The organism is Streptomyces sp. NPDC001222 (assembly GCF_042896945.1).
In the GTDB taxonomy this organism is placed as follows: Bacteria; Actinomycetota; Actinomycetes; order Streptomycetales; family Streptomycetaceae; genus Streptomyces; species Streptomyces gibsoniae.
On the sequence record NZ_JBIAXT010000009.1, the window covers coordinates 1 to 44785 of the forward strand.

34 protein-coding genes and 1 pseudogene are annotated in these 44785 nt (G+C 68.9%); 28 read left to right on the forward strand and 7 right to left on the reverse strand.

The genetic code is table 11. The features are described from left to right. Nucleotides 1–656 precede the first annotated feature (656 nt). The 3 genes from ACFY2Z_RS14730 to ACFY2Z_RS14740 all read left to right on the forward strand — a co-directional run bounded on the left by ACFY2Z_RS14730 (nucleotide 657) and on the right by ACFY2Z_RS14740 (nucleotide 6675). Entirely contained in the window at nucleotides 657–1025 is a 369-nt protein-coding gene (locus ACFY2Z_RS14730; protein WP_390744554.1) for a hypothetical protein, read from the forward strand. A 13-nt stretch (nucleotides 1026–1038) separates the two neighbouring features. Next, nucleotides 1039–5772 (forward strand): caspase family protein, encoded by a 4734-nt coding sequence (locus ACFY2Z_RS14735; protein ID WP_390744555.1) that lies wholly within the window; start codon nucleotides 1039–1041, stop codon nucleotides 5770–5772. 693 nt (nucleotides 5773–6465) lie between these two features. Next, complete coding sequence (locus ACFY2Z_RS14740; RefSeq protein WP_390744556.1) at nucleotides 6466–6675, forward strand: hypothetical protein; 210 nt, start codon at nucleotides 6466–6468, stop codon at nucleotides 6673–6675. A 250-nt stretch (nucleotides 6676–6925) separates the two neighbouring features. Here the strand turns inward: ACFY2Z_RS14740 and ACFY2Z_RS14745 are convergent. Next, a protein-coding gene (locus ACFY2Z_RS14745) for an IS5 family transposase (protein WP_390744741.1) occupies nucleotides 6926–7725 on the reverse strand; the annotation gives its coding sequence in 2 pieces (ribosomal slippage) (nucleotides 6926–7387 and nucleotides 7390–7725; 798 coding nt in all). Between the two features lie 323 nt (nucleotides 7726–8048). Further along, a complete protein-coding gene (locus tag ACFY2Z_RS14750) occupies nucleotides 8049–8234 on the reverse strand; it encodes a hypothetical protein (protein ID WP_390744557.1) in 186 nt (61 codons plus the stop codon). A 439-nt stretch (nucleotides 8235–8673) separates the two neighbouring features. Between ACFY2Z_RS14750 and ACFY2Z_RS14755 the strand changes: the two genes are divergently transcribed. The 3 genes from ACFY2Z_RS14755 to ACFY2Z_RS14765 are packed head-to-tail and all read left to right on the forward strand — an operon-like array spanning nucleotide 8674 to nucleotide 12461. Beyond that, nucleotides 8674–9243, forward strand: a complete 570-nt coding sequence (locus tag ACFY2Z_RS14755; RefSeq protein ID WP_390744558.1) for a 2Fe-2S iron-sulfur cluster-binding protein — start codon at nucleotides 8674–8676, stop codon at nucleotides 9241–9243. Continuing rightward, nucleotides 9240–10223: an FAD binding domain-containing protein gene (locus ACFY2Z_RS14760; RefSeq protein ID WP_390744559.1), complete on the forward strand. Its 984-nt coding sequence runs from the start codon at nucleotides 9240–9242 to the stop codon at nucleotides 10221–10223. The genes ACFY2Z_RS14755 and ACFY2Z_RS14760 overlap by 4 nt, the downstream gene beginning before the upstream one ends. A 9-nt stretch (nucleotides 10224–10232) precedes the next feature. Then, nucleotides 10233–12461, forward strand: a complete 2229-nt coding sequence (locus ACFY2Z_RS14765) for a molybdopterin cofactor-binding domain-containing protein (RefSeq protein WP_390744560.1) — start codon at nucleotides 10233–10235, stop codon at nucleotides 12459–12461. A 446-nt stretch (nucleotides 12462–12907) separates the two neighbouring features. On the opposite strand, the gene ACFY2Z_RS14770 is transcribed toward ACFY2Z_RS14765, so the two are convergent. Then, nucleotides 12908–13402: a hypothetical protein gene (locus tag ACFY2Z_RS14770; protein ID WP_390744561.1), complete on the reverse strand. Its 495-nt coding sequence runs from the start codon at nucleotides 13400–13402 to the stop codon at nucleotides 12908–12910. 1005 nt (nucleotides 13403–14407) lie between these two features. On the opposite strand from ACFY2Z_RS14770, the gene ACFY2Z_RS14775 reads away from it, so the two are divergent. The 3 genes from ACFY2Z_RS14775 (at nucleotide 14408) to ACFY2Z_RS14785 (ending at nucleotide 16784) form a co-directional block, all read left to right on the forward strand. Beyond that, a complete protein-coding gene (locus ACFY2Z_RS14775; RefSeq protein ID WP_311700470.1) occupies nucleotides 14408–14659 on the forward strand; it encodes a hypothetical protein in 252 nt (83 codons plus the stop codon). Between the two features lie 10 nt (nucleotides 14660–14669). Further along, nucleotides 14670–15848: a flotillin family protein gene (locus tag ACFY2Z_RS14780; RefSeq protein ID WP_390744562.1), complete on the forward strand. Its 1179-nt coding sequence runs from the start codon at nucleotides 14670–14672 to the stop codon at nucleotides 15846–15848. 450 nt (nucleotides 15849–16298) lie between these two features. Next, the gene (locus tag ACFY2Z_RS14785; protein ID WP_390744563.1) at nucleotides 16299–16784 is read left to right on the forward strand and encodes a lamin tail domain-containing protein; all 486 of its coding nucleotides are present in this window, start codon (nucleotides 16299–16301) and stop codon (nucleotides 16782–16784) included. 150 nt (nucleotides 16785–16934) lie between these two features. Here the strand turns inward: ACFY2Z_RS14785 and ACFY2Z_RS14790 are convergent, their stop codons facing one another. Continuing rightward, complete coding sequence (locus tag ACFY2Z_RS14790) at nucleotides 16935–19199, reverse strand: N-acetylmuramoyl-L-alanine amidase (protein WP_390744742.1); 2265 nt, start codon at nucleotides 19197–19199, stop codon at nucleotides 16935–16937. Between the two features lie 409 nt (nucleotides 19200–19608). On the opposite strand from ACFY2Z_RS14790, the gene ACFY2Z_RS14795 reads away from it, so the two are divergent. The 6 genes from ACFY2Z_RS14795 (at nucleotide 19609) to ACFY2Z_RS14820 (ending at nucleotide 25679) form a co-directional block, all read left to right on the forward strand. Continuing rightward, on the forward strand, nucleotides 19609–20226 hold the full coding sequence (locus ACFY2Z_RS14795; protein ID WP_390744564.1) for an RNA polymerase sigma factor: 618 nt from the start codon (nucleotides 19609–19611) through the stop codon (nucleotides 20224–20226). A gap of 125 nt (nucleotides 20227–20351) precedes the next feature. Then, a complete protein-coding gene (locus ACFY2Z_RS14800; protein ID WP_390744565.1) occupies nucleotides 20352–21044 on the forward strand; it encodes a hypothetical protein in 693 nt (230 codons plus the stop codon). Nucleotides 21045–21285: 241 nt separating this feature from the next. Next, nucleotides 21286–21843: a histidine phosphatase family protein gene (locus ACFY2Z_RS14805; RefSeq protein WP_390744743.1), complete on the forward strand. Its 558-nt coding sequence runs from the start codon at nucleotides 21286–21288 to the stop codon at nucleotides 21841–21843. Nucleotides 21844–22358: 515 nt separating this feature from the next. Continuing rightward, complete coding sequence (locus ACFY2Z_RS14810; RefSeq protein WP_390744566.1) at nucleotides 22359–23705, forward strand: DUF11 domain-containing protein; 1347 nt, start codon at nucleotides 22359–22361, stop codon at nucleotides 23703–23705. Nucleotides 23706–23937: 232 nt separating this feature from the next. Then, nucleotides 23938–24669, forward strand: a complete 732-nt coding sequence (locus ACFY2Z_RS14815; protein WP_390744567.1) for a L,D-transpeptidase — start codon at nucleotides 23938–23940, stop codon at nucleotides 24667–24669. 50 nt (nucleotides 24670–24719) lie between these two features. Next, entirely contained in the window at nucleotides 24720–25679 is a 960-nt protein-coding gene (locus ACFY2Z_RS14820) for a D-2-hydroxyacid dehydrogenase family protein (protein ID WP_390744568.1), read from the forward strand. A gap of 120 nt (nucleotides 25680–25799) precedes the next feature. Here the strand turns inward: ACFY2Z_RS14820 and ACFY2Z_RS14825 are convergent, their stop codons facing one another. Further along, nucleotides 25800–26411, reverse strand: coding sequence for a hypothetical protein (locus ACFY2Z_RS14825; protein WP_390744569.1), 612 nt, complete (start codon nucleotides 26409–26411; stop codon nucleotides 25800–25802). A gap of 249 nt (nucleotides 26412–26660) precedes the next feature. Further along, entirely contained in the window at nucleotides 26661–26900 is a 240-nt protein-coding gene (locus ACFY2Z_RS14830) for a chaplin (protein ID WP_390744570.1), read from the reverse strand. 295 nt (nucleotides 26901–27195) lie between these two features. On the opposite strand from ACFY2Z_RS14830, the gene iolC reads away from it, so the two are divergent. The 6 genes from iolC to ACFY2Z_RS14860 all read left to right on the forward strand — a co-directional run bounded on the left by iolC (nucleotide 27196) and on the right by ACFY2Z_RS14860 (nucleotide 35168). After that, entirely contained in the window at nucleotides 27196–28185 is a 990-nt protein-coding gene (gene iolC / locus ACFY2Z_RS14835; protein ID WP_390744571.1) for a 5-dehydro-2-deoxygluconokinase, read from the forward strand. After that, complete coding sequence (locus ACFY2Z_RS14840) at nucleotides 28182–29174, forward strand: deoxyribose-phosphate aldolase (protein ID WP_390744572.1); 993 nt, start codon at nucleotides 28182–28184, stop codon at nucleotides 29172–29174. Before iolC ends, ACFY2Z_RS14840 begins: the two co-directional genes overlap by 4 nt. 8 nt (nucleotides 29175–29182) lie before the next feature. Beyond that, nucleotides 29183–29995, forward strand: coding sequence for a 5-deoxy-glucuronate isomerase (gene iolB, locus ACFY2Z_RS14845; protein ID WP_390744573.1), 813 nt, complete (start codon nucleotides 29183–29185; stop codon nucleotides 29993–29995). Then, entirely contained in the window at nucleotides 29992–31875 is a 1884-nt protein-coding gene (gene iolD / locus ACFY2Z_RS14850; protein WP_390744574.1) for a 3D-(3,5/4)-trihydroxycyclohexane-1,2-dione acylhydrolase (decyclizing), read from the forward strand. Before iolB ends, iolD begins: the two co-directional genes overlap by 4 nt. 14 nt (nucleotides 31876–31889) lie before the next feature. Beyond that, nucleotides 31890–33392 carry a CoA-acylating methylmalonate-semialdehyde dehydrogenase gene (mmsA, locus tag ACFY2Z_RS14855; RefSeq protein WP_390744575.1) on the forward strand — a complete coding sequence of 501 codons (1503 nt, stop codon included), beginning with the start codon at nucleotides 31890–31892 and terminating at the stop codon, nucleotides 33390–33392. Between the two features lie 375 nt (nucleotides 33393–33767). Beyond that, on the forward strand, nucleotides 33768–35168 hold the full coding sequence (locus ACFY2Z_RS14860; protein ID WP_390744576.1) for an APC family permease: 1401 nt from the start codon (nucleotides 33768–33770) through the stop codon (nucleotides 35166–35168). Nucleotides 35169–35181: 13 nt separating this feature from the next. On the opposite strand, the pseudogene ACFY2Z_RS14865 reads toward ACFY2Z_RS14860, so the two are convergent. Continuing rightward, nucleotides 35182–35993 (reverse strand): annotated as a pseudogene (locus ACFY2Z_RS14865) (aminoglycoside N(3)-acetyltransferase). 87 nt (nucleotides 35994–36080) lie between these two features. On the opposite strand from ACFY2Z_RS14865, the gene ACFY2Z_RS14870 reads away from it, so the two are divergent. The 7 genes from ACFY2Z_RS14870 to ACFY2Z_RS14900 all read left to right on the forward strand — a co-directional run. After that, nucleotides 36081–38870, forward strand: coding sequence for an alpha/beta fold hydrolase (locus tag ACFY2Z_RS14870; protein ID WP_390744577.1), 2790 nt, complete (start codon nucleotides 36081–36083; stop codon nucleotides 38868–38870). Beyond that, nucleotides 38867–39730 (forward strand): ABC transporter permease, encoded by an 864-nt coding sequence (locus ACFY2Z_RS14875; RefSeq protein ID WP_390744578.1) that lies wholly within the window; start codon nucleotides 38867–38869, stop codon nucleotides 39728–39730. The genes ACFY2Z_RS14870 and ACFY2Z_RS14875 overlap by 4 nt, the downstream gene beginning before the upstream one ends. Before the next feature lie 158 nt (nucleotides 39731–39888). Continuing rightward, nucleotides 39889–41400: a von Willebrand factor type A domain-containing protein gene (locus tag ACFY2Z_RS14880; RefSeq protein ID WP_390744579.1), complete on the forward strand. Its 1512-nt coding sequence runs from the start codon at nucleotides 39889–39891 to the stop codon at nucleotides 41398–41400. 134 nt (nucleotides 41401–41534) lie between these two features. Beyond that, nucleotides 41535–43454 carry an AMP-dependent synthetase/ligase gene (locus tag ACFY2Z_RS14885; protein WP_390744744.1) on the forward strand — a complete coding sequence of 640 codons (1920 nt, stop codon included), beginning with the start codon at nucleotides 41535–41537 and terminating at the stop codon, nucleotides 43452–43454. A gap of 156 nt (nucleotides 43455–43610) precedes the next feature. Continuing rightward, nucleotides 43611–43928: a rodlin gene (locus ACFY2Z_RS14890; protein ID WP_390744580.1), complete on the forward strand. Its 318-nt coding sequence runs from the start codon at nucleotides 43611–43613 to the stop codon at nucleotides 43926–43928. 247 nt (nucleotides 43929–44175) lie between these two features. After that, entirely contained in the window at nucleotides 44176–44367 is a 192-nt protein-coding gene (locus ACFY2Z_RS14895; RefSeq protein ID WP_390744745.1) for a chaplin, read from the forward strand. A 136-nt stretch (nucleotides 44368–44503) separates the two neighbouring features. Next, a partial coding sequence (locus tag ACFY2Z_RS14900; RefSeq protein ID WP_390744581.1) for a chaplin occupies nucleotides 44504–44785 on the forward strand: 282 nt, incomplete at its 3' end.

Below are 44785 nucleotides of genomic sequence, written 5' to 3' on the forward strand. Positions count from 1 at the left end.
ACTCCCGTACCAGTGAAGTCAGGATGATTAAGAGATCACGCAGTGGCCCGCTTTTGATCCGCCGTCCGTGGCCCTCATTTCACCCGTCGACGACACCGCTCATCTTCAATGGGAGCAGGAGGCAGACTGAGGCTCACCCTCACCTCGTGACAGTCGTGCACCGTCACCTGACCGGGAACCCTCACCACCGTGGCCGCATGGACACCGGAGCAGCGTGAGGCATATGCCCGGCCCGCCTGGACCGTTCTGGCATCACTGATTCCCTCGGAAGGACTGCTCTGCAAGCCGACTAGGCATGACGGGCGCACCGTCCTACTCGATCCTTGCGAGCCAGTCGGTACTGTGCCGACCAGACTGGCCAGCATTCGGGCGTCTAGCCACGGCGCGCTGTCTCCTGCTCGTAGGGGCAGACTCCGGTACCGATCTGGCTGTCTCAGAGGCAGCCAGTGTTACCCCGTGGCCCAAGCACGCAAGGGGTAATAGGCGCACACCCGGACAAAATGTCCGAACATCACGCATTACAGGTCAGGTCCACAATCTGCCCGAATCGTCGGAAGCTCGCGGGCTGCGGCCCGGGCGAATGTCGGATTCCGCCACCAGCCAGGCAACCAGCTTCTACAATATGGCAGCCGCTAACAGGACAACGAGGGGGATGCATGTTCGAAACAACCAAGGCTGCCACCACCAGCGCCAGCGAAGCCGTAGAGGTACTCAACATCGTGGTGTCTTCCGACGACCCCACAGTTGTTGCGAGCACTGCAGGAGAGAAAGGGATCTTCGGGCGCATGGATGGCGGTAACACCGTCCGCCAGATTCCCGTAGCCGTCCTTCGGGAGAATTTGCAGCGGACCATTGACGGCCTTCAGGAAGTCCTTGGAGAGATCCGAGTGCCCGACGATGGCATGTCACTGCAGCAGGCGCAGGTGACGTTTGAGGTTACGGCAAGTGGGGGAATCAATTTGATTGGCACTTCAGCCCAAGTGGGGACCAAAGGGGCGATAACGCTGACTTTCGGCGTGCGGTAGGTCAATCGACGCCATGACTAAATCATCTCGCGCCCTACTGATCGGGGTGCCGAATTATCGCGACGACGCAATTGACGACTTGCCATTCATTGTGGACGATATGGCTGAATTGCGGGACGCGCTTTCATCGGTCGGGTACGACGTAGAGGTACATGACGTCGAAGAAACTGATCGTGACACCATCGATTCGGTGATTGAGCTGTTTTTTCAGGATGCCGCCCAGGGTGAGACCCTATTCCTCTATCTGAGCGGCCATGGCATCCATCATGACGGTACGGATTATCTTGTCCCCAAAGGCGCTCTGGTCAGATCGCACGACTTCCGACGGCGATGCCTGTCCCTTGACTTCAGCGGCTACGTCGAGCGCAGTCGTGCTGGCGACGTTGCCGTATTCGTAGATGCCTGTCGCGAAGGTATCAAGATAAAAGAGATGGGCGCAGTAAATGCCGCCAGCTGGTCTCAAATGCAGGTCGCGCGAGCGGGAGCACGACACTACTCTCATGTCTATGCCTGCTCACCTGGAGAGCGTGCACGCTACACAACGACGGGCAACGGTACGTTCAGTATCTTTTCTCGGGCACTCAGCACTGTAGTAGCGGACGAGACTGGCCCAAGTACGCTGATCGAACTAAAGGAGCAATTGCAAGTCGCAACAGATGCGCTGACTGCTGAGCATAACTGCCCCAGACAGCAGATCAGGGTGCGGACCGAGACGGAGATCGACGACTTCGTCATCATCGAAAGACCAGATCGCGTAACGCGCAGTACGATGGAAGGGCACAACTGGATAACAGCGGCCGGGAACCATCCCGCTTGGAAGCAAATCGGTGATGGTGTAGGCGCCGAGGCCATGAAACAGGCTGCCGTAGCCCTCGTCACCCGTCTTGCCTCGTACGCAAATGACGACGAGGCACTCCTAAGCCGCGACCCCTGGCGTCCAATAAACTTCGCGGAACGTATGACCGGTCGTGTGGGCTGGCTACTCTCTAAAGTTCTCAACCCTGAAAAACTGGCACTTTCGCCTGCCGAGGCGGCACTGCTGGTTGTAATACCTTTTCTCTACGTATCGATCGAGAACCGTTCCGCAGCCGAAGCATTGGGCGCCGAGCCAGAGAATTTGTCCCGAGTGGCATGCCCGACGGACGAGCGTGCGAGCTACGAGCAGCACTTCAATAGCTATTCACGGCTTATACGTCGAGCAGCATCACATGCGGCTCAAACAGGTACAGATGATCAGGCAGCTGCCATTGCCTGGTGGCTCTTCCGCCGTTGGCTGATCAGGAAGCCCAGCGCGTTCCACGAGCAGTTGTTCGCCACCCTGGTCGGCCCGATAGATCGCCTACTTGAAAATGTTCAGGGCAGCACCGATCGTCAATTGGTCACCGAGCTCTTCGAGCAAGACACCATATCCACACTGCTACGTTCGTTGCGGGCATCATTCGACAGGACCACCATTCGGCAAGAGCGCCAGTTGGCCGGCTCCACGGAGGCGGAGCAATACATACGGCTACAATTGCTCGTAGTTCTACTGACCGTTGCCCATCACTTGGCGATCAATCCGGCCATGCTGCCGGACGTCATTGCGGAGCATCTCGGTATCAGTTACTCCGTTGACATGACGGAACTACACAAAACTATTGAGATGGCACGCTGGGACCCTCGTGGCAGAACACGAGTTCTCAACGCTGCATGCCAACACCCGGCTGTCGGTCTAGCGCTGCAACAACAGGCATCGTCGCTAGATACTCTGCTAGGTGCGGTTGACGTTCAGGCGGGGACCGAACCCCAGTTGGCACCTCTACAGGACCTACCAGTGCATGCCACAGCTGATCAGGTGCATGCTGCAACTGACTCGCATGGTAGGCCTGTATACGAGTCCACAGACCTGCGCTTCCGTCTCGCCGATGAACGCATCCAAGAGCTCCTGATGGGCGAACAGCTATATGGCGACCCGGCACTGGCAATTAGGGAGCTCTACCAAAATGCTCTAGACGCTTGCCGGTACCGCGGGGCCCGTATGGATTATCTTCGACACCAACATCCTCTGTTGGCCAAGTGGTCGGGACATATTGCGTTCACTCAGGGAGTGGATGAGCACGGTCGGGCATTTATTGAATGCCGCGACAACGGGATTGGTATGGGGGAGCGCGAACTCCGCGAAGTCTTCTCTCATGCCGGCATGCGTTTCGCCGACCTCCCCGAATACCTTGAGGAGCAGGCAGCTTGGGAAAAGGAAGGAATTAAACTCTACCCAAATAGCCGCTTCGGGATCGGTGTGCTGAGTTACTTCATGATCGCAGATGACGTCTCGGTAGTGACCTGCCGCCTGGATCGCGAGGGGCATCCAGGACGTCGTCTGCAGGTTGACATAGCCGGGCCTGGCTCACTTTTTTACATTCGTGACCTAGGTCGTGGCCATGATGCTGGTACTACTGTGCGCCTTTACCTCCGTACACCCGACAAGGCACCGTCCTGTGTCGATCTACTACGCCGACTATTGTGGATATCCGAATACTCCGTTACCGCTGAGGACGCAACAACACGGCTCGCGTGGGAACCGCATGTGCTCTCTCCTGTTGCGCCGCTTGGAGCCAGAGATCCCCACCTAAAAAGCGCTCGTCGTGATAGCGATATCGCTGTCGACGCCACATCGCGTCCGGAAGTCTGGTGGACTGATACAACCGGCGGCGTGCTGGCTGACGGCGTGTGGGTCGGGGTACCGCTGTTTGGAGCCGTCGTCAATCTCAGCGGACAGTACAGCCCTCAGTTGACGGTCGACCGGAGACGCGTGATCAGCTACGACGCGGCTTACGTTAGTTCGCTGCTGCAGCAGGGGATCGGCTCGCTGCTACAGAAGGGGGCCAAGGTATATGACCACGCGTGGCTCTCGGAACTGACCCGCGATCAACCAACGCTGGCAGACGCGGTGGCAGCGGCAGCGGTGGCGTGTGGTTACACCCCATGGATGGTGAACGGGAACGAGTTGGATATCACCGCCGCAGGCTGCTTTCCGGCAGACGCAGACTTGATAAATGAAGAGGGCCTAGCTAGCCGTTCCGGCAACCCCGCCGCTCCAAGATTCGTTGCCGACTGGCGAGTTCTAGCGTGGGCAGCAGCCGGTATGTTCCCCGGAGTGACAGTCACCGACCCCGGCGCTATGCCACTGGCTCAGCCCACGGATGACCACCTGCTCTGTCCGGAAAACCGCCGACATCCGACAGACCATGCGGTAATGCGATCGAATCGGCGGCGGAATGGTTGGCTCCGTCCTAATCAGGTCGTGGCGTTGGGCCATGTCCTTTGGTTTGCCGAGCTTACAGGGCGCCGTCCTCAGGACGTAGCGGCCAGACTGACGGAGTTCGGGCTGCAAATCCCAGAAGACGTAATCCTGCCCGAAACGATCGAGCCCGACGACCTCCTTATCATGAGCCAGAATCATGATAAGGAGGGTCCGTGGCTGAGTGCGGAAGAGCCAGTGCCATTGGCGCACATACTCGCCGCTGCCGACCGGACAGGGCGCCGTCCCCGAGATATAGCGGCCAGACTGACGGAGTTCGGGCTGCAAATCCCAGAAGACGTAATCCTGCCCGAAACAGTCGAGCCTGACGACCGGACTATCCTCGAATGGAATCTCGCCGGTTGGGCGGACGCTTCGGAACCGGTGCCAATGGCATATGTATTGGCGGCTGCCGCCAACGCTGGGCGTACCCCCGAGGAGGTGGCCGCCCGGTTGACGGAGTTCGGACTGAAAGTTCCCGAAGATGTACCCCTGCCCGAAACAGTCAAGCCTGACGATCTGCTCATTCTCAGTAGAGATTTCGACGGAATGGGGCCTTGGCTGCATATTTCGAAGCCTGTATCACTGGTACACGTACTCACAGCTGCCGGAATGACGGGCCGCGGGCCCCGTGCAGTGGCAGCCAGACTCGAAGAACTCGGGTTGGTGACGCCGGAAGGTGTAATATTTCCCCAAACAGTTGAGCCCGACGACCTAGGCCTCATCACTGTGGACTCCGCGACAGAGTGGTTGGATATCACGGAACCGGTGCCCATGGGACACCTACTTGCGGTTGCCGACGAGACGGGACGCAGCCCGTACGAGGTGGCAGCTAGGCTAGAAGAACTCGGGTATAGGATGCCTGAAGGCGTTATTCTGCCCGCGATAGTTGAGCGCGATGATCTGCTCATCCTAAGTGAGAGCCTCTCCCGGGAGGTGCCGTGGCTAGTGCCCACTCAGCCAGTGCCGATGGGACACATACTCGCGGCCGCTACCCTGACAGGAAGACTCCCCGAAGAGGTGGCAGCCAGACTGGCGGAGCTCGGGCATAAGATGGCCGAAGGTGCGGCTCTACCTGCAAAAGTTGAGCGTGATGACCTACTCATCCTCAGCAGGGACAAAGATCGGGCGGCACCGTGGCTTAATCCTGATGAGCCAGTGCCATTGGCGCACGTGCTTGCGGCCGCCGAAGAGACGGGCCGCCACCCCGAAGACGTAGCAGCTAGGCTCGCAGCACTCGGGTTGAGGCTTCTCGAAAACATAGCTCTTCCCGAAACAGTTGATCCAGAGACTCTCCTGCTATTTCGCCACCTTCCTCCCCGGGAATGCAAGTGGATGGACCAAGAAACGCCGGTTAAACTGTGGGACGTCTTGCAGGCTGCTTCCCTCAGTAGGCGTCCACTAATCGAAGTCGCGCAAACCCTCATGAAGCTCGGATATCCTTTCGATGCTACTGTCACCTACGGCTAAGAGGCCACATTTTTCCGTTCCGCGCTTGCCAGCTCAAATTGAGTGCACACCATAAGTACCGGTCGGCGGAGATTTCCGGAGTATGGACTGGCCGTCAAGTCAGTCCATACTCCCTGCGGGAACGGCCGACCTTCAGGGCAGGTTAAAAAGTGGAAGGTTACATGTAGCTCCACAACCTTGCGGAGAGTGACGGGGTAAAGGTTGGTGTGCGTATCCTGCACGGAGAGGCCCTTCAGGAAATGATCGAGCGAGCCCAGCCCCAGATCACGCATTGGCCCACGTTCAGGGCAGCCGACTACGTCGACCTGCCTCTGTACCTCGATCAGAACCGGCACAACCCCGTTCCACAGCCGCCTCAAGGAACTGAGATTCCAAGCTTGCCAGCGAGCAAGGGAGTTGGCTCGTCAGCGCATAGTCCGTCGGGCTGACATCACCAGCTGACATCAACGGTGGCGACCGATGGTGCACCGAAGACCACAGCCGGACCGGCGAGCGACCAGCGGGCCCCGCTCCGGCACGCGGCACCGCGCTGTGATCGAACTTGTAAAGCGAATGTCGCGGGCGTGGTACAGACCAGACTGCCGTGCTGGGGCCAACCAAGTGCGGCAGATCACGGCTCGCCGGCGCCTCCGTGGTCCTTCAACGTCGCACAACCGTGCGGACCTGCCGAGAATCAACCAGTAACCTCAACTCATGGCCGACACCACACCGCACCGGCGTCGACTCGCGACCACCGTGCTCATCGTCTGGCCGACCCTGTCACTTGCAGGATGGGGTCTGGCCCGCGTCCTCGGAGGCCCGGAGGACCTCGCCGACTCCGCCGTGAGGGTGGGCACGCTCATCGTCGCCGTGGCGGTGGTTGAGAGGGCGCGCCAGTGGCGGAAACGCCACCGATCCAAGTAAGCGCTCTGTACAGCAGCAACGACAGCGACCCGCACCAGGTCCCTGACATCCAAGCCTGACATCAACCGGGAAGGTTCCGGGGCTGTCCGGCTGTCACCGGGTTTTCGCGGGTGGCCATGTCGCATACGTGTCGAAGTTCTCGGCCGGAGATCAGCCGGCGCCCGGCCCCTCCGGGAGGTCGCCCGCGGCTTCGAGCCGCCGTTTCAGGTCAGGCAGCTGCCCGTCGACGCAGCGGGCATAAGACGTCATCTCATTTGGTGAGTCGGCGGTAGCAGATGAGGGTGCAAGCGATGCTGGTGAAAGCCAGGAAGTGCTCCGCTTTGCGCTCGTAGCGGCGGTGCAGTCGGCGGCATCCGGCGAGCCACGACATCGTGCGCTCTATGGTCCAGCGGTGACGGCCCAGGCGGGTCGAGGACTCGACACCCTTACGTGCGATGCGGTGCCTGATACCGCGCCCGCGTAACCATCGCCGCAGGTGGTCGTAGTCGTATCCCTTGTCGGCGTGGAGCTTTCCTGGTCTACGTCGTCGCGGTCCGCGCCGGGAGCGGATCGGCGGTATCCCCTTCACCAGCGGGATCAGCGCCTGGCTGTCGTGCAGGTTCGCTCCCGAAATTCCGGCGGACAGGGGCAGACCTGTCCGTTCGGTGATCAGGTGGATCTTCGAGCCGTACTTGCCCCGGTCGACAGGATTCGGACCCGTCAGATCCCCCTTTTCAGGGCTCGCATGTTCACCGAGTCGATCGCGCAACGAGACCAGTCCAGCTCGCCGCGGGCGCCGAGCTCGTCGAGGATCAGGCGATGCAGCTTCGCCCACACTCTGGCCTTCGACCACTCGGCGAAGCGCCGGTGCGCGGTCGCTCCCGACGGCCCGAACGACGCGAAGGGCAGCTGCTGCCACGTGCAGCCCGACGTCGCCACGAACACGATCGCTGCCAGCACCTCCCGATCACCGTGCCGGCGTCGGCCGCCGCCCTGAGGCCGCGACGGAGCCTCTGGTACCACTCGCTGGAACAGCTCCCACAACTCATCCGGCACCAGCCGCTCAACGATCGAAACCACGACCGACAGCCTACCGATCCAAATGAGATGGCGTCTAAGTGGCCAAGAGCACGGCGACGGTGTCCCGGCCCACTCCGCCACCTGGGCGGGCGGGACACCGTCGTTGAGCCACTTCGTCAGGCGCGTGTTCCGGTTGTCGTACACGCGCCGCCCGGTGGCCGACTCGAAGACGTGCGGAGGCAGCACGGCCTTGCTCGCACCGCGCCACGCCCGACGGATGACGGAACCGGCGAGGATGCCGCCGGACTCGCCCTGGAAGAGCGGATCACCCGGCTGGAGCTGTTCGTCCGCGATGTGCTGCCGCAGGATGCGTGTCAGGGGGGATACCCCGGCACAGTGCGTGTTTCATCCTCCGCACGGCCTTTCAGGTCGCGGTGCTCGTGGATCTCCCCCGTGTCGGTCCACTGCTTTCCGACCTCCGGGGCCGTCGTGTGGATCAGCAGCTCGCACCACTGGTCGTCAGCGTCGGGCTCGGGCAGGGTCAGGTCCGCGACGCGCATGGCCACGGCTTCCTCGGGTCGTGGGCCGCAGTAGCAGAGCGTGGCGAAAAAGGCGTGGAGCCGCTTTCCGCCACGCGGCCGGCGCCGCATCCGGTCGAGGATCGCCGCCGCCTGCCTTGGGATTCAGCAAGGACCGCTTGTCCACGGCGTTCGTGGTCTTCGTGACGGCCGTCGACTCCTTGCCCTTGGGAAGGGGCTGACCCGCAGGATGCGCCGCCGGAGCGTGCTTCATGGCGACGTTGAGGATCCGGCGGTTGCGCTTCCGGGACCAGGCCGCGGCAAGTTTGCCGTCGAGGCGGGTGTCGATGGCGCGCAGGACCGGCGTCCGCCTTCCGACGCGCGGGGCGACGGGTTTCGCGAGACGCTGGGGAGGTGCGCGCCCGAAAGCGGCGACGCATTTCCAGCGAGAACGCGCACCTAGCCATGAAGGCGGGCCGTGATGAGCGATTCGGATACGGGCGCCATGGGGCGAAGCCAGGGCGAGACGGCCGGACTCTCGAGGATCAGGCTGAGTGTCAACGATCAGGTGCGGCAGCTCGAGGTGGATCCGCGGACCTCACTGCTCGACGCGCTGCGCGAACATCTGCGCCTGAGCGGCACCAAGAAAGGGTGTGACCATGGGCAGTGCGGCGCCTGCACCGTGCTGATCAACGGCTGGCGCGTCAACTCCTGCCTGACGCTCGCCGTCATGCACGAGGGCGACGAGATCGTGACGATCGAGGGCCTGGGCGATCCCGATGACCTGCACCCCATGCAACGCGCCTTCGTCGAGAACGACGGCTTCCAGTGCGGCTACTGCACCCCAGGCCAGATCTGTTCGGCCGTCGGCATGCTCGCCGAGGTGGAGGCGGGCTGGCCCAGCCACGCCACGGCTGACGTGTCCGCGCCGCAGGTCGCGTTGACCGACGAGGAGATCCGCGAGCGGATGAGCGGCAACATCTGCCGGTGCGCCGCCTATCCGAACATCGTCGCGGCCATCCGCGGCACCGCGGAAGGGGGCCGGGAATGAGACCGTTCACCTACGAGCGAGCGACGGACGCGCAAGCCGCCCTTGTCGCGGTGTCCAGAGACGGCGCGAAGTTCATCAGCGGCGGCACCAATCTGCTCGACCTGATGAAGCTCGACATCGAGAAGCCCAGCCATCTGGTGGACATCAGTCGGCTTCCGCTGCGGGACATCGAGGAACTCCCGGACGGCGGTCTCCGTATCGGCGCCCAGGCGGCGAACTCCGAGGTGGCCGCCGACGCCCGCGTACGCACCCGCTATCCGGTGCTGTCGGAGGCGCTGGTGTCCGGCGCGTCGGGCCAGCTGCGCAACAAGGCGTCCACCGGCGGAAACCTGATGCAGCGCACTCGCTGCCCGTACTTCTACGACACCGCCGCGGGCTGCAACAAGCGTGATCCCGGGTCCGGATGCTCGGCGATCGGCGGGTTCAACCGGATACACGCGATCCTCGGCGCCAGCGACTCCTGCATCGCCACCCACCCCTCGGACATGGCCGTCGCGATGACCGCGCTGGGAGCGGAGATCGAGCTGCTCGACGCCGATCAGGCGGTACGCCGCGTCGCCATCACGGACTTCTACCGGCTGCCGGGCGACACCCCGCACATCGAGACCGTGCTGCGGACCGGCGAGATGATCACGAGTGTCGTCCTGCCCCCGCCTCCGCCGGGCCGGCAGAAGTACCGCAAGGTGCGCGACCGAGCGTCGTACGAGTTCGCGCTGGTCTCCGTGGCGGCTGTCGTCTCGACCGATCAGGGAACGATCAGTGAGGCGCGGGTGGCGTTCGGCGGTGTCGCGCACAAGCCGTGGCGTTCCGTCGAGGCGGAGGCCGCGCTGATCGGCCGTCCGGCCACGATGGGCACCTATCGCGCCGCCGCCGAGGCGGCGATGCGCGACGCGGTCGGGCAGGGGCACAACGACTTCAAGATCGAGCTGGCCGAGCGCACGCTGTGCCGCACGCTGGCGCAAGTCGCCGGGGCGAGCTGAGGAGGCGGCATGATCGGGCAAGCCCTGAACCGCGTCGACGGCCCCTCGAAGGTCACCGGCCGGGCCACCTACGCCTACGAGCAATGGGAGGCCGGCCGGCCGCTCTACGGTTTCATCCTCGGCGCGACGATCGGCAAGGGCCGTATCACCCGGATCGACACGGAGAGCGCCGAACGCGCGCCCGGCGTGCACATGGTGATGACCTATCTCAACGCCCCGGCGCAGGGCACTCGCGACGAATCCATTCCGTTCGAGTACTGGCGCGCACAGCCGGTGCTGACCGGCCCCGACATCCACTATTACGGCGAACCGGTGGCACTCGTCGTCGCCACGTCCCTCGAGCAGGCCCGTGCGGCGGCCGATCTCGTCGAAGTCGAATACATCACCGGGCGGGGACGTTTCAACTTCGCCGAGCAGGAAGACGAGGTGTACATCCCGAAGGTGGTCAACGCCGGTCTCCCCACCGACACCGCGGTGGGCGACTTCGATGCCGGGTTCGACAGCGCGGACGTCAGGATCGACCAGTACTACACGACGCCGTACGAGTTCTCGATGCCGATGGAACCGCACGCCTGTCTGGTGGAACCGCGTGACGAGGACCTGGTCGTCTACGTCAGCTGCCAGATCGTCGACGCGGCGCAGGCTTCGGTCGCCAGCACACTGGGGATCGACCCGGCACGGGTTCACATCGTCACCCCCTTCGTCGGCGGGGGATTCGGGTCCAAGCTGGGCATCCATTCCGAGACCATCCTGGCAGCGCTCGCGGCTCGCGCGTTGCGCCGACCGGTGAAGATCGCGATGACCCGGCAGCAGATCTTCCAGCTCGTCGGCATGCGCCCCACCTCCAGCCAGCGGGTCCGGCTGGGCGCGGGGCGGGACGGGCGGCTGGCCGCGATCGCCCATGACGTCACCATGCACACCAACCCCGACGTGGAGTACGCCGAGCAGACCGCCGCCACGACCCGCAGCCTCTACGCGGCGCCCCACCGGCTGACCAGCCACCGGCTGGCGCCGCTCGACCTGCCGCGCGGGACGGACGTCCGCGCACCGGGCGAGGCGCCGGGCATGCTCGCGGTCGAGTCGGCGATGGACGAGCTGGCCCATGCGCTCGACCTGGACCCGGTCGAGCTGCGGATCCGCAACGAGCCCACCGTCGATCCCGAGCGGGACGTGCCGTACAGCGACCGGCACCTGGTCGACTGTCTGCGCGAAGGTGCGCGCCGGTTCGGCTGGGAGCACCGCTCCGGCGCCCCGGCGAGCGTGCGCGACGGGCGATGGCTGGTCGGCTACGGCATGTCGGCCGCCATCCGCGGGCACTTCCAAGGGCCGACCGCCGTGCGCGTGCGGTGGGAGGCGGACGGCACCGCCGTCGTCCAGACGGACATGACCGACCTCGGCACCGGTACCTACACCGTCCTGACCCAGGTCGCGGCCGACGGCCTCGGGCTCTCGCCCGATCGGGTGCGGATCGAGCTCGGGCGGTCCGATTTTCCCTCGAGCTGGGGGTCCGGGGGCTCGTGGGGCGCCACCAATTCGTGCACCGCGGTGCATCGGGCGTGCCTGGCCCTGCGTGAGAAGGTGCTGGTCGCGGCGGGCGGCGACACGCGCTCTCCGCTGCACGGACTCGACCCGGCGGACGCCGTGTTCTCCGATGGCAATGTGCGTATCGGCGGCGCGTCCGAGGCAGTGAGCGAGATCGTCGCCCGCAACCATCCCGAAGGTGTGGAAGCGGAGGGCGTGACCCGCTTCATGGGTGATGATCCGAACTACACGGCCTACTCGATCAACACCTACGGGGCCCATTTCGCCGAGGTGGGGGTCGACGCGGACACCGCCGAGATCCGGCTGAGGCGGATGCTCGGCGTGTTCTCGGTGGGCCGTGTGTTCAACCCGAAGACGGCCCGCTCGCAGCTGATCGGCGGCATGATCTGGGGACTCGGCGCGGCCCTCGAGGAGGAGGCCGTCGTCGACCCGCGATCCGGCGCCTTCGTCAACCACGATTTCGCGCAGTACCTGGTGCCGGTCCACGCCGACATCCCCGACATCGACGCCGTCGTCCTTGACGGGTTCGACGACAAGGCCAACGCCCTTGGTGCGAAGGGCGTCGGTGAGCTGGGAATCTGCGGCGCCGGCGCGGCGGTCGCGAACGCGGTGTTCAACGCCACCGGCGTGCGCGTGCGCGACTTCCCCATCACCATCGAGAAGGTGCTGCCCGGTCTACCACTGCTGGAGGCCTGAGTCCGTGACGAGTCAGTGACGGCGATGCCGGTTTCGCCGGGCCGCCGGGGCCAAGGCGGAGGGTTGACGACATCCACTCGCGGTGGGGTGCCACTTTCTGGTTGAGCTGATCCGTGATCCCCTGCCGGAGGCCGCCGGCCGGCACCGGGACGGTGGGGGCACGGTCGCCGACCGCGCGTCCGTCGTGGTGGATGCCGGGGAGGGTGGTGGGTTGAGGTCTGGTTGCGGCTGAGAGCGCAGGGAAGGGGCAGAGCCGCATGGACGCAACAGTGTCCACGCGGCTCTGCCCCTTCCATCACTGTTCTGTTGTGCCGAGCCGCCGAACGGATTCCCCGAACCACGGGTCCGCGAGGGAATACTGCCGGCAGGGCGCGGGGGCCGACCTCCGCGTCCGAGCCCCTCAGTGCGCCGGCACCCGATCGCGGCTGCCGGCGGTCAATCGCTGATCAGGGGTTGTGCGCCATGGTCATCGGGAACTGCATGAGCTGCGCGACGACCCGCTTCGGGTCGCCGACCGGGGCAAAGTCCACCGGCTCCGTCAGCTGGTAGACGCTCCCCTGCGGAGGGAAGACAGTGAGGCTCTCGTTCAGGGTGGTCATTGTCTTGGTGTTGGACAGGACCCACGGCGCACCGCCGCCCGGGGGCCTCTCGACGGTAAGGGTGAAGTCGTGGAACAGCGTGTTCTTGAACTTCGGCGGCATGTTGCTGACGACTTCGAGCAGGCTGAGCGGGGTGGTGTCGACGTCGGCCTGAGAGAGGGTGAGCTTGCCCAGTTCCGGGTGGTCAGCGCTGTACTCCTCCCCGATGATCTTCAGCTTCACTCCGCCGAGTCCGCTGGCGAGATTGGCCTCGACCCGGACCCTGATGCCGCCCTTGAAGTCCAGTTGGACCAGTCCGATCGCGTCGAATTTCATCGGCACGTTGACCGCATAGCCGGACATAGGGATTTCCAGGCCGATCGGGGGGATGAGCCCCCCAATAGAAACCATCGAAGCGCCTCCGCATTATGCGGGCAGCCCGTGCGAGTCGACACGGGCATGCCATTTCAGACATGACGCACGGCAGGCTACTGATCAAAGGTGTACCGAACCGTGCTGTCCGGCCGCACAGACTCGAAATGATGAACCGGCTTTGATCCCGACGGGCCAGTTGCCGCGGGTGGAGAGCCCGCAACCTCAGCGACCGCCGCGTCTGCGGTTCGCATCGAAGGGGCTGCGGGTACACGTGCCCCCTGCGTGCCCGATCAGGCGGTGCTGAGGGGGGAACCGCGGGGAGTGACGGCGACCGCCGCCGAAAGTCGCACGTCAGCGTCCCGGCTGGACAGTCCGCATCCGGTTACGTGATCTGCCAAACTGCTGCTCCGGGCGCCGACTTGATCGGTCATTGAAACTCCAGCCCAAAGCCGCTCCGCCGACCTCACGGGTCGTAGCGCCGACTTTCTTCGCGAAATCTCCGGGCGAGTTCGTCCCCCGCCAGACCCCGGTCCCTACTTTCGTGAATCACGTGAGGTGTATTCTGCAAATCAACACCCCATCGCTCTTACGCCACCTCGACAGTGCTCACCAAGCGGTCAGTAACCATTTCGGGCACCTCAGTCAGGGCCGGCCGCCAGATGAAGACCATCTCTAGCGAATTGCAACGCAGACGGCGCATAACGCATATCCGGCAGCCGCATCAAGTGGAGCAATTCGGCCGACACGCTCCCGGAGCCGATTTCTCGGCAAAGCACACCACAGAAATACAAAAAACTCGCCCGCAGGTCACGGCCGCCGTTGATCAGTTGTGGCTGTTCTGGGGAAGAGGGCGCCCCGGGGCGACACAGCCAGGTGGCCGGCCGGGACGGGCGCACTGTGCGGAGGTGCAGGGCGCGACCGCAGTGTAGGCGCCTGTCACGGGTGGGTCTAAGGTCGAAATATCAGGGCCAGAACGATGGGAGGCAGTCGGCAATGGCGCAGGACGAGGCCGTGATCGGCTGCACGGGGGAACTGCTCATCGGCACGCGTGGATCCGCCGGTCCCGGCGAGATCCTGGTGCGGGTCAGAGGCGGCTCCGAAACCTTCCTCGCCTGGTCGCAGGAGCCCCTGCCGATCGGGACGACGGTGCTTGTGGTCGAGTCCCGAGGGTGTCGTGAGGTCGACGTCATCGAGTGGGGCGATCCATTGGACACGTTGCGCGGCGATGCCGCCGACGTCGGTTAAGGAGAAGAGGATGTTCGGTTACCGCGTTCCCGCCCCCGACGAGGCGATGCTGATCTCGGGAGGACGGCGGGGACTGGGGGGCGCGCCGTTCAGGGTGGTGACGGGACACGGCAAGTTCGTGCTCCCCGTCGTCCGCAAGGTCCGCTTTCTTACGCTGTCGATGTGCGAGGCCGAGGTCACCGAGACCTGCGTGACCAGGCAGGGCATCGCGCTGAACGTCCGTGCCGTGATCGCGTTCAAGGTCGGCAACGACAACGAGAGCATCATCAATGCCGGACAGCGGTTCCTCTCCGACCAGGACCAGATGTCGGTCCTGACCGGCCGGATCTTCGCCGGCCATCTGCGCGCCATCATCGGCTCGATGACGGTCGAGGAGATCGTCACGGAGCGGCAGAAGCTCGCAGCCGAGGTGCTGGACACCTCCAAGACCGAGATGGCGAAGATCGGCCTCATCGTGGACTCCCTGCAGATCCAGTCGATCGACGACGGCGACACCGGCTACATCGACGCGATGTCCGCGCCACACAAGGCGGCCATCCAGCGGCAGGCCCAGATAGCCCAGGCCCAGGCCAACCAGGCCGCGGCCGAGGCGGAGCAGGACGCGGCGCGCAAGCAGGCCGAGTACGCCCGGCAGACGGCGGTGGTGAAGGCCGAGTACTCGGCCGAGGTGGACCGCGCCCAGGCGCACTCCTCCCAGGCCGGACCGCTCGCCCAGGCGCACGCCCAGCAGGAGGTGCTCGCCGCCCAGACCGAGCTGGCGCAGCGCCAGGCCAAGCTGCGGCAGCAGCAGTTGGTGGCCGAGGTGGTGAAGCCCGCGGAGGCCGAGGCGGAGCGGGTCAGGATCCTCGCCATCGCCGAGGCGGAGCGCATGAAGATCCAGGCGGAGGCCGCGGCCTCGCACGACCGGGTAGCCCTCGACCGAATGCTGATCGACCAGCTCCCGCAGATCGTGAAGGAGGCCGCGGGCGGCCTCTCCGGTGCCAATGTCAACGTCCTGAACGGCGCGGACGGTCTCGGCGAGATCGCGGCCGGTCTGGTCGCCCAGGGCCTGACGATCCTGGACTCGGTCCGGCAGAACCTCAACGGCCAGAGCGGCCAGAACGGCGGCGGCCGCCCCGAGGAGGGCAACGGTCGGCTCGAACTGCGGGGCCCGCGTACGTCGGGGCAGGACACCGGCGAGGAGAGGTAGTCGGCTTCACGTGACCTGAGTTTCGGGCTGTCGGTCGGTCACACCGTCGCTCGCGCCGCGCCGCTCACGCCTGGTCGCTTGTCATGCCCGCCCATGTCTGCCCATGTCCACGCGCGTAAGCAGGATATCCGGTCGTTACTCACTTTCGGGTGACGGCCGCGACGGCGCCGGGGTGGCGCACAGTGGCGCATTGCCGCGGCGGCTCAACTCCCGCAAGGGAGCCGGCGCCGCCGGTCGTCAACATGGTGCACCTCTCGCGTATATGGACATAGCAGGCGAGAGTCACGGAATTATGGCCAACACGTAACACGGTGCACGTCTCGCCCACATCGCGTCCGCCTTGGGGACATGGTGTGGATGCGCGGCCGACCGGTCGCCACCAGCACACCGCACACCTGCGGGTACGGCTGACTCCGTATGCCAGGTGTGCCCGCACATACAGGGGGACCTGTGTCCGCTTCCGCCAACGTGATCGCTCGCCGTCTGACCGCTGCCGCTCTCACGGCCGGTGCCGTGGTCGGGGCACTGACGGTGCCGGCGTCCGCAGCCGACCACCGTGCGCCCCGGCCGGACGTCGAGATCAGCCGCGTCCAGTACGACTCCCCGGGCCCCGAAGACCGCTCCAACCGTTCCCTGAACGCGGAGTGGGTGGAGATCACCAACACCACCCGCCGCGAAGTCGACCTCGACCACTGGACGCTGTCGAACAAGGCCGGCCAGACCTACACCTTCCACCACTACCGCCTGGCGGGTCGCGCCACCGTCCGGATCCACACGGGTATCGGCCTGAACAGGGGCACCGACCTGTTCCAGGACCGCCGGAACTATGTGTGGGACAACTACTCCGACACCGCGACCCTGCGCAACGACCACAGCCGTCTCGTCGACGTCGTCTCCTGGGGTGGCCCGCACCGCCGTCACGGCGGCCGTCACTGACCGGCCGTCGGCATCAGGTGATGCCTGAGTAGCAGAGCAGCCGCACACGCCGGCCTTCGCGACCTGGGGGATCGTGAAGGCCGGCGTCGTTTTGCGGGTGCGCGCCGGGCGATGCGAGATGCGATGAGTGGTGCGCGGCGCACACCGGTGTCACTTGATGTAGACGAGCCCGTCGGTGGTGACGGTGGGACGGCCGCTGGTGCCCACCACGACGACCTTGACGGTGTGCTTGGCGCTGCCGGACCAGGTCTTGGTCCATACCGCCTGCCGGTACTGGGTGGTGGCGGACTTCAGGTCGACCGTGGCGGCCTTGGTGCCGTCGACGTAGACGTAGGCCTGGCCGGAGGTGGTGGCGCGGGAGACCACCCAAACGGCGGAGCGGCCGGTGAAGGTCCAGGTGAGGGCCGCGCCCTTGGAGCCGCTCGAGTAGGACTTTCCGCCGAGGTAGCTGGTGGAGGAACGGGTGCTCCAGCTGCCGGACTTGGTGGCGGCGCTCTCCTGCAGTATCAGCGGGGTGTACGCCGGGGAGTACGTGCGGTAGTTGCCGGCGTAGTCGTAGGCACGCATCGACCAGGTGGTGGCGGTGCCGGACTTGGCGGTGCTGTTGAAGGCGGTGACGGTCGGGCCGAAGGTGCCGGTGGTCGGGGCCAGCAGCTTCACATAGCGCAGGGCCTTGTCGTCCGTGGCCTTCCAGCCGAGCGTGACCGGGACCGAGCTCGTGCTGACGGTGCCGGTGCGCAGGGAGAGCTTCGGAGTCGTGGGGAAGGTCGGTGCGGTCGTCTCCGCCACGACGCTCACCGAGGCGCTGGTCGCGGTCCTGCCGGACTGGTGTACGGCCCGTACGGCGACGGTGTGGCTGCCCAGCGGCAGCGTGGCAGCGGCGGAGGTGGCGGTGCCCGCAGTGGTGGCTACGGTCTTGCCGTCGACCAGCACTTGGAAGCTCTTGATGAGCGAGGACGGCGTGGTGGCCGTCCAGTTCACGGTGACGGCGCCCTTGGTGTAGTACGTGGAGCCCGAGAGGGTCGCGCCGCCGAGCGTGGTGACCTTGAGGTTCTGCACCGGACCGGCCGCCCAGGCCCGGATGGTGGGCAACTGGTCGTACAGGGAGCCGCCGGGGCACTCGGTGTTGTAGCCGTCACGGTGGCTGGAGATCCGCTGGAAGGTGTACGTGCTGCCCGCGGTGAAGCTGGTGCCGAAGTAGCTCTTCTGGGTGGCACCCGCGGTGAGCTGGGTGGTGCCGGCGGGGTCGGCGCCGTACTGGCCGAGCTTCCAGGCCGCCAGTCGGGCGATGGAGGCCAGTGCGGCGTTGGTGGCACTGGTGGTGGTGTAGTCACCGAGCACCGCCACGGCCGTCGACTCCCGGTTCCAGCCGTAGGTGTGGGCACCGAACACCGGCAGGTCGACCCCGCCCTTGCGGCCCTCGAAGAGGGTGCCGCACTTGTCGACGAGGAAGTTGTAGCCGATGTCCTTCCAGCCGCTGACCTGCACGTGGTACGCGTAGATACTCCGCACGACCGACGCTGAGTCGGCGCAGGAGTAGTCGTTGGCCCCGTCGGTGTGGTGGACGAACACGGCCTTCACGTCCGCGTTGTACTCCGGCGCCTCGGGGCTGATGGACTCGTCCGCACCCCAGCCGGCGCGCGAGACGATCGGCGGTTCGGGCACGGTGGACGGCGGCGCGGTCGGCACGGTGGCCGAGGCACTGGCGGACGGGCTCGTCGAGGGGGAGACGGAGCCCGAGTCGGTGGGGGTGACCGTGGGGATGGTGTCGGTCGGTGCCGGGGACGTGGTGGTCTGGCCGTCCGTCGGCTGGGTGGTGGTGCCGTCGCCGGGTGCGGCGGAGTCGGTGGGCGTGTCGCTCGGGGCGTCGGGACTTCCGTCGGCGACGAACGCGGCCGGCTCGCTCCTGGTACCGGACTGCCTGGTCTCGGCGGCGGTCACCACACCCGGGTCGACCAGATTGACCTCAAGTCCCCTGGGCAGTGCGGCGGTGGTGCCGTTCTTCCGGACGACCTGTGCCTGGACGCCGTCGGAAGGGCCGACCCACAGCGGCTCGGACGCGCCGCGCACCCCGGACCCGGGCTTCTCCGGCGGGTCCACGTCCAGTTCGAGGTTCTGCCAGGCACTCCACTCACCGGTCTCCAGGCTGCGGGTGCGCACCTGCGCCGTGCCGCCGAGCCGCTTGGCGGCGCCGGTCCAGGAGACGCCGAGCATCGAGAACTGCCCGGTGTCCGTGCGCGGCAGTTCCCGCTTCCCGCCCGTGGTGCCTTTCAGCGCGAGGTCGTAGACCTTGACCGGCCGCTTGGCCCGGCCGATCGCCCCCGGGTCGTGGGAGGGGCTGGCAACCGCATAGGTCACCAGGCCTCCGCCTCCCAGCACCACGGCACCGAGCGTCAGCCAGGCTCGTCGCTTCAGGCTCAGCGGTCTGTACGCATGCGACGTACGACGACTCACGACGAAATCCACCCCTCTGAAGGCCCTCAAGGCCTTGGAAGAAAGTCATCTGAGGCACACCCGTCACGGGGGTGACTCGCCCTCCCAGCGCAATCCGGCCCCCGAACGTCACAGGGGAAACCGGGGGCGGTGACGTAGATCACAGCGATTGCGGGTACGTCGGCTCGGGGCAGCCTCACGCGTCGGGCCGTGGCGGGTCGCACGAGCACGGCCACGAGCTACGGGCCCGGCTGAGGCACGCCCACGACCGGCATCGCTGTGACACATCTGTGTGACCTGCCGCTGAAGATCAAGGAAGAGTAAAGCGCGGTCGACGGCGAGGCGGGACCACCGCACCGCGCTCAGCGGCCGCCGGCGGCGAGGACAGGTCTTGGGCCAGGGAGAACGACCCGATCGCGCGGAGAGGCGCGACGCGGAGTTGGGCGCCGCCGTCGCCCGGGCCCAGGAAGGCGACGAAGCGGCCTTCGCACTCGTGTACAGGATCGTGCAGCCCGGGCTCCTCGGCTATCTGCGCGGGCTGGTCGGCCAGGACGCCGAGGACGTGGCGTCGGAGGCCTGGCTGGAGATCACGCGGGACCTGGGCCGGTTCCAGGGAGACGGGGCGGGCTTCCGCGGCTGGAGTGCGACCATCGCCCGCCACCGGGCCCTCGATCTGCTGCGCCGACGACGCACCCGGCCGGCGGCAGCCGCCTTCGAACTCGATCTCACGGAGATACCGGCCCCGCACAACACCCACGACCAGGCCTTGGAGACCCTCTCGACCGAATACGCCCTCCATCTGGTGCACAGCCTGCCGCGTGACCAGGCCGAGGCGGTGCTGCTGCGCGTCGTGGTCGGCCTCGACAGCCCCGCCGCCGCGCGGGTCCTCGGCAAGCGCCCGGGCGCGGTGCGTACGGCCGCCCACCGGGGGCTGAAGGGGCTGGCGCGCCGGCTCGGCGTGACGGGTGTGACGGGAGAGCGGTCTCGCACGCTGAGGCAGTCGAAATGAGAAACGACGGCGTCACGTCCGTTAAGGCTATGAGTAACAGACGCACAGAGACGGACACGGGTATGGGCGACCGACATAGTGAGGGCGGAGGCGCGGCACGCCGAGGCGTCGGCACGGACGGCCGCTTGCCCGGTGCCGACGGTCCGGCCGACACCACCGTGCTGGAGCTGGCGCTCGGTCGCGCGTTGCGCGCCAACGCCCTGGACGCCTCGGCCGAGCAGCAGGCGGTGGCCGCCTACCGCGCGGCTCGCGAGGCAGGCACACAGGAACAGGCACGGAGGCGGAGGCGGGACGACTGGCAGCCGCGGCGCACAGCGGCCCGGCGCTCGGTGAAGGCCGCCATCGGCGTGTTCGTGGGCAGCCTCGCTCTGGGCGGTGTGGCGATCGCGGCGATCGGCACGCCCGGATCCGGCGGCAGCACACGGGGCGGCGACCCCGGGCGACGGCAACCCTCGCCCACCGCCCCGGAGAGCGCGACGCGGGCGCCGAAGGGCACCGCCCCCTCCCGGCCCACCGGCGCCGTCTCCCCGAGCCGCCCGCCGACGGCCAAGGACATCCAGGCCCACTGCCGCGCGTACCCGTCGGCGAAGGGCCGCGGCAACGCCCTGCACTCCGCGGCCTGGCAGCGCTTCCTCGCCGCCGCCGGAGGCGAGGACCATGTGGCGGCCTTCTGTGCCGTCCAGCTGTCGCCGGCCAAGACGAGCGACACAGACAGCGCAGACAACGCGGGCAAGGAGACCGGGAAGCCGCACACCGGGCCCGCCGACAAGGATTCCGGGCACGGAAAGGCCAAGGGAGAGCGGACGCCGTCCAAGTGACCCGTCGCGCCGGGAGGAGGCTCCCACCGGCGGTGCCCGTCGGGCTTACGGTGGCGCGACCGCGCCGGATGCCCGCCCGCGGCAGGGGAGTTGAGTGCAGGAGTGAGCCGATGACGAGCCGTGTGACGTTGATCTCGCCCGCCATGAACGCGGCGCGCGCCCGGTCCGCGGCGGGTTCGCTTCCTGTGGCCGGGTGCTGGTCTCCCCCACCGTGCGCTGCCGGACGTTGATCTCGCCCGCCATGAACGCGGCGCTGCGCCAGGCCCGCTTCGACGACGGGTGCTCGCTCGACGCGGCCGGCACGGCGCGCGCCCGGACCGCGGCGGGTTCGCTTCCTGCGGCCGGCCGGGTGCTGGTCTCCCCCCCCGTGTGCTGCCGGGAGACGGCGTCGGCGCTCGGCCTCGACCCGGCCGCCGGGCCCGCACCGGCCGGGCCGGACGTGGGCCGATGGCGCGGCCGGACGCTGGACGAGGTCAGCGTCGACGAGCCGGACGCCGTGGCGCCGCGGCTCGCTGATCCGTCGTCCGCTCCGCACGGCGGCGAGTCGGTGCACGCGTGGTGCGCGCGGGTCGGCGGATGGCTGGAGGAGACCGCGCAGGTCTCGGGACGCACGGTCGCCGTCGTGGAGCCGGAGATCGTACGGGCCGTCGTGGTGCGGGTGCTCGCGGCACCGAACTCGGCCTTCTGGCGGATCGACGTCCCTCCGTTGACCGGCTCCGAGTTCACCGGCCGTGCCGGACGGTGGAACATGGCTCTGGGGACGGTACTCGGCCGCCCCACGGAAGTCGGCGCTCCCTGAAAACGCCCGCCAGGTTCACCCCCGGGTCACCCCTTCGGCGCCCTTCAGGATGCCGGTCCGCTTGCGAGTGCGGAGTCTTTCCCGTAATGCGTTTTCCGGTGACGTGAACCCGAGGAGGGCAAAAAGGACTCGATGGGCCGATTTCCTCGCCTCGATCCCTTTTTGCGAAATTGCACGCTCCGGAATCACCACCCCGCCTGAACAGGCACAACGACCCGCGACCACCCGTCCGAGCCATAGGGCGTGCGCAGGTATTCCCCCTTCAGGGCGCATTTAACCGTCGGCAAATCATCACCCATCTCGCACGGTGTCACACATCCGCACGCCGTGCCACGGAATGCTCCATTGGGACTAAAAAATTCTGAAATACCGCGCCAGAACAGCCTGATAAATCTCCCATGTGCTCTTCTTCAACTGAAATCTTCCGACAGGCCGCTTTCGGCAGCGGACGCATGGGCTCCGGCTGCACCGGCCTCCTGCATGAAGGGTCAATCCTCGTGAGTCAAGGTAACGGCATGCGCGCCGGCGCAGTATCGGCGCTCACCGTCGTGGGCATCATGACGGCGCTGACTGCGGGCATGGCTTCCTCCACCGCGGTCGCCGCCCCCAGCCACTCCGCCAGCAAGGTGAACAAGGTGCATTCCCCGGCACAGACGCGGCAGATCGGCATCGACCTCGGGGTGACGAAAACGGGCCCGGCCTCCGCGAACGAGGGCGACTCTGTCACCTACGTCATCACGGTGACGAACCACAGCTCCAGTCCCTCCAGCGGCTACACCGTCACCGACTACCTACCGACGGGTATCCGCGGCGTCGTGCCTCCGGCCGGTTGCACCATCTCCGTCCCGGGTCGGCTGACCTGCACCCACGGTCCGCTGGCGGGCAACGCCAGCGACACGATCACCGTGAACGGCACGGCCGGCCAGGGCTACACCAACCTCCACAACATCGTCACCGTGGAGGGCGTCGACGCGGACCCGGACTACAGCAACAACGCCGACGCCGTGCGCACCGGAATCGCGCAGCGGCGTGTGGACCTCGCGCTGTCCAAGTCCGGCCCGACGTCGGCACCCAACAACGGCCAGGTGACCTACACCCTCAAGGTGACGAACAACGGCCCGGACACCTCGAGCGGCTGGCTCATCACCGACCAGCTTCCGTCGGCTCTGCACGGCCCGTTCACCGCGTCGGCGGGCTGCACCGTCAGCGGCTCCAACCTGCTGACCTGCACCGGAGGCCCGCTGGCTCCGGGCGCCTCCGCCACGGTCACGGTGACCGGCTTCGCCGGCCCGAACTTCAACGGCATCCGGAACACGGCGACGGTCAAGGGCAACGACTTCGACCCCGTCCTGAGCAACAACACGGACACCAACCGGGGCGGCCGAGCCGGCCTCAGGATCACCAAGAGCATGGAGGCACCCAGGACGATCAGGCAGGGTGACACCGTCCGGTACACCGTCAGGGTCCGCAACACCGGGGACATGGACCTCGTGGGCGCCAACCAGGCGCACTTCACGGACGACCTGTCCGGTGTGCTGGACGACGCCCGGTACAACGACGACGGGACCGCCAGCGTCGGCGTGATCAGCTTCTCCCAGCCGCGCGTCGCCTGGACGGGCCCGCTCCACCCCGGTGACACCGCGGTCATCCGCTACTCGATCACCGTCAACCGCCGGGACTTCGGTGATCTGCGCCTGGAGAACGGAGTGGTCGACACCGACCCGGGCAGCAACTGCCCGACGGCCGACGCCGCCAGGGAATGCCGGACGCTCGGACTCGTCCACGTCCGGGACAAGGACACCCACCGAGCCACGGTGCACCACACCGTCGCGGCGGACAGGCCGCGCGCCGCTCGGCGGTGACGAACGGACGACACCTGCCCCGGGCCGTGTACCAGGCCCGGGGCAGCGTCATGTTCGGAGGCCGCGTGCACCTCCCGCGATTGTGACGTTTCGTCACATATGGTCGTCAGGACCCGCATTGGGGTGAGAGGCCCGGCGACTTCGTTTTATATGAAGAAGGAACGTCAACGGTTCCGTGGGACACATCGGAGGGCCTGGCACGAGAGCAGGCCACGGGCACCAGGAGGAACCGATGACACACACGTCATGCGTCCGCGGCGGACACTCTCGCCTCGTCGCCCTGGCCGTCATGGTGGGATCCCTGGTGGTGGCCGGCGTGCCGGGGGCATCGGCCACAGAAGCACGGGGGGCGCGTCCCCGGGGAGACGGCGACACCCCGGCGTGCCGCCTCATCGCCGGGCCCTATCAGCGCCAGGTGGAGAAGGACCTGGGTCTGCCTCAGGACGGAAAGCAGTCGGAGCAGGACTGCGCGGCGATCCGCAAGCTCCAGAACGCGTACGACATCAGCCCGGCGGACGGCTATGCCGGCCTCGTGAGCCGTCGGGCGGCGGCCGTGGACTGGGCCGCCCGGCACAAGGCGTCGCTCACCGGTTGTTCCGGGCGGTCGAAGCGCCTGGTCTGTGTGGACCAGACACACCAGTTGCTGTGGGTGCAGCAGAACAAGAAGATCGTCTTCGGCCCCGTCCCCGCGCGCACCGGGATGGCCGGCCACCGCACCCGCAACGGGTCGCACAAGATCTACCGGCGGGTGGAGAAGTTCTGGTCCGGTCTGTACGACGCCGCCATGCCGTTCAGTCAGTTCTTCGACCGCGGCCAGGCCCTGCACGCCAGCTACCGCCCGATCTTCGAGGACCCTGGCTCCCACGGCTGTGTGAACCTCCGCTACGAGGACGCCAAGGCCCTGTGGTCCCTGCTGCGCACCGGCGACGGCGTCAGCGTCTGGGGCACCCGGGGCAACAACTGACCCCCGCATGCCGGTTCGATAGGGTCCCCCTGTTGATCAAGGGGGTTGATATGCGGCTTCGGTGTGCCGTGCTCGACGACTTCCAGCGGATCGCGACCTCCGTCGCGGACTGGTCGCCCGTGGCGGACCGGGTGGAGGTGGTGTCCTTCACCGAGCATTTCGCGGACGAGGACGCCCTGGCCGAGGCGCTCGCCGGGTTCGACATCGTCGTCACCCTGCGCGAACGCGTGCCCTTCCCCGGCTCCCTGCTGGCCCGGCTGCCCCGGCTGAAGCTCCTCATCGCCTCCGGGATGCGGAACTCCGTCATCGACTACGCGGCCGCCGAGGCGCACGGCGTGACCGTCTGCGGCACCGCCAGCTCCTCCACCCCGCCCGTCGAGCTGACCTGGGCGCTGCTGCTCGGGCTCGCGCGCGGGATCGTGGCCGAGAGCAACGCCCTGCGGGACGGCGGTCCCTGGCAGAGCACGGTGGGCGCCGATCTGCACGGGCGCCGGCTCGGGCTGCTCGGGCTCGGGAAGATCGGCGGCCGGGTGGCCCAGGTGGGGCTCGCCTTCGGCATGGAGGTCACCGCCTGGAGCCGGAACCTCACCCAGGAGCGCGCGGACGAGGTGGGCGTCGAACGCGCCGCCTCCATGGAGGAGTTGCTCACCAGCAGCGACTTCGTCTCGGTCCACCTCGCGCTCGGCGACCGTACTCGCGGACTGGTCGGCGCCCGTGAACTCGCGCTGCTGAAGCGGACCGCCTGTCTGGTCAACACCTCGCGCGCCGCCATCGTGGACCAGGACGCCCTGCTCGCCGCCCTGCACGAGGGCCGTATCGCGGGCGCGGGCGTCGATGTGTTCGACGTGGAGCCGCTCCCGGCCGGCCATCCGATGCGCACCGCACCGCGGCTGCTCGCCACACCGCACCTCGGGTACGTCTCCCGCGCCAACTACGCGACGTACTACGGCGAGGCCGTCGAGGACATCCAGGCGTACCTGGCCGGGGAGCCGGTGCGCCGCCTCGGCTGACCACGGCCGGCCGCCCGGAGCGCCCGGGCACACCGACAGCCGTCGGCGGGCTGTCGGCCGGCCGACGGCTGTGCGGAGTGTGCGTCGCGGCGGCTCGGGCCAGCGCGGACCGCGGAGCGTTCAGCGCGTCGAGTGCGACGGCATGGGCGCCACCATGGTCGACTGCGACGGCATGGGCGTCAGCATGGACGACGTGGACGGCTTCGGCGAGGGCGCAGCCGGAAGGCTGGGCGGAGCCGACAGGTCGGAGGGGTTGGGGAGAGGCAGCAGCTCGCCGCTGACAAAGCCCGCGCCGAGGACCTTGACGAGGTCGTTCAGCACCTTCGCGGCCGTCGGCGCGACCTGGCTCGTGTCGTCGGAGGTGGCGGCAGCGAGCAGCTTGTCGGTCGACTGCCGCAGATCGGCGACAGCGACGTCCTCGCCGGCGTCCGGAGCGTTGACGGACGGCGAGGCCATGCTCACCTTGGCGATGGCGTCGTCCACCGCCTTGCCGAGCCGGACCGCCTGGTCGGCCGGGATCCGGCCGTGGTCCGCCTTGAGCACGGCGTTCAGCAGATCCGTGACCGGGCGCACCAGGACGTCGGCGCTCGGCGGGAGAGGTGCCGTCTCCGCGGGGACGCGGCCACGCGCCGATGCGTGGTCGGCCGCCAGAGCGGTCGGTCCGGTGATTCCGATGAGCAGCATGGCGCAGAGAGCTGAGGAGGCAAAGCGCCGCGCGGGCAGAACACGCATGATGTTCCCTTCGTCGTGAGGCTTGGTGCCTGAGATTCACCGTGAAAGGGGACATAGCGGAATGCAACCGTTCGGCCGCGTGACGTAGCTGGACAGGGTGAGTCTTCACCCACGTCGTGCCTGGTGGGACGGCCTGTGGAGAGATCGAAACGCACACCACCCGATCGGCGGAACGGCGGGGCGCCCCGGGCATACGCCGACCGGCCGCTTCCCGAGGGAGAACGGCCGGCCAGAGGGTCCTCTCGGACGTCAGTTGGTGGCGCAGGTGTTCGTCGCCGTCGGGTTCAGCAGGCCGATGACGGTGGCCGTGACGCCGCAGACGTTGGCCGGGACGTGGACCGGGGCCTGCACGGCGTTGCCCGAGACGATGCCCGGGGAAGAGTCGGCGGCGCCACTGGCACCACTGTCGGCGGCGGCGATACCGGCGGCGCCCGCCACAGCCGCAGCGGCAACGGTGGTGAGGGCCAGGCCCTTCGCGATACGCGACATGGAGAGATGCTCCTTGGAAGTCGTCACAACAACCGGGCGGAATGCCCGATGTTGAGTCAACTACGCGGCCCCCGTCCTGGTTGCGCCCCCGATGGGGTGATCTCCCAGATTGCCGGAGTTCACGACTTCGCCACACCTGACGGCCCGTCAGTCCCGTCGGTCCCGGCTCCGGCGGTCCACCTGCTTCGAGGCCGCCACCGAGCATGTCAAGCTGTCGTCCGAATGTCTGGACAAAGTATTGACAGCGCTCCCCCGCGCGGCTAGACCTGGGGTCAGCCGAGGTGAAGGGATCTCGATGGAGGAGTCCGAGGAGTGGGGCCCGCACGGCGCCGGTGCCCCGTACGACCTGATCACCATGGGCCGGATCGGCGTGGATCTCTATCCGCTGCAGACGGGCGTGCCCCTCCCCCAGGTGACGGCCTTCGGGAAGTTCCTGGGCGGGTCGGCGACGAACGTCGCGGTCGCCGCTGCCCGCCTCGGACGCCGTACGGCGGTGATCACGCGCACGGGCGACGACCCCTTCGGCACCTATCTCCACGAGGCGCTGCGCGGCTTCGGCGTGGACGACCGCTGGGTGACCCCCGTCGCCGGGCTGCCCACCCCGGTCACGTTCTGCGAGGTCTTCCCGCCGGACGACTTCCCCCTGTACTTCTACCGGCTGCCCAAGGCGCCGGACCTGGAGATCGACGCACACCAGCTGGACCTGGACGCGATCCGCGCCGCCCGCGTCTTCTGGATGACCGGCACGGGCCTGAGCGAGGAGCCGAGCCGCACCGCGACACTCGCTGCCCTCGCTCATCGCGCCACCTCCGGTACGACGGTTTTCGACCTCGACTGGCGCCCCATGTTCTGGCGCGACGCCGGCTCCGCGCGACCCTTCTACGCCGAGGCCCTGCGGCACGCCACGGTCGCCGTCGGCAACATCGACGAGGTGGAGATCGCCACCGGGGAGCGCGACCCGCATGCGGCCGCCCGTGCCCTGCTCGACGCCGGTGTCGCCCTCGCGGTGGTCAAGCAGGGGCCCAAGGGCGTGCTCGCGGTCAGCGCCACGGGCGAGTCGGCGGAGGTGCCCCCGCTCCCGGTCACGGTCCTCAACGGCCTCGGCGCGGGCGACGCGTTCGGCGGCTCGCTCTGCCACGGGCTGCTCGCGGGCTGGGAGCTGGAGCGGATCATGCGGTACGCGAACGCCGCGGGCGCGATCGTGGCCTCCCGGCTGGAGTGCTCGTCCGCGATGCCCACGCCCGCCGAGGTCGAGGACGCGCTCGCGGCGGGAGCGGTGCGATGAGGGCGGGACACGTCGGGGGCGCGCGGCACGAGGGCGGGGCCGATGTCGCCCCATGGAACGACACTGGCACCCCGCACACGCGCGTGCCCGACGAAAAGAGCACCACCGCGCCCGTCGACGTCTCCGAGCTCGTCCGCATCCGCACCCGCCACCCCGAGGCCGTCGCCGAGGCAGCCGCCCGGCGGACCCGGCGGCCGCTCCTCGGGGACACCGGCCGACTGATGGTCGTCGCCGCCGACCACCCCGCCCGCGGCGCCCTCGGCGTCGGCGACCGCGCGATGGCCATGGCGAGCCGCGCCGACCTGCTGGAGCGGCTGTGTCTCGCGCTGTCGCGGCCGGGTGTCGACGGGGTGCTCGCCACCGCCGACATCCTCGACGACCTGCTGCTGCTCGGCGTCCTCGAACACAAGGTCGTCATGGGCTCGATGAACCGCGGCGGCCTCCAGGGGGCGTCCTTCGAGTTGGACGACCGGTTCACCGGTCACCGGCCGCAGGACATCGAGCGGTTCGGCTTCGACGCGGGCAAGCTGCTGCTGCGGATCGACTACGACGACCCGGGATCGCTCAACACCCTGGAGTCCACCGCCCGGGTGATCGACGAGATGGCCGAGCGCCGGCTCCCGGTGTTCGTCGAGCCGTTCATCAGCCGCCGCACCCCCGAGGGCCGGCTCCGCAACGACCTCGGCGCCGAGGCAGTGACCAGGTCCATCGCCATAGCCAGTGGGCTGGGCGGCAGTTCGGCGTACACCTGGCTCAAGGTCCCCGTCACCGAGAACCCGGACGACATGGCCCGGGTCATGGAGACCTCCACCCTGCCGGCCGTCCTGCTCGGCGGCGACGTCGGCGGGGACCAGGAGGGCGCGTACGAGAAGTGGCGCGGAGCGCTCCAACTGCCCACCGTCAAGGGCCTGGTGGTCGGCCGTTCGCTGCTGTACCCCGCGGACGGCGACGTCGCCACGGCCGTGGACACCGCCGTAGGACTTCTGTGAGGGCCGCAATGAGCAAAGAGCTGTACGTTCCCAGGGGCGCGACCGCGAACGCGCAGTACTCCCTCGACATCGACCCCGAACGGGCCGGCTGGAGTCACAGCAGTCTGCGGATCGTGGAGCTGCGGCCGGGTGACACGCACCTGTTCACCACCGGTGACAGCGAATGGATCGTACTTCCCCTCCAGGGCAGCTGTACCGTGCACATTGAGGGCGAGACATTTCAACTCCTGGGCAGGGACGACGTCTTCGCGGGGGTATCGGACTTCGCGTACGCGCCCCGGGACGCCCAGGTACAGATCGCCTCCGGCGCGGGAGGCCGCTTCGCCCTGGCAGGAGCGAAGTGCGAGCGCCGACTCCCCGCCCGCTACGGCCCCGCGCCGGAGGTACCCGTCGAAGACCGCGGCAGCGGCGGCTGCGCACGCCAGGTGCGCAACTTCGCCTCGGCCGACGCCTTCGCGTGCGACAAGCTCATCGCCGTCGAGGTGATCACGCCCGGCGGCAACTGGTCCTCGTACCCGCCGCACAAGCACGACGAGACGCGGCCGGGCGAGGAGACCGAGCTGGAGGAGATCTACTACTTCGAGATCGAGGGACCGAACGGATTCGGGTACCAGCGTGTAGTCCCCTCCCGTGAGGGCGGGTCGGACGTCCTCGCCGAGGTCCGCACCGGGGACGCCGTCCTCGTCCCCGACGGCTGGCACGGCCCCTCGATCGCCCAGCCCGGGCACACCATGTACTACCTGAACGTCATGGCCGGACCGGGTGAGGAGCGCCGGTGGCGGATCTGCTTCCACCCGGACCATACGGAGGGATACCGATGACCTCGACGACGAGGCTCACGGTCGCTCAGGCGCTCGTACGCTTCCTGGCCGCCCAGTACACCGAGCGCGACGGGGTGCGCCGTCGGCTCATCGGCGCGACCTGGGGCATCTTCGGCCATGGCAACGTCGCGGGCCTCGGGCAGGCGCTGGTCGAGTACCGCGATGCGATGCCCTTCCACCAGGGCCGCAACGAGCAGTCGATGGTGCACGCGGCGGTCGGCTACGCGCGGCAGTCGAACCGGCTGTCCACGCACGCGGTGACGACGTCCATCGGTCCCGGAGCCACCAACCTGGTCACGGGCGCCGCCCTCGCCACGGTCAACCACCTCCCGGTCCTGCTGCTGCCCGGCGACGTCTTCGCCACCCGTCCGGCGGACCCCGTGCTCCAGCAGCTCGAGGCCCCCCATGCCGGTGATGTGTCCGTCAACGACTGTCTGCGGCCGGTGTCGAGGTACTTCGACCGGATCACCCGCCCGCAGGCACTGATCCCGGCCGTCCTCCAGGCGATGCGGGTGCTCACCGACCCGGCCGACACGGGCGCGGTCACGCTCGCGCTGCCGCAGGACGTACAGGCGGAGGCCTTCGACTGGCCGCCGGACCTCTTCGCCGAGCGGACCTGGACTGTGCGCCGCCCGGGCGCCGACCCGGCCGAGCTCGCCCAGGCCGTCCATGCGGTCCGGGCGGCCCGGCGCCCGCTCGTGGTGGCCGGCGGCGGGGTCCACCACAGCCGGGCCGAGGCGGCGCTCGCGGAGTTCGCCGAGGCCACCGGCATCCCGGTCGCCGCCACCCAGGCCGGCAAGGGCTCGCTGCGCTGGGACCACCCGCAGGACGTGGGCGGCATCGGCCACACCGGCACGGCGACCGCCGACGAGCTGGCCCGCACCGCCGACCTGGTGATCGGGGTCGGCACCCGCTACACCGACTTCACCACGGCCTCCGGCACCCTCTTCGCCGGGCAGGACGTGCGCTTCCTCAATCTCAACATCTCCCCGTTCGACGGCCACAAGCTCTCCGGGCTGCCGCTGGTCGCCGACGCGCGCAGCGGACTGGAGGAACTGACCGAGGCCCTGCAACTGCACGGATACCACGTCGATCCCCGGTACGTCACCGAGTACGCGGAGGACAAGCAGCGCTGGGAACACCGGGTGGACGCCTGCTTCGAGACCGGCGAGCCGGCTGTACGGCCGACGCAGCCGCAGGTCATCGGCGCGCTGGACGCCGTGGTGGACGAGTCCGACATCATCGTCAACGCGGCCGGCTCGCTCCCCGGTGATCTGCACAAGCTGTGGCGCACCCGTTCGCCGGACCAGTACCACCTGGAGTACGGCTACTCCTGCATGGGCTACGAGATCCCGGCCGCGATCGGCGTGAAGATGGCGGCACCCGGCCGGCCGGTGTGGGCGCTGGTCGGCGACGGCACCTATCTGATGATGCCGACGGAGATCGTCACGGCCGTGCAGGAGGGGATCGCGATCAAGGTCCTGCTCGTGCAGAACCACGGCTACGCGTCCATCGGCGGTCTGTCGGAGTCCGTGGGCGGGGAGCGGTTCGCCACCGCCTACCGCTTCCGGGCGGCCGACGGCACCTACACGGGCGCGCCGCTGCCCGTGGATCTGGCAGCCAACGCGGCCAGCCTGGGTATGCGGGTACTGCGGGCGAGGACCGTGAGCGACCTGCGCGCCGCGCTCGCCGAGGCACGCGCGGCGGACACTCCCACATGTGTCTACGTGGAGACCGAAACCGCAGACACTGTGTCGGGCGCACCTCCGGCGCAGGCCTGGTGGGATGTACCTGTGGCCGAGACCGCGACACGACCGTCGGCGGTCAAGGCGCGCGAGGAGTACGACCGGCACGTCTCGACCCGACGCCGCCATCTGTGAAGGAGTTCTTGGGCATGACGAAGATCGTCAACCACTGGATCGGCGGGAAGACCGTCGAAGGCGCGTCGGGCACGTACGGGCCCGTGACGGACCCGGCCACCGGCGCGGTCACCACCCAGGTCGCCTTCGCGACCGTGGACGAGGTGGACGCGGCCGTGGCCGCGGCCAGGGAGGCGTTCGTGACGTGGGGGCAGTCCTCCCTCGCGCAGCGCACGACCATCCTCTTCAGGTTCCGGGCGCTGCTGGACGCGCACCGCGACGAGATCGCCGAGCTGATCACCGCCGAGCACGGCAAGGTGCACAGCGACGCGCTCGGCGAGGTGGCGCGCGGCCTGGAGATCGTCGACCTGGCCTGCGGCATCAACGTACAGCTGAAGGGCGAGCTCTCCACGCAGGTGGCCAGCCGGGTGGATGTGGCCGCGATCCGGCAGCCGCTGGGCGTCGTCGCGGGCATCACGCCGTTCAACTTCCCTGCGATGGTCCCGATGTGGATGTTCCCGATCGCGATCGCGTGCGGCAACACCTTCGTGCTGAAGCCGTCCGAGAAGGACCCGTCGGCGTCCGTCCGCCTCGCCGAGCTGCTGGCGGAAGCGGGCCTGCCGGACGGTGTCTTCAACGTCGTCCACGGCGACAAGGTGGCCGTGGACCGGCTCCTGGAGCACCCGGACGTCAAGGCGGTGTCCTTCGTCGGCTCGACCCCGATCGCCCGCTACATCCACACCACCGCCTCCGCGAACGGCAAGCGGGTGCAGGCCCTGGGCGGCGCCAAGAACCACATGCTGGTGCTGCCGGACGCCGACCTGGACGCGGCGGCGGACGCGGCCGTCTCCGCGGCGTACGGCTCGGCGGGCGAGCGCTGCATGGCGATCTCCGCCGTGGTGGCGGTCGGCGCCATCGGCGACGAGCTGGTGGAGAAGATCCGCGAGCGCGCCGAGAAGATCAAGATCGGTCCGGGCGACGACCCGGCCTCCGAGATGGGCCCGCTGATCACCAAGGCGCACCGCGACAAGGTGGCGTCCTATGTGGCGGGCGCGGCGGCAGAGGGCTCCGAGGTCGTCCTGGACGGCACCGGTCACACCGTCGACGGGTACGAGGACGGCCACTGGATCGGCATCTCGCTGCTGGACAAGGTGCCGACCACGGCCAAGGCGTACCAGGACGAGATCTTCGGCCCGGTGCTGTGTGTGCTGCGGGCCGAGACGTACGAGGAGGGTGTCGCCCTCATCAACGCCTCGCCGTTCGGCAACGGCACCGCGATCTTCACCCGGGACGGTGGCGCGGCCCGCCGCTTCCAGCTGGAGATCGAGGCGGGCATGGTCGGCGTGAACGTGCCGATCCCGGTGCCGGTGGGCTACCACTCCTTCGGCGGCTGGAAGGACTCGCTCTTCGGCGACCACCACATCTACGGCAACGACGGCACGCACTTCTACACCCGCGGCAAGGTCGTCACCACCCGCTGGCCCGACCCGTCCGAGGCCCCGGCGGGCGTCGACCTCGGGTTCCCGCGCAACCACTGAGCGTCACCGCAAACCCCCGTCAGGTCGTCCGGATTCCGGACGGCCTGACATTTTTTTAACGAGTTCGCTGCGGTTCCCGTGCGGGCGTCATCAAACGGGTGACGCAGGCTCAACCCGCCTTTCACCTTGGAAAGCAAGGTCGAAACACGCAAGATCTTGACTAATGAGCCAGAGCGGCGTCACGCCCTGGGAAAGCAGGGCAACCCGGCTCGCTTTACAAGTGCGGAATCCGAAGGTTAACGGCCATTGACGTGCTGATTTTCGTCGGGGTCCAATGCAGCGCACCGGGAGACGACAAGCAAGGACGACCCAGCCTCCGGAGGCGATAGCGCTCCCGCCCGAACCACTGCCGCACGAGTCGATCGGAACCGCCGCATGACCGACACGCTCCGCCCTGTCGAGAACTCCGTCGCCCAGGCACCCGAGAGCAGTCCCCAGACACTCAAGCGTTCCATCGGCGTCGTCGGCGGCACCCTGCTCACGCTCTCGTGCGTGACGCCCGCCTCCACGCTCTTCGTGGTCGTCCCCGACCTGTTCGGCTCGCTCGGCACCGCCACCGCCCTCACGATCGCCATCGGCTCCCTCCTCTGTATCGCGGTGGCGTTCTGCTACTCGGAGCTGGGCACCCTGATCCCCAGCGCCGGCGGCGAGTACGCCATGGTGTCGACGCTCGCCGGACGGCTCGCGGGCTGGCTGGTCTTCGTACTGTCCCTGCTGGTCGTCATGATCGTCCCGCCGGTGATCGCCATGGGCACCGCGGACTACCTCGCACCGGTCGTCCACCTCGACCCGGCGATGACGGGCGCGAGTGTCATGCTGCTCGCCACCCTCGCCGGACTGCTGGACCTGCGCGCCAACGCCTGGATCACCGGCATCTTCCTGGTCCTGGAAGTGGTGGCCGCGGGCGTCGTCGCGGTCCTGGGCTTCACCCACAGCCAGCGGGGCCTCGGCAGCCTGGTCTCGATGCAGGTGGCCGGTTCCGGCGGGCACACGGACACCGTGACGGCCATGCTGGTGGTCTCCGGGCTCGCCATCGCCCTCTTCGTCACCCAGGGCTTCTCGACCGCCGTCTACCTCTCCGAGGAGCTGGAGAACCCGCGCCGCAACGTCGCCCGCACGGTCCTCGCCACCCTCGCCATCTCCACCGTCGTCATCCTGGTGCCGGTCGTGGCCATCACCATGGGCGCCTCCGACCTGAAGGCCCTGACGAGCGGCGACCTCAGCAGCATGGTGACCGCCTGGTCCAACTCGGCCGTCGGCACCTTCGTGAGCCTGTGCGTGGCGCTCGCCATCATCAACGCGGGCATCGTCATGGTCATCCAGAACTCCCGCGTGCTGTTCGCCTCCGCCCGCGACAAGGCGTGGCCCGAGCCGGTCAACAACGGCCTCGCCAAGCTGGGCCGGTTCGGCTCCCCCTGGGTCGCCACCCTCGTCGTCGGTGTCCCGGGCGCGCTGCTCTGCTTCGTCAACCTCGACACCCTCTACGGTGTCACGGGCGTCTCGGTGACCGGCATGTACCTGCTGGTGGCGGTCGCCGCCCTGCTCGCCCGGCGCGGCGGGCACCGGCACACGCCCGCCTGGCGGATGCCGCTGTGGCCCGCGATGCCCGTCCTGCTGATCGTGGTCCTCGCGTACATCCTCAGCCAGCAGGAGGTCCGCTATCTGCTGTGGACGGGCGGCATCACCGCGGTGGCCACCCTGTACTGGGCGCTCTACCTCCGCCCCCGCCGCGAGACCCGCTGGCTGGTGTCGGTCCCCGAGGACGCACAGGCCTGAGCCGGGAAGCGGGCTACCTCTGCCGGCGCCCCCGGCGGCGATGGGACGCCATCCACGCCACCGCGTGATCCACCGCGTCCCTGACACCGAAGACCCGGGCGTCGGCGCTTCCGGCCCGGCCCGTCGCCACAGGTGCCTCGCTCTGCTCGAACGACGCGCCCAGCATCGCGAAGTCGCTGTCGTCGAGAGCCACGTCCGTGTAGCTCCACCAGGTCCGCTCCCCCCGACCCGGATGACGCAGTGGTACTCCTGCATCGGCTGCTCCGGCGTACGGTATTCGGCCAGGTGGAACGCGGTGCAGGAGGCGAACCCCACACCGAGCAGCAGCACCTGGGCCCCTTCCTCGTACAGCCGGGCCAGCGGGGAGCACTCCCCGAGATGGCAGCCGCGCGAATGGCCGGAGACGATCCGGTGCGACAGGGGGCCGACGGCCGCGAAGGACGTCTGCGGGTGATCGCTGCGCAGCGCCTCGGGACGGGTCCGCACCTCCCCCGCCAGCCGCCCCGTCGACACGGCCGGGGTGCGCCGGCGGTCGTACGGGGGCATCGTGCTGCGCAGTTCCGCCACCTGCCGCTCGGTCATGCCCTGGATGCGCCTGCGGTAGACGAGGGACGTGTCGGAGTTCTCCGGGGTGAAGGTGGGCACCACCAGGGTGCCCTGCGGGCCGAGGGCGGCACGCAGGGCCCGTACCACCGCGCGGCTCCTGCCGTGCACCGGGCCGACGCTGCGCAGCGACGCGTGGGCCAGCAGCACCCCGCCGGGGCGGATGCCGAGCGCGCGCAATCCTCGGTCAGGACCTGCCGCCGTACGACGGCTGCGGTACACGGCGTCGGCTCCGTACGCCTGTGGGAGGGGCCGGAGTTCCGTCCGGCGGCTGCAGCGGTTGTCGGTGGCGGCCCTTACCGTTGACGCATGGATCTTCGACTGCCCGCGGTCCGGGGGCTGCGCCGAGGGGCCGTGGCCGCAGTCGCCGCGGTCGTCCTCGTGCTGGCCGGCGTCGGCACATGGTCGGCCGTCGCCTCGGACGACGCGCCCGCGGTGCACCGCTCCGACCGGATCATGGACATGGGCGGTGGCGTGCGGATCGACACCTCTTACTTCACCGCGGGGTCCGCCGGCCGCCGCCCGGCCGTCCTGCTCGCCCACGGTTTCGGCGGCAGCAAGGACGACGTCAGAAGCCAGGCGGAGGAGCTCGCCCGGGACGGGTATGCCGTACTGACCTGGTCGGCGCGCGGCTTCGGCAGGTCCACGGGAAGAATCGGGCTGAACGACCCGCGAGGCGAGGTCGCCGACGTCTCGAAGCTGATCGACTGGCTGGCGAAGCGGCCCGAGGTCGAGCTGGACAAGCCCGGCGACCCCCGCGTGGGTATGGCGGGCGCGTCGTACGGCGGGGCGATCTCGCTGCTGGCGGCCGGTCATGACCGCCGGGTGGACGCGATCGCGCCGGCGATCACGTACTGGAACCTGGCGGACGCCCTGTTCCCGAACGACGTGTTCAAGAAGCTGTGGGCGGGCGTCTTCCTGAACTCGGGCGGCGGTTGCGCCAAGTTCACCGTCGAGCTGTGCCGGATGTACGACCGGGTGGCGGAGTCCGGCACGCCCGACGCACAGGCGCGCGCCCTGCTCCAGGAGCGCTCCCCGTCCGCCGTCGGCGAGGACATCAAGGTGCCCACGCTGCTCGTGCAGGGCCAGACCGACTCGCTGTTCCCGCTCGGCCAGGCGGACGCGGCGGCCCGAGCCGTCCAGGCGAACGGCGCGCCCGTGGACGTCGACTGGATCGCGGGCGGGCACGACGGCGGCGACCTGGAGACGAACCGGGTGCAGGCGCGCGTGACGGCGTGGTTCGACCGGTATCTGAAGGACGAGCGCAACGTCGACACCGGCCCCGCGTTCCGGATCACCCGGACCGGAGGCGTGGATTCCACGGACGGCGCGGTCCTGTTGCGCGGCGCGAGCGCGGCCGCCTACCCCGGTCTGGAGAGCGGACGGCGGACGGTCCCGCTGATTGGTCGCGAGCAGAGCTTCGCGAACCCGGCCGGCGCGAGCCCGCCCGCGGTCTCCGCGCTCCCCGGCCTCGGCGGCTCCGGCGGCCTGTCCCAGCTGTCGTCGCTGGGCCTCGGGGTGTCGCTCGACTTCCCCGGTCAGTACGCGCACTTCGAGTCGGCCCCGGTCCGCGACGACCTGTGGATCACCGGGTCGCCGACGGTGACCGTCCATGTGACGTCGACGAGCGACGACGCCGTGCTCTTCGGAAAGGTGTACGACGTCGGACCCGGCGAGAGCCGACCGGTGCTGCCCTCGCAACTGGTCGCTCCCGTCCGGGTGACCGGCGCCAGGAACGGCAAGGACGTCACATTCACCCTGCCCGCCATCGACCACGAGGTGCAGAAGGGCCACCGGCTGCGGCTGGTGCTCGCCTCCACGGACCTCGGCTACGCGTCCCCGGCCGCGCCGGCCACCTACCGGATCTCCCTGAAGAGCGCCCTCACGGTGCCGACGGCGCCGGGCGTGACGTCCGCGGCGGCCCCGCTGCCCTCCTGGGTGTGGTGGCTGCCGCTCGCCGGGGCAGCGGCCGCGGCGGCCCTGCTCCTGACGGGCCGTCGCCGTACGACGGTACCGGCCCCCGACCCCGTGCTCGCCGATGTCCCGCTGCAGATCACGGGGCTGAGCAAGCGCTACGCGAGGTCCGCCGACCGGTACGCGGTGCGGGACGTGTCCTTCCGGGTGGAGAAGGGCCAGGTGCTGGGACTGCTCGGGCCGAACGGCGCGGGCAAGACGACGACGCTGCGCATGCTGATGGGTCTCATCAAGCCGGACGGCGGCGAGATCCGGGTCTTCGGCCATGCGATCCGCCCGGGCGCACCGGTGCTGTCGCGGGTCGGCGCCTTCGTGGAGGGCGCGGGCTTCCTGCCGCACCTGTCGGGCCGGGAGAACCTGGAGCTGTACTGGCAGGCGACCGGCCGCCCGCCCGAGGACGCGCACCTGGACGAGGCACTGGAGATCGCGGCGCTCGGCGACGCGCTGTCCCGCGCGGTCCGCACCTACTCCCAGGGCATGCGCCAGCGGCTCGCCCTCGCGCAGGCGATGCTCGGGCTGCCGGATCTGCTGATCCTCGACGAACCGACCAACGGTCTGGACCCGCCGCAGATCCGCGAGATGCGCGAGGTCATGATCCGGTACGCGGCGGGGGGCCGCACGGTCATCGTCTCCAGCCATCTGCTCGCGGAGGTCGAACAGTCCTGCACCCACCTGGTCGTCATGGACCGTGGCCGGCTGGTGCAGGCGGGGCCGGTGAGCGAGATCGTGGGCTCCGGGGACACCCTGCTCGTGGGGCTGGCGGCGGAGATCGCCGACCCGCTGGTGGAGAAGGTGGCCGCGCTGCCCGGCGTCTCGTCTGCGACACGGACGGAGGGCGGACTGCTGGTGCGCCTCGCCCCGGCCACGGAACCGGACGGCTCCCCGGTGGACTCGCCGGAGCCGGTCGCCTCCGCGGTGGCGGCCGTGGGTCCCGGTGAGCCGGACGTCTCCGCGGCCTCCCCCGGCGTGCTGCCCGGCGGGTCCGCCGAGCCGGTCGTCTCCGGTTCCACGGCCGCGGCCCGACTGCTCGTCGAACTCGTCCGGCTCGATGTGCCCGTGTCCTCGCTGGGGCCCCATCGCCGGCTCGAGGACGCCTTCCTCACCCTGATCGGAGGTTCCGCATGAGTGCGCTCGCCGAGCGGGCCGAGACGGCCGACGGGTACCGGGCGCGGCGGACGCTCCCGCTCCGCGTCGAGCTGGTCCGGCAGTTGAAGCGGCGCCGTACGCTCGTCATGGGCGCGGTCCTGGCCGTGCTGCCGTTCGTGCTGGTCGTCGCCTTCGCCATCGGCGGCGACCCGGGCTCACGCAACGGGCAGGTCACGCTCATGGACACGGCGACCGCGTCGGGCGCCAACTTCGCCGCGGTGAACCTCTTCGTCTCCGCCGGGTTTCTGCTGGTGATCCCGGTCGCGCTGTTCTGCGGGGACACGGTCGCCTCCGAGGCGAGCTGGTCCTCGCTGCGCTATCTGCTCGCGGCCCCCGTCCCGCGCGCCCGTCTGCTGTGGTCCAAGCTCGCGGTCGGGCTGGGCCTGAGCCTCGCGGCGATGGTGCTGCTGCCGGTCGTCGCGCTCGCGGTGGGCACGGCGGCCTACGGCTGGGGGCCGCTTCAGCTGCCGACCGGTGGTTCCCTCTCCGCGGGCACGGCGGCCCAGCGGCTCGTGGTCGTGGTGGCGTACATCTTCGTCTCCCAACTGGTCACCGCCGGGCTCGCGTTCTGGCTGTCGACCCGGACGGACGCGCCGCTGGGCGCGGTGGGCGGCGCGGTGGGCCTCACGATCGTGGGGAACGTGCTGGACGCGGTCACCGCGCTCGGTCACTGGCGCGACTTCCTGCCCGCGCACTGGCAGTTCGCCTGGGCGGACGCCGTCCAGCCCCGCCCCGAGTGGTCCGGCATGATCCAGGGCACAACGATTTCCATAACGTATGCGCTGGTGCTGTTCGCGCTGGCCTTCCGCGGTTTCGCGCGCAAGGACGTCGTGTCCTAGGTCAACGGAGGATCTCCTACCGGTGTCGGCGGCCGTCCGCCGTGGCCGGTTCGAGATCCATCCGCAACGCCCCGTACCGCCCGTCGGCGCCCCTTCCGCCGTCACAGTCACAGACATCGACCGCAGACGTCGACGTCGACGGACACAGGGGGGCACCGATGGGCGAGCACCGGACACGACGGCTTCGCGGCGCGCTGCTCGCGCTCACACTCGCGGGCGGACTGCTGCTCAGCGGCTGCTCGGGGGGCGGGACGAACGATTCGGGCAAGTCGAGCACGTCGAACGGCTCGCTCCCGTTTCCCGCGCCGGCCGCCGGTTCGGCGCCGGACGGCCGCGAAGAGGGTTCCGGCCATCTGTCCACCTTCGCGCTGGACGTCGACACCGCCTCGTACGGCTATGCGCGCCGTACCCTCGCGGAGGGCCGGCTGCCGACGCCGTCCGCGGTCCGCCCGGAGGAGTTCGTCAACAGCTTCGACCAGCACTACGAGCGGCCGGCGGGCAACGGCTTCACGGTCACCCTCGACGGCGCCCGCACCGGCACCGACGGCTGGTCCCTGCTGCGGGTCGGACTCGCCACGCGTGCCGCGCAGCCGGAGGCACGGCGCCCGCCCGCCGCGCTGACGTTCGTCGTCGACGTCTCCGGATCGATGGCCGAGCCAGGCCGGCTCGACCTGGTCAGGGACTCGCTCGGGGTGCTGACGGACCGGCTTCGCGACGACGACTCGGTCGCGCTCGTCACCTTCAGCGACGAGGCACGGACCGTGCTGCCGATGACCCGGCTCGGCGGCCGTCGCGCCCGGGTCCACGACGCGGTCGAGGAGCTGCGGCCGACGGACTCGACCAACCTCGGCGCAGGCGTCCGCACCGGGTACGCCACCGCCGTCCAGGGCCTGCGGCCGGGTGCCACCAACCGGGTCGTACTGCTGTCCGACGGGCTCGCCAACACCGGTGACACCGACCCCGGCACCATCCTGGAGCGCATCGCGAACGCCCGCCGGGAGCACGGCATCACCCTCTTCGGGGTCGGCGTGGGCAGCGAGTACGGCGACGCGCTGATGGAACGCCTCGCCGACCGGGGCGACGGCCACACCGTCTACGTCTCGACCCCCGAGGACGCACAGCGGGTCTTCAGCGACCAACTGCCGCAGAACGTCGAGCTGACGGCCCGGGACGCCAAGGCACAGGTCGCCTTCGACCCGCGGACCGTACGGGAGTTCCGCCTCATCGGCTACGACGACCGGCGCGTCGCCGACCGGGACTTCCGCAACGACCGAGTGGACGGCGGCGAGGTGGGCCCCGGCCACACGGTCACCGCGCTCTACGCGGTCCGCGCCCGGCCCGGCGCCGACGGCCATCTCGCCACGGCAAGCGTCCGCTGGCTGGACCCGGCCACTCGCGCCCCGCACGAGGAGTCCGGCCAGATCGAGACCGGCGCCCTCGACGCCGACCTGGGGCACGCCCCGTACGGGCTGCAGGTCGCCGCGGCCGCCGCGTACTTCGCGGACGACCTGCGCCGGTCCGCGTCGGGGTCGGCCGCGCTCCCCGGCGACCCCGGTCTCCCCGCGCTCGCCGAGCGCACGGACGCGCTGGCGTCGCGTACAAGGGACACCGACGTACGCGCGCTGGCCTCGGCGATCCGGCAGGCGTCCCGGCTGCGGGACGCCGGCTGACCCGGCCGCCGCGCGGGGATCCCCGAAGAACCTCGGTACGCACCGTTGAATTCTCCTGACTCACTAGTAAGTTGACTCTGGAGTAAGTACGAGTGAGTACGCGTCTCCGCACCCGAGCCGCGACGGGAGCCGTCATGGGCGTACGCAGGGATCTGAAACGGGCACAGCAGCGCAGCGATCTGGCGGCCCGCACCACGGTCGAACTGGTCAGGGACGCGGCCGGCGCGGTCCGCGAGGTGCGTACCGCGCCGCTGGTGCCGCCCGCCGGCACGGGCAGCACCGCCGATCTGCCCTTCACCAACGCGGCCGAGGCACCCGACGCGGTGGTGATGCGCCGTCAGGAGGGATCCGGCTGGCGGCCGGTGACGGCCACCGCCTTCGCCGCCGATGTCACCGCCACCGCCAAGGGGCTGATCGCGGCAGGGCTGGAGCCGGGGGGCCGGGTCGCGGTGATGTCCCGTACCCGCTACGAGTGGGCGATCCTCGACTTCGCGATCTGGGCGGCGGGCGGTCAGACGGTCCCGGTCTACCCCACCTCGTCCGCCGAGCAGGTCGAATGGATCGTGCGGGACGCCGGCGTCCGTCTGGTGGTCGTGGAGACCGCCCGGAACGCGGCCACGGTCGCCGCGGCGACGGCCCGCCACCCCGAGCCCCCGCGGGTGTGGTGCCTGGACGCGGACACCCTCGGCGGGCTCCCCGAGCAGGGCCGGGACGTCCCCGGCGAGGAGGTCACCAAACGCCGTGGCGCCCTCACCCCGGACACGCCCGCGACGATCTGCTACACCTCCGGAACCACCGGAGCGCCCAAGGGCTGCGTCCTCACCCACGCCAACCTCCACGCGGAGGCCGCCAACACCGTCGAACTACTGCATCCGGTCTTCAAGGAGGTCACCGGCCAGGACGCCTCGACCCTGCTGTTCCTGCCCCTCGCCCACATCCTGGGCCGCACCCTGCAGATCGCCTGTCTGCTGGCCCGTATCGAGGTGGGCCACTTCCCGAGCGTGAAGCCCGACGAACTCCGGCCGGCGCTGCGGTCGTTCCGGCCCACGTTCCTGGTCGGCGTGCCGTATCTCTTCGAGAAGATCCACGACACCGGGAGGGCCACCGCCGAGAGGATCGGCCGCGGCGCTTCCTTCGACCGCGCCGACCGGGTCGCGGTCCGCTTCGGCGAGGCGCATCTGAACAGGTTCCTGGGCGCGGGCAAGGGACCGGGTCCGGGGCTGTACGCGGCGTGGGCGCTGTACGACCTGCTGGTGTACCGGCGCATCCGCAAGGAGCTGGGCGGCCGGACGCGCTACGCCATCAGCGGCGGCTCCCCGCTCGACCGAGACCTCAACCTGTTCTTCTACACGGCCGGGATCGTCGTCTATGAGGGCTACGGACTCACCGAGACGACCGCGGCCGCCACCCTCGTCCCGCCCCTCGGGCCCCGCCCCGGCACGGTCGGCCTCCCGGTCCCGGGCTCGGCCGTCCGCATCGCCACCGACGGGGAGGTCCTGATCAGGGGAGGCCTGGTCTTCGGCGGGTACTGGAACAACCCGGCCGCCACGGACGCCGTGCTCAGCGGGGAGTGGTTCGCGACGGGTGACCTCGGCGCCCTCGACCAGGACGGCTATCTCACCATCACCGGCCGCAAGAAGGACATCCTCATCACCACGGGCGGCAAGAACGTCTCCCCGTCCGTGCTGGAGGACCGGCTGCGCAGCCGTTCGCCCGTCGGCCAGTGCATCGTCGTCGGCGACAACCGCCCGTACGTCGCCGCCCTGATCACGCTGGACCCGGAGGCGGTCGCCCACTGGCTCGCCGTGCGGGGGCTGCCCGCGGACACCCCGCGGTCGGAGGTCGTCGCCGACCCCCGGATCCGCGCGGACGTGCAGAAGGCCGTCGACCATGCGAACCAGGCGGTCTCCCGGGCCGAGTCCATCCGCAGGTTCGCGCTGGTCGAGGGCGAGTTCAGCGAGGAGAACGGGCTGCTCACGCCCTCCCTGAAGATCAGGCGCCAGGCGGTGGCGACGGCGTTCGCACGGGAGATCGAGGAACTGTACGAGAACTGAGCGCCGGGCCGCCCCGGGCAAGCGCCCGGGCCGCTGTGCGCACAACTGCCGTTCCGGTGAACGGCCGACCGGGTGAATCGCCGAAACCATTGCCGACACACCTGGTTGGTGGCAGAGCAGAACACCTGTCTCTGCCAGGAAAGGAACGCGAGAAAAATGCTCAAGCAGGCAATGGCCGTGGCGGCGGTCGTGGCTTCCGTCGTCGGTGCCACGGCGGTGGCCGCTCCTCAGGCGCTTGCCCTCGGCGGCGACGGACGCACCACGCCCGCCGGCGCGGCCGCCGCCCCGGGCGCGCTCGGCGACCAGGCGGCCGGGGACGGCGCGAGTCCGCAGTCCTCCCTGGTGCAGGGCTCCTTGGACCAGCTCGGAGCCGGTCTGCCGACGAGGACCGACACCGGTTCGGTGGTCGATACCGTGCCGGTCTCCGCCCAGGACGCGCCGCTTCTGACGGGCGGCCACGCGAGCGCCGGCTGAGTACCCCGCGTCAATACCCGGTATTCACCTCGGGTGTGAATTCGACGATGGCATTCGGGTGAATTGCCCGGCGCCCTCCGATCGGGAGTTGCTTCCGTCGACTATTCCTCGTTTCACAGACTGCAGGTCGTGCGGCGAGCCGTTCAAGCTGTGCTCGCTCGGTTTCGGCCGTCACAGGGGCACGACCGCAAAGAAGGGAAAATACGTGAAGCACAAGAAGAGCGCGGCTGTCGTCGCCGGTGCCATCATGGCGCTCGGCATGGCCGCTCCGGCCATGGCCGACTCGGGCGCCGAGGGTACCGCGACCGGCTCCCCGGGCATCGCCTCCGGCAATGTCGTCCAGCTCCCCGTGGACGTCCCGGTGAACGCCTGCGGCCTCACCGTCAGCGTCATCGGGCTGCTCAACCCGGCCGCCGGCAACGCCTGCGCGACCACCTGACGTCATGGCCGCCGTCGGCTGACGTCGTCATGCATCAGCTGCCCGGCTGTGTCTCGGCCGGCCTTGGACTCCTCTTCCCGGTTCCAGGGCCGGCCTTCCCACTTCACCCACTTCTACCAGCAGGAAGACAACGAGATTGCGACAGACCCTGAGCAGGGGAATGGTCGCGGCAGCCGCCGCGACGGGCATTTTGTCCCTGTGCGGCAACCCGGTGTACGCGGACTCGCACGCCGAGGGCACTGCGAGCGGATCCCCCGGCGTCGCCTCGGGCAACAACGTCCAGGTCCCGGTGCACGTCCCGGTCAACATCTGCGGTAACACGGTCAACGTTATCGCCGCGTTGAACCCCGCGTTCGGCAACGCCTGCGGTCACGCCTCCGGCGGGCAGGCCTCCTCCACGGGTGCGCACGCCACCGGC

Coding starts and splice junctions, on each gene's coding strand:
- ACFY2Z_RS14730 (WP_390744554.1), top strand. CDS start 657: ATGTTCGAAACAACCAAGGCTGCCACCACCAGCGCCAGCGAAGCCGTA.
- ACFY2Z_RS14735 (WP_390744555.1), top strand. CDS start 1,039: ATGACTAAATCATCTCGCGCCCTACTGATCGGGGTGCCGAATTATCGC.
- ACFY2Z_RS14740 (WP_390744556.1), top strand. CDS start 6,466: ATGGCCGACACCACACCGCACCGGCGTCGACTCGCGACCACCGTGCTC.
- ACFY2Z_RS14750 (WP_390744557.1), bottom strand. CDS start 8,234: ATGCGCGTCGCGGACCTGACCCTGCCCGAGCCCGACGCTGACGACCAG.
- ACFY2Z_RS14755 (WP_390744558.1), top strand. CDS start 8,674: ATGAGCGATTCGGATACGGGCGCCATGGGGCGAAGCCAGGGCGAGACG.
- ACFY2Z_RS14760 (WP_390744559.1), top strand. CDS start 9,240: ATGAGACCGTTCACCTACGAGCGAGCGACGGACGCGCAAGCCGCCCTT.
- ACFY2Z_RS14765 (WP_390744560.1), top strand. CDS start 10,233: ATGATCGGGCAAGCCCTGAACCGCGTCGACGGCCCCTCGAAGGTCACC.
- ACFY2Z_RS14770 (WP_390744561.1), bottom strand. CDS start 13,402: ATGTCCGGCTATGCGGTCAACGTGCCGATGAAATTCGACGCGATCGGA.
- ACFY2Z_RS14775 (WP_311700470.1), top strand. CDS start 14,408: ATGGCGCAGGACGAGGCCGTGATCGGCTGCACGGGGGAACTGCTCATC.
- ACFY2Z_RS14780 (WP_390744562.1), top strand. CDS start 14,670: ATGTTCGGTTACCGCGTTCCCGCCCCCGACGAGGCGATGCTGATCTCG.
- ACFY2Z_RS14805 (WP_390744743.1), top strand. CDS start 21,286: ATGAACGCGGCGCTGCGCCAGGCCCGCTTCGACGACGGGTGCTCGCTC.
- ACFY2Z_RS14810 (WP_390744566.1), top strand. CDS start 22,359: ATGCGCGCCGGCGCAGTATCGGCGCTCACCGTCGTGGGCATCATGACG.
- ACFY2Z_RS14815 (WP_390744567.1), top strand. CDS start 23,938: ATGACACACACGTCATGCGTCCGCGGCGGACACTCTCGCCTCGTCGCC.
- ACFY2Z_RS14820 (WP_390744568.1), top strand. CDS start 24,720: ATGCGGCTTCGGTGTGCCGTGCTCGACGACTTCCAGCGGATCGCGACC.
- ACFY2Z_RS14825 (WP_390744569.1), bottom strand. CDS start 26,411: ATGCGTGTTCTGCCCGCGCGGCGCTTTGCCTCCTCAGCTCTCTGCGCC.
- ACFY2Z_RS14830 (WP_390744570.1), bottom strand. CDS start 26,900: ATGTCGCGTATCGCGAAGGGCCTGGCCCTCACCACCGTTGCCGCTGCG.
- iolC (WP_390744571.1), top strand. CDS start 27,196: ATGGAGGAGTCCGAGGAGTGGGGCCCGCACGGCGCCGGTGCCCCGTAC.
- ACFY2Z_RS14840 (WP_390744572.1), top strand. CDS start 28,182: ATGAGGGCGGGACACGTCGGGGGCGCGCGGCACGAGGGCGGGGCCGAT.
- iolB (WP_390744573.1), top strand. CDS start 29,183: ATGAGCAAAGAGCTGTACGTTCCCAGGGGCGCGACCGCGAACGCGCAG.
- iolD (WP_390744574.1), top strand. CDS start 29,992: ATGACCTCGACGACGAGGCTCACGGTCGCTCAGGCGCTCGTACGCTTC.
- mmsA (WP_390744575.1), top strand. CDS start 31,890: ATGACGAAGATCGTCAACCACTGGATCGGCGGGAAGACCGTCGAAGGC.
- ACFY2Z_RS14860 (WP_390744576.1), top strand. CDS start 33,768: ATGACCGACACGCTCCGCCCTGTCGAGAACTCCGTCGCCCAGGCACCC.
- ACFY2Z_RS14870 (WP_390744577.1), top strand. CDS start 36,081: ATGGATCTTCGACTGCCCGCGGTCCGGGGGCTGCGCCGAGGGGCCGTG.
- ACFY2Z_RS14875 (WP_390744578.1), top strand. CDS start 38,867: ATGAGTGCGCTCGCCGAGCGGGCCGAGACGGCCGACGGGTACCGGGCG.
- ACFY2Z_RS14880 (WP_390744579.1), top strand. CDS start 39,889: ATGGGCGAGCACCGGACACGACGGCTTCGCGGCGCGCTGCTCGCGCTC.
- ACFY2Z_RS14885 (WP_390744744.1), top strand. CDS start 41,535: ATGGGCGTACGCAGGGATCTGAAACGGGCACAGCAGCGCAGCGATCTG.
- ACFY2Z_RS14890 (WP_390744580.1), top strand. CDS start 43,611: ATGCTCAAGCAGGCAATGGCCGTGGCGGCGGTCGTGGCTTCCGTCGTC.
- ACFY2Z_RS14895 (WP_390744745.1), top strand. CDS start 44,176: ATGGCGCTCGGCATGGCCGCTCCGGCCATGGCCGACTCGGGCGCCGAG.